The 57671-nt window shown below is 34.0% G+C and carries 49 protein-coding genes (2 of these 49 cut by a window edge); 8 read left to right on the top strand and 41 right to left on the bottom strand.

All coding sequences use genetic code 11. The annotated features are described in order from the left end of the window. The 19 genes from B0I10_RS00500 to trmD all read right to left on the bottom strand — a co-directional run. Positions 1-2494 carry the 5' portion of a response regulator gene (locus B0I10_RS00500; protein WP_112084530.1) on the bottom strand. It extends 395 nt beyond the left edge of the window, so 2494 of the gene's 2889 nt are visible here — the first part of the coding sequence; the start codon lies at positions 2492-2494; its stop codon lies off the left edge, out of view. Positions 2495-2669: 175 nt separating this feature from the next. After that, positions 2670-3137 (bottom strand): DinB family protein, encoded by a 468-nt coding sequence (locus B0I10_RS00495; protein ID WP_112084529.1) that lies wholly within the window; start codon positions 3135-3137, stop codon positions 2670-2672. A 151-nt stretch (positions 3138-3288) separates the two neighbouring features. Beyond that, complete coding sequence (locus B0I10_RS00490; RefSeq protein WP_112084528.1) at positions 3289-4014, bottom strand: hypothetical protein; 726 nt, start codon at positions 4012-4014, stop codon at positions 3289-3291. A 488-nt stretch (positions 4015-4502) separates the two neighbouring features. Then, the gene (locus B0I10_RS00475) at positions 4503-5327 is read right to left on the bottom strand and encodes a hypothetical protein (RefSeq protein WP_112084525.1); all 825 of its coding nucleotides are present in this window, start codon (positions 5325-5327) and stop codon (positions 4503-4505) included. Positions 5328-5343: 16 nt separating this feature from the next. After that, the gene (gene uvrB, locus B0I10_RS00470; RefSeq protein ID WP_112084524.1) at positions 5344-7332 is read right to left on the bottom strand and encodes an excinuclease ABC subunit UvrB; all 1989 of its coding nucleotides are present in this window, start codon (positions 7330-7332) and stop codon (positions 5344-5346) included. Positions 7333-7334: 2 nt separating this feature from the next. Next, positions 7335-10022, bottom strand: a complete 2688-nt coding sequence (locus B0I10_RS00465; protein ID WP_112084523.1) for an HD domain-containing protein — start codon at positions 10020-10022, stop codon at positions 7335-7337. 190 nt (positions 10023-10212) lie between these two features. Continuing rightward, positions 10213-10443, bottom strand: a complete 231-nt coding sequence (locus tag B0I10_RS00460; protein ID WP_112084522.1) for a hypothetical protein — start codon at positions 10441-10443, stop codon at positions 10213-10215. 42 nt (positions 10444-10485) lie between these two features. Further along, the gene (rlmF, locus tag B0I10_RS00455) at positions 10486-11439 is read right to left on the bottom strand and encodes a 23S rRNA (adenine(1618)-N(6))-methyltransferase RlmF (protein ID WP_112084521.1); all 954 of its coding nucleotides are present in this window, start codon (positions 11437-11439) and stop codon (positions 10486-10488) included. Between the two features lie 53 nt (positions 11440-11492). Then, a complete protein-coding gene (locus tag B0I10_RS00450; RefSeq protein WP_112084520.1) occupies positions 11493-12155 on the bottom strand; it encodes a thiamine diphosphokinase in 663 nt (220 codons plus the stop codon). 160 nt (positions 12156-12315) lie between these two features. Further along, the gene (locus B0I10_RS00445; RefSeq protein WP_112084519.1) at positions 12316-13137 is read right to left on the bottom strand and encodes a DUF4249 domain-containing protein; all 822 of its coding nucleotides are present in this window, start codon (positions 13135-13137) and stop codon (positions 12316-12318) included. 3 nt (positions 13138-13140) lie between these two features. Next, complete coding sequence (locus B0I10_RS00440; protein WP_112084749.1) at positions 13141-15519, bottom strand: TonB-dependent receptor; 2379 nt, start codon at positions 15517-15519, stop codon at positions 13141-13143. 125 nt (positions 15520-15644) lie between these two features. After that, positions 15645-18398 carry a VWA domain-containing protein gene (locus tag B0I10_RS00435; RefSeq protein WP_317047168.1) on the bottom strand — a complete coding sequence of 918 codons (2754 nt, stop codon included), beginning with the start codon at positions 18396-18398 and terminating at the stop codon, positions 15645-15647. A gap of 2 nt (positions 18399-18400) precedes the next feature. Then, positions 18401-18901 carry an RNA polymerase sigma factor gene (locus B0I10_RS00430; protein WP_112084747.1) on the bottom strand — a complete coding sequence of 167 codons (501 nt, stop codon included), beginning with the start codon at positions 18899-18901 and terminating at the stop codon, positions 18401-18403. A 327-nt stretch (positions 18902-19228) separates the two neighbouring features. Then, on the bottom strand, positions 19229-21451 hold the full coding sequence (locus B0I10_RS00425) for an NADP-dependent isocitrate dehydrogenase (RefSeq protein WP_112084518.1): 2223 nt from the start codon (positions 21449-21451) through the stop codon (positions 19229-19231). A gap of 257 nt (positions 21452-21708) precedes the next feature. Continuing rightward, a complete protein-coding gene (gene rplS / locus B0I10_RS00420) occupies positions 21709-22059 on the bottom strand; it encodes a 50S ribosomal protein L19 (protein ID WP_112084517.1) in 351 nt (116 codons plus the stop codon). A 322-nt stretch (positions 22060-22381) separates the two neighbouring features. Continuing rightward, entirely contained in the window at positions 22382-23401 is a 1020-nt protein-coding gene (locus B0I10_RS00415) for a Gfo/Idh/MocA family oxidoreductase (RefSeq protein ID WP_112084516.1), read from the bottom strand. Positions 23402-23439: 38 nt separating this feature from the next. After that, positions 23440-23823 (bottom strand): DUF3037 domain-containing protein, encoded by a 384-nt coding sequence (locus B0I10_RS00410; RefSeq protein WP_112084515.1) that lies wholly within the window; start codon positions 23821-23823, stop codon positions 23440-23442. Then, positions 23801-24589 carry a HipA family kinase gene (locus B0I10_RS00405; RefSeq protein ID WP_112084514.1) on the bottom strand — a complete coding sequence of 263 codons (789 nt, stop codon included), beginning with the start codon at positions 24587-24589 and terminating at the stop codon, positions 23801-23803. The genes B0I10_RS00410 and B0I10_RS00405 overlap by 23 nt, the downstream gene beginning before the upstream one ends. Positions 24590-24672: 83 nt before the next feature. Further along, positions 24673-25350 (bottom strand): tRNA (guanosine(37)-N1)-methyltransferase TrmD, encoded by a 678-nt coding sequence (gene trmD, locus B0I10_RS00400; RefSeq protein ID WP_112084513.1) that lies wholly within the window; start codon positions 25348-25350, stop codon positions 24673-24675. A 307-nt stretch (positions 25351-25657) separates the two neighbouring features. Between trmD and B0I10_RS00395 the strand changes: the two genes are divergently transcribed. After that, positions 25658-26590, top strand: a complete 933-nt coding sequence (locus B0I10_RS00395; RefSeq protein ID WP_112084512.1) for a peptidylprolyl isomerase — start codon at positions 25658-25660, stop codon at positions 26588-26590. Positions 26591-26903: 313 nt separating this feature from the next. Then, positions 26904-27455, top strand: a complete 552-nt coding sequence (locus B0I10_RS00390) for a hypothetical protein (protein WP_112084511.1) — start codon at positions 26904-26906, stop codon at positions 27453-27455. Positions 27456-27511: 56 nt separating this feature from the next. Here B0I10_RS00390 and B0I10_RS00385 read toward each other — a convergent pair whose 3' ends face one another. The 7 genes from B0I10_RS00385 to rsfS all read right to left on the bottom strand — a co-directional run bounded on the left by B0I10_RS00385 (position 27512) and on the right by rsfS (position 33082). Next, positions 27512-28285 carry a superoxide dismutase gene (locus B0I10_RS00385; RefSeq protein WP_112084510.1) on the bottom strand — a complete coding sequence of 258 codons (774 nt, stop codon included), beginning with the start codon at positions 28283-28285 and terminating at the stop codon, positions 27512-27514. A 4-nt stretch (positions 28286-28289) separates the two neighbouring features. Further along, on the bottom strand, positions 28290-28562 hold the full coding sequence (locus B0I10_RS00380) for an acyl-CoA-binding protein (protein ID WP_112084509.1): 273 nt from the start codon (positions 28560-28562) through the stop codon (positions 28290-28292). Next, positions 28563-29213, bottom strand: coding sequence for a phosphatidylserine decarboxylase family protein (locus B0I10_RS00375; protein ID WP_112084508.1), 651 nt, complete (start codon positions 29211-29213; stop codon positions 28563-28565). Next, the gene (locus B0I10_RS00370) at positions 29203-30009 is read right to left on the bottom strand and encodes a phosphatidate cytidylyltransferase (RefSeq protein WP_112084507.1); all 807 of its coding nucleotides are present in this window, start codon (positions 30007-30009) and stop codon (positions 29203-29205) included. Before B0I10_RS00370 ends, B0I10_RS00375 begins: the two co-directional genes overlap by 11 nt. A 1-nt stretch (position 30010) precedes the next feature. Beyond that, positions 30011-30613: an LUD domain-containing protein gene (locus tag B0I10_RS00365; protein WP_112084506.1), complete on the bottom strand. Its 603-nt coding sequence runs from the start codon at positions 30611-30613 to the stop codon at positions 30011-30013. Positions 30614-30728: 115 nt separating this feature from the next. After that, positions 30729-32684 carry an ATP-dependent zinc metalloprotease FtsH gene (gene ftsH, locus B0I10_RS00360; protein ID WP_112084505.1) on the bottom strand — a complete coding sequence of 652 codons (1956 nt, stop codon included), beginning with the start codon at positions 32682-32684 and terminating at the stop codon, positions 30729-30731. Between the two features lie 26 nt (positions 32685-32710). Further along, positions 32711-33082, bottom strand: coding sequence for a ribosome silencing factor (gene rsfS / locus B0I10_RS00355; protein ID WP_112084504.1), 372 nt, complete (start codon positions 33080-33082; stop codon positions 32711-32713). Between the two features lie 94 nt (positions 33083-33176). Between rsfS and B0I10_RS00350 the strand changes: the two genes are divergently transcribed. Next, positions 33177-33905 (top strand): biotin--[acetyl-CoA-carboxylase] ligase, encoded by a 729-nt coding sequence (locus tag B0I10_RS00350; RefSeq protein WP_112084503.1) that lies wholly within the window; start codon positions 33177-33179, stop codon positions 33903-33905. A 30-nt stretch (positions 33906-33935) separates the two neighbouring features. Here the strand turns inward: B0I10_RS00350 and B0I10_RS00345 are convergent, their stop codons facing one another. The 4 genes from B0I10_RS00345 to aroB all read right to left on the bottom strand — a co-directional run bounded on the left by B0I10_RS00345 (position 33936) and on the right by aroB (position 38215). Beyond that, the gene (locus B0I10_RS00345; protein ID WP_112084502.1) at positions 33936-34379 is read right to left on the bottom strand and encodes a DNA primase; all 444 of its coding nucleotides are present in this window, start codon (positions 34377-34379) and stop codon (positions 33936-33938) included. 11 nt (positions 34380-34390) lie between these two features. Continuing rightward, on the bottom strand, positions 34391-35365 hold the full coding sequence (locus tag B0I10_RS00340) for a deoxyhypusine synthase family protein (protein WP_112084501.1): 975 nt from the start codon (positions 35363-35365) through the stop codon (positions 34391-34393). An 89-nt stretch (positions 35366-35454) separates the two neighbouring features. Further along, entirely contained in the window at positions 35455-36855 is a 1401-nt protein-coding gene (locus B0I10_RS00335) for an arginine decarboxylase (protein WP_112084500.1), read from the bottom strand. Positions 36856-37147: 292 nt separating this feature from the next. Next, positions 37148-38215, bottom strand: a complete 1068-nt coding sequence (gene aroB, locus B0I10_RS00325) for a 3-dehydroquinate synthase (protein ID WP_112084498.1) — start codon at positions 38213-38215, stop codon at positions 37148-37150. 105 nt (positions 38216-38320) lie between these two features. Here aroB and B0I10_RS00320 point away from each other — a divergent pair, with 105 nt between their 5' ends. Then, positions 38321-39487, top strand: a complete 1167-nt coding sequence (locus B0I10_RS00320) for a proline dehydrogenase family protein (protein ID WP_112084497.1) — start codon at positions 38321-38323, stop codon at positions 39485-39487. A 54-nt stretch (positions 39488-39541) separates the two neighbouring features. Here B0I10_RS00320 and B0I10_RS00315 read toward each other — a convergent pair whose 3' ends face one another. The 3 genes from B0I10_RS00315 to B0I10_RS00305 form a co-directional block, all read right to left on the bottom strand. Further along, complete coding sequence (locus B0I10_RS00315) at positions 39542-40960, bottom strand: alkaline phosphatase (RefSeq protein WP_112084496.1); 1419 nt, start codon at positions 40958-40960, stop codon at positions 39542-39544. A 206-nt stretch (positions 40961-41166) separates the two neighbouring features. Further along, positions 41167-42372 carry a diaminopimelate decarboxylase gene (lysA, locus tag B0I10_RS00310; protein ID WP_112084495.1) on the bottom strand — a complete coding sequence of 402 codons (1206 nt, stop codon included), beginning with the start codon at positions 42370-42372 and terminating at the stop codon, positions 41167-41169. Positions 42373-42551: 179 nt separating this feature from the next. Beyond that, positions 42552-43232 carry a hypothetical protein gene (locus tag B0I10_RS00305; RefSeq protein ID WP_112084494.1) on the bottom strand — a complete coding sequence of 227 codons (681 nt, stop codon included), beginning with the start codon at positions 43230-43232 and terminating at the stop codon, positions 42552-42554. 958 nt (positions 43233-44190) lie between these two features. On the opposite strand from B0I10_RS00305, the gene sucC reads away from it, so the two are divergent. Beyond that, a complete protein-coding gene (gene sucC / locus B0I10_RS00295) occupies positions 44191-45387 on the top strand; it encodes an ADP-forming succinate--CoA ligase subunit beta (protein ID WP_112084746.1) in 1197 nt (398 codons plus the stop codon). Between the two features lie 116 nt (positions 45388-45503). Here the strand turns inward: sucC and B0I10_RS00290 are convergent, their stop codons facing one another. From B0I10_RS00290 to panB, 6 genes are all read right to left on the bottom strand, one after another. Beyond that, complete coding sequence (locus B0I10_RS00290) at positions 45504-46883, bottom strand: hypothetical protein (RefSeq protein ID WP_112084492.1); 1380 nt, start codon at positions 46881-46883, stop codon at positions 45504-45506. Positions 46884-46983: 100 nt separating this feature from the next. Further along, entirely contained in the window at positions 46984-47772 is a 789-nt protein-coding gene (locus B0I10_RS00285) for a DUF2189 domain-containing protein (RefSeq protein WP_112084491.1), read from the bottom strand. Positions 47773-47785: 13 nt separating this feature from the next. After that, a complete protein-coding gene (locus B0I10_RS00280) occupies positions 47786-49114 on the bottom strand; it encodes an aldehyde dehydrogenase (RefSeq protein WP_112084490.1) in 1329 nt (442 codons plus the stop codon). Between the two features lie 42 nt (positions 49115-49156). Further along, positions 49157-50503, bottom strand: a complete 1347-nt coding sequence (locus B0I10_RS00275) for a hypothetical protein (protein ID WP_112084489.1) — start codon at positions 50501-50503, stop codon at positions 49157-49159. Positions 50504-50632: 129 nt separating this feature from the next. Next, positions 50633-51334 carry an RluA family pseudouridine synthase gene (locus B0I10_RS00270; protein ID WP_181456861.1) on the bottom strand — a complete coding sequence of 234 codons (702 nt, stop codon included), beginning with the start codon at positions 51332-51334 and terminating at the stop codon, positions 50633-50635. 31 nt (positions 51335-51365) lie between these two features. Continuing rightward, positions 51366-52184, bottom strand: a complete 819-nt coding sequence (panB, locus tag B0I10_RS00265) for a 3-methyl-2-oxobutanoate hydroxymethyltransferase (protein ID WP_112084487.1) — start codon at positions 52182-52184, stop codon at positions 51366-51368. A 130-nt stretch (positions 52185-52314) separates the two neighbouring features. Here panB and nhaD point away from each other — a divergent pair, with 130 nt between their 5' ends. Together nhaD and B0I10_RS00255 are read left to right on the top strand one after the other, a co-directional pair. Beyond that, the gene (gene nhaD / locus B0I10_RS00260; RefSeq protein WP_112084486.1) at positions 52315-53601 is read left to right on the top strand and encodes a sodium:proton antiporter NhaD; all 1287 of its coding nucleotides are present in this window, start codon (positions 52315-52317) and stop codon (positions 53599-53601) included. An 82-nt stretch (positions 53602-53683) separates the two neighbouring features. Next, positions 53684-54043 carry a nuclear transport factor 2 family protein gene (locus B0I10_RS00255; RefSeq protein ID WP_112084485.1) on the top strand — a complete coding sequence of 120 codons (360 nt, stop codon included), beginning with the start codon at positions 53684-53686 and terminating at the stop codon, positions 54041-54043. 27 nt (positions 54044-54070) lie between these two features. On the opposite strand, the gene B0I10_RS00250 is transcribed toward B0I10_RS00255, so the two are convergent. Together B0I10_RS00250 and B0I10_RS00245 are read right to left on the bottom strand one after the other, a co-directional pair. Further along, complete coding sequence (locus B0I10_RS00250) at positions 54071-54760, bottom strand: potassium channel family protein (protein ID WP_220086182.1); 690 nt, start codon at positions 54758-54760, stop codon at positions 54071-54073. A 7-nt stretch (positions 54761-54767) separates the two neighbouring features. Then, positions 54768-56192, bottom strand: coding sequence for an L-serine ammonia-lyase (locus B0I10_RS00245; protein ID WP_112084484.1), 1425 nt, complete (start codon positions 56190-56192; stop codon positions 54768-54770). A gap of 169 nt (positions 56193-56361) precedes the next feature. On the opposite strand from B0I10_RS00245, the gene B0I10_RS00240 reads away from it, so the two are divergent. Beyond that, positions 56362-57671, top strand: the 5' portion of a protein-coding gene (locus tag B0I10_RS00240; protein WP_112084483.1) for a M14 family zinc carboxypeptidase. 1189 nt of this gene lie beyond the right edge of the window; only the first 1310 of its 2499 coding nucleotides appear in the window; its start codon is at positions 56362-56364; its stop codon lies off the right edge, out of view.

Raw genomic sequence — 57671 nt, 5'->3', positions numbered from 1 at the left:
CTTCGATTAATTGTAAGACAGTTGCTTTTACGATTTCGTTGTTAAATGGTTTGGTTAAAAAAGCATCGGCGGTACTTTTTAATCCTTCTAAATGAGCTTCGTCTGATGTTTTGGCAGTTAACAGAATAACCGGAATGAAAGAAGTTAATTCGTTGGTTTTAATTTGTTTAGTAAATTCAAATCCGTCCATTTTGGGCATCATGACATCGGAAATAATGCAATCCGGAATTTCTTTCTTGGCGATTTTCAAAGCTTGTTCGCCATCTGCCGCTTCTATAATTTGATAGTTTTCTTTGAAAATGTCTTTCAAAACTGTTCTTACATCTTGATTGTCATCTACAAGCAAAAGAATAGGTAGTTCTGATTCGGTGGTGTTTTGATCACTTAGTGAATGTGTAGTTTCTTTTGATACAACGATAGCATTTGAATTAGATTTCTCTAATGGTAACAGTACTGTAAAACTTAAAAGTCCATTTTCAACGGTTGTTTCAATTTTTCCGTTATACAATTCAACTAATTCTTTCACTAACGCCAAACCAATTCCGACACCTTGATGGTTTTCTTTTTTCTGATAAAAACGTTCAAATAGTTTGGGTAGTTCTTCTTTTTTAACTTCAGAACCTGAATTAGAAACAACCAATTGCAATTGATTGTTTTCTATTTTAGATTGAAAGCTAATTTTTTCATTTTCAGATGTATATTTAATAGCGTTGGAAAGTAAATTGGTTACTATTTTTTCAACCACATCTTTATCAAAATGATGATTTTCTGTGTTTTTTTCAATGGTAGAACTAAATGAAAGTTTATTTTCCTTGGCTTGAAAGGTAAAAGATTCAATGATTGAATTTAAAAACAAACCAATATTTCCTTCTTTTAAAATAAGTTTCAGTTTACCACTATCGAGCTTTGAAAGTTCCAAAAGTTGATCGACTAAATCCAACATTCGATTGGAATTTTTGTCAATTAAATGGAGTTTGTTTTTTTGGTTTTCATCTGAAATCTCGGCTTGCAAACTTTGGACAGGACTTTTAATCAATGTCAACGGTGTTCTAAATTCGTGCGAAATATTAGTAAAAAAGCGAGATTTTAATTCGTTTAACTCATTTAGTTTTTGAGCTATTTTAATTTTAATGCGATAACCATAGAATAAACTTGCTCCTAAAATTGCTAATAAACCTAATAATCCGATGTAAATGTATTTTTGTTTTTCTGCTAATTCATTTTGAGTGGATAGAAGTTGAATTTGTTGTTCTTTTTTTTCTGTTTCGTAAATGGTTTGTAATTCATTGAGATTAGTTAAGTCTGTTTTATTTTTCAAAATAGTATTTATTGAATCTCTGCTACTTATAGCTGTAATTGCCTCTTTCAAATTATTAGATTTCACTAAATAGTCAATTTCAGTAGTTAAAATTTCTATATAATTCCTAGATTCTTTGTTTTTCATTAAAGATTTAGACAATTCAATATCTTCTTTAGCTTCATCAAGCTTATTAAATTTTAAATCTATTCTCGCTCTATTGTTTAACGCTCTTGCATAATCGATGTTATTTTGCGACTTTTCATAGATTTTTATTGCTTCATTAGAATATTCAAGCGATTTGGTGTAGTTTTTTAATTCATAATAACATCTTCCTAAAAAATATGCTCCCATTCCTTTTAGGTTGATATTATTTGTTTCACTATGATATTCGTATGCTTCCAATAAGTATGGTAATGCAGCAGTATAATTTTTTGCTGTCGATTCAATAAAACCACGATTTCGAATAACATTCATTTTTATTGACATATCATTTAGCTTTTCGGCTATTTTGATAGCTTTGTTGTTGTATTCTCTTGCTTTATTATGATTTTCAATGTTAGAATAAATTACACCAATCATATTGATAATGTCGATTTGTGTTTTTAAATCTTCCGGTTTTGTTTTCAATAACGTTTTTTCTGCGAGAATATAATTTTCTAGCCCTAACTTGTAGTATGATCTATCAGCATTTAAAGTTCCTTTTAAATAATATAGAAAATAAAGGTTATCTTTTAAGTTGTGTTTTTTACTGAAATTTATAACATTATTTAAAACTAACTCCGCTTTTTCATGATTGTGAAGTGCTAAATAGTCCTGTGCAATTTGCATTTGAGCTAATTCATAATTTTCATAGTCGTTTATTTTTAAACAATTTTTAGCACACTTTTCAAAATAATAAATCGATTTTTCATTTTCGGCTAACATATCATGATAATAACCATTGTTTAAATCAGCTATAATTTCACATTCTATACAATTGCCGTTTTTGTTTAAATCGTATAAACTTTGAATGTGTTTTTTTGCAATTTTTAAGTCAATGTCTAAATAGAGTTGAATTAAGACATCATATGCTTTTGATTTTTCTTTGTTTTCTTTTTTTGAAGAAATAATTTTAGTCAACGAATCAATTTCTTTCTCATATTGACTGTAAGAAAAATTGCAAATAAAAAACAGAAGTAGATAGACTTTTTTCATAAAATGATGAATTATAAAGTAAATTTATACAATTCTACTTAATATAAATCATTCCGTTTAGTAAATATGTAACAATTTTGTGTTACAAAAATCACAGTATCTTTTTGCTTAATTGCTCACCTACAACGCTTTATTTTTCCTAACTTTTTTGTAGATTTTGAAGTAGATTTATTTTTTATGCAGAAATGAGCTTTTTGATTAACACAATTTGTCCTAAATGATAATAACTGTGTTCAATCATGCCATCGATATTTCTGTGATAACTGCCATAATTCGGATTCGTAAAATTGGAATCCAGTTGTTTATCCGTGAGTTGTTCTACCTGTTTAGCGAACGTTTCTGCATCATTCCAAAACCGTTGTAAAAAAGTTTCCCATTGTTCTTGTGAGGTGATTGGCGGAAAATCGAAACTGTATTTGTCTTTAATGGCTAATGGTCCACCTTTGAATACTTGATTAATTCCGTTGATGTAATAATGAATATGTTGTGCTAACACGGCAATGGTGTTGAGGTCGTTTATTGGTGTGGTAACCGTTTTCCAATCGGTGCCAGAAAGTTGTGCTTTAACGTTGGTGTTGGCTACCCAAGTGCCGTTTAAAATGACTTCTCGAAAACAGGAGGCGAGTTGGTGAGGGGTTTTCATAGTTTGTTTATTTTAAAACATATAAGTAATATAAGTTTTTTGAAAAGTTAAGAGATTCTTGTAGTAACGGATGTTTTTTGCTGCGAAGTCAGAGACATTCGCAGAGCAGCGTGCTATCAAAGAAGATTTAAGAGAGCTTGGGTGTTGATATTTAAATTGGAATAGTATTTTCAATGATATTTTTTTCATTTTTTAAATAAAAACTATGAATGAAATTATTCCTGGTAAAAAGCACACTCTTTACTTCTGTAAATTTTAGATTATATCTTGATTTTGTAGATTCACGTTCAAGATAAATTTCAAATAAATCAAAAGCAAAAAATCCGTAATTATTTTTCATTCTTAATAATGTTTCAAGAAATACTTCATCAAGCAAATTTAATATATTTGAGCAATCTGTTTCCCAACTTTCGATAACAGTATTGTCCGAATACCCAAATATTTGATGACCATTAAAACCACCTAATTTTTGTGAATACTCATCACAAAATGTATTTAGTTCTGGTTTGTCAAAGTAATCATCTATTTTTTTACATTCCGAAACTATCTTGTCAAGATTATGAGATAACTTTTTGATATCTAATGCTGGATTGTATGTAAGTAAAAACAATTTTAATAATTTTTCTAAACAATCAGCAGCTGTTTTGACAAGCTTACTTACTAGAAAAAATGAATTATCTGTTAAATATAAAAGTCTGTAACAATAATAATCTATGTAGGCACTTTTAGAAAAATAATTTTGCCTCAAATAATATTCATTATCATCATTTTTATTTTCTCTGAGGTTAATTTTTAAAATAAGATTTTCGTCATCTGGACCCCACGAGAGAATTGTTGTAGCTTTAGTAGATGTTCCTTTTGTGCTTTGAATTTTCATTTTTGTTTTTTTTTGAATTAAAATCTTTAGCTTTTAGAATTAATTACCAATTTTAGATTGAGTTTACATAGTTGTTTTAATCATTGGAAAGAACTCAATTTTTTTTCTAATTTTATTTACAAAATAAAATTTAGCATCATATTTTGAATGTATCAGTTTGATAGCCTCTCAAATTTAATAAATAAATCGTACAAATCATCAAAACGGCTTTATTCACTAATTTTTGTTTTGAAGCACAATCTCCTAGCCCCGATTACAGCGGAAAGCCTTTTGGGAAGAAAACCTATTTTTTCTTGGTTTGGCAGAGCGACCTTGGGAGCTCCTGATGAACCTTAGAAAAAAAGGTTTTTGAGCAAAAGCTTGTAGCGAAAATCGGGAATAGCTTCAAAAAAAATCACATCTTCTCCTGCCAACTTTTGATTTCATCACGCAATTTGGCGGCATCGATAAAGTTCAGTTCTTTGGTGGCTTTTTTGACAAAGTAAAATTTAAAATAAATAACCAATTCTAATTAATGGTGAAATTTTTGTCCAGTTCCATTGATTAACATTATAATTAATTTCTTGGCTTATTTCAATGTTTTCAGAACTGCCATCTTCAAAGATTGTGTCAGAAGTTTCTAATCTAAATGTCTGGTCTTTTGTGAAAGTATTCATAAAATATACTTGAAACTCCGCCGATACAACTAACCTATCTGAGAAATTATACAGCGGTTTTAAAATTGGGCCAAATCCAATGCTTTGTATTGAACCAATTCTATCATTAACATTTATAATTTGATCTTTTAATAAACGATTATCTGAAATTGTTTTTTCATTTATATTGTATTGTAATTTACCTTCAGCTTTTTGATAATGTACAAATGCAAAATCAATTCCGAAATCAAAATCAAAATTATTTACAAGATTAACTCTCTTTATTACCCCAATTAAACTATTAATATGAATTTGTTTATAACTATATTCTTTTGATAAGATAGAAGTAAAGTTTTGTTCTTCACTAATATATTCATATCCATTACTTTCTTCAATTTTCCTGACAGAAACCCCAAAACGTGTTCTAAGAATAAAATTTTTTAGAACTCTTTCATAGCTAATCCCAAAAGCATTTGAAAATGCGTTTCTTGAATAATTACTCTTTTCGGAGGGTTCATAACCTAAGATCCAATCATCATTATAGAATTCACGTATATTATTTTGAAAGGGCTGATAAAATTCTAAGGAAATTGTATTTTTAAATTTACTGTTTTCCTCTAAATTTTGAGATTTTACAGTAGATGTAAATAGTACTAACAAGAATAAAGTTTTTCTCATTGTAAATGTTTTAATATTAAATTTTTTCCTGCAAACTTTTTATTTCATCACGCAATTTAGCAGCATCGATGAAGTTGAGTTCTTTGGCGGCTTTTTCCATCATTTTTCGGAGGTCGCGGATTTTCTTTTCAATTTCGGGTTTGGTGAGGTACAAACTTTCGGGTTCGGCGGCTTTGAGGAGTTTATCTTCGTAGTATTGCGTTGAAACGGAATTGTTGCTCAACGCATTGCCGAGACTTTTGTTTAGGGCTTTGGGCGATAATCCGTGCAACGTGTTGTAGGCAATTTGCTTTTCGCGACGGTACGTGGTTTCGTCCATCGTTTTTTGCATGCTGTTGGTGATTTTATCGGCATATAAAATGGCTTTTCCGTTGACGTTTCGAGCGGCTCGACCCACGGTTTGGGTAAGCGAACGATGACTGCGGAGGAAACCTTCTTTATCAGCATCCAAAATGGCAACAAGCGAAACTTCGGGTAAATCCAGTCCTTCACGGAGTAAGTTTACACCGATTAAAACATCAAACAACCCTTTACGCAAATCTTGCATGATTTCCACTCGTTCGAGGGTATCCACATCAGAGTGAATATAACGACAGCGAATGGAAACTTTGGTCAAATATTTGGTGAGTTCTTCCGCCATTCGTTTGGTTAACGTGGTGACTAAAACGCGTTCGTCGGCTTCGCAACGAAGTTGAATTTCTTCGATTAAATCGTCGATTTGGTTTAAACTCGGACGGACTTCGATGATTGGGTCTAATAATCCGGTAGGACGAATGACTTGTTCGACAAAGATTCCTTCGCTTTTTTGTAATTCGTAATCAGCCGGTGTGGCAGAAACGTAGATGACTTGGTTTTGCAAGGCTTCAAATTCTTCAAACTTTAACGGACGGTTGTCCATTGCAGCGGGAAGTCGGAATCCGAATTCGACGAGGTTTTCTTTTCGGCTTCTGTCGCCACCGTACATGGCGTGCACTTGCGAAATGGTCACGTGACTTTCATCCACCACCATTAAAAAATCATCCGGAAAATAATCTAACAAACAGAATGGACGTGTGCCGGGCAAACGACCATCTAAATAACGTGAATAATTTTCAATACCGGAACAATAGCCCAATTCACGTATCATTTCTAAATCAAAATTCGTTCGTTCTTCCAAGCGTTTGGCTTCTAAATGTTTACCGATTTCTTTGAAATAATCCACTTGTTTGACCAAATCTTGTTGGATTTCCCAAATGGCGGCTTGCAATACATCGGGTGAAGTCACGAACATATTGGCGGGATAAATGTTTAATTTGGTGTAACGTTCGATTACTTTGGTTGTTTTCGTGTCAAAGGCTTCGATTTCTTCGATTTCATCGCCAAAGAAATGGACGCGAAACGGATCGTCGGCATAACTTGGGAAAATTTCAACCGTATCGCCTTTGATGCGGAAGGTTCCGGGGGTAAAATCGGCTTCGGTTCGTGAATATAAACTTTGCACTAAACGGTGTAATAATTTGGTTCGGGAGATGATTTCGCCCCGATCAATGGAAATGACGTTTTTTTGAAATTCGACCGGATTTCCAATACCATACAAACACGAAACGGAAGCCACGACCAACACATCTCTGCGACCTGAAAGTAGGGCAGAAGTAGTGCTGAGACGGAGTTTTTCTAATTCTTCGTTGATGGATAAATCTTTTTCTATATAGGTTCCCGTAACCGGAATATAGGCTTCGGGTTGATAATAATCGTAGTACGAAACAAAATACTGCACGGAATTATTCGGAAAAAATTGCTTGAATTCGGAGTATAATTGAGCGGCAAGTGTTTTGTTGTGAGCGAGAACTAAGGTTGGTTTTTCTACTTTTTCAATCACATTGGCCACAGTAAATGTCTTTCCGGAACCGGTAACGCCCAATAACGTTTGATATTTTTCACCATTCAGGATTCCGTTGGCTAATTTGTCAATGGCTTGCGGTTGATCGCCGGTGGGTATGTAATCTGAGATGACTTGGAATTTCACTATTAAAATAATTCTGAAGGAAAATCGTCCTTAGTTAATTCATGATTTATTACTAAATTACTTTTTAATTCTTTTTGAAGTACATCTAATTTTATCATTTCATCATTGAATGAGTCACCATAATATATACCTGATAAGAGTCCAAATATTTCAATAATTATTTGTCTTGCTTTCTGGTTTATATTTTTTTCTTTGTATGCGAAAATTTCTTTAACGAAAGGATGGTTAAAATTAATATCATAATCCTCATATTCAAATTTGTATTCGGTAGAATATGTATTTATAGCTGTATATTTATCTATTATTACTGTATTAATATTTTTTGTGTTAATGAAAATTGTGCCATTTCGCATAAATTCCATTTTTTTTGGGATTGAAAGTTCTTTAGATAACTCTAAATAATAAAAATCATCACTTTTAATTAATATTTGAGCGTAGTTATTTTCTTCATAAAAAGTAAAATCCAAATCAATGGTTCTATAACGATAATTAGGATTATCATCATAAAACTCAATCACTAGTTTATTTTCAATTTTTGAATTTAAAAAATCTGTATGAACTTTATTTAAACTAATCATGATTGATTTGAAATCTTTTTTTAAAAATTCTTCAAAACTTAAATATTTGTAATAATTATTTTCATCATTAATTGTTAAAAATAATTTTGGATAAATTGATTTTTCTAATTTTATTCTGTTTTGATGTATAAAATTAAAAGTGATTCTAGATAATTCTATAGGACTATATTCATTAATTAATTTCCCAAAAAAATTAATTAATAATTCCGACATTATATCATAAATTATTTCATTAATTATTGATTCATTTGAAAAATTATTTCTGTTAATTTGAATGTCTATCTTTTGTTTTAAATTTAAATTACAATAAGTATCTGATATTATAGAGTATTCACTTCCTTTATTAATTAAAACTCCTTTTTGGCAAATATTAAAAATACTTTTATTATGATTGTATTTATTATTTTCATTTTTGAATTTAAAAGAATCGTCTTTTAGTAAATATCCAATTTTTTGAAAATACAAATTTTTTAAATAAACAAATGAGATGGAACCTTCATAATTTTCATTTGAAAAATTATGAGTGAATATTTCTATTTCATTGGATAATGATTTATGTTGATGCATAAGAGATTCTATTAACTTCTCTTTTAAATTTTTATCTTCGAAATCTTCAGAATTTAATATAAAAGTTCCATTTTTAGATATTACAGAAATTGGAAATTCAATATACCTGAATTTATCTTTTATGTATTCAATAAAATCATTTTCATTATAATTTATATATTCTTCTTTTAAATTTAATGTTATTGAAGTTCCAGTAACATTTCTTTCTGAGGTTTTAAAAAAATGGAAATAGTTTTTTGGATCTTTATCTAATCTAAAATGTAAGGTACTTTCTTTCTCTGTCTTAGTTTCAATGTCAATGTAGTCAGCCATTAAAAAATAAGAAAAAACACCAACTCCAAATTGCCCTATTGCATCATAATCTTTTTTTATACTTTCTTGCTGGTAAAAACTACTACACAATTTTCCAAAAAAATTTTTTATTATAAATTCATCCATTCCTAAACCATTATCTTCAATTTTTATTGACTCTTTATTTATGGTTAGTTTAATTTCAGGAATGTAATCTGGGTTTAAAACTTTTTTATAACGACAAGTATCTATTGAATTTTGTATTAATTCTCTCAATGAAGTCAATTTATCGTTATATAGATTTTCTCCAACAAACGCATTAATCACATTGTCAACATCAAAAGAATACTTTATACCTTTTGGATCAAAATCAACATAAGTAATTTTTGGTCTTACTTGTTCCAATCTTAAAGAAAATTTTCTATTTTCAGTATTACTAATATTCTTAATTACTTTTTGACAATAATTAATTACGTTTCCAATTTTATTAAATTGGTCTTCAAGTGCTGCTAACATACTATGATTAGAACACTTTACTTCAAATTCAACATAATTTTCAGATATGAATCTTAATGTGTTTGCAATATGTTTATTCCATTCAACTATACTTTTTTCATTATCAGGCATATAATACTTAGTGAGTAAACTAGGAGTTCTAATATTTGTAATGTCAAGTTCATCCGCTATCCTTAAAACTGCTGATAAATAGGGTAAACAAACGAACTCTCTTCCATTTTTAACACTAAATTTTGGCTTATATATTTCTGGATTACCAATATCAACAACTCGATGCCCTTCTGAAACAAGTCCAATAGCTTCTGCATATTTTTCGGAAGGAATTTTAAGTAATTCCCATTCTTCCAATATAAATTTTCTACTTAATGTATGATGAATGTCACGAAGATATTTTTCTCTGCTTACATTAGGATGTAATTCTCTTTCTTTGACTAGTTCTTCAGTATCTGCTATTTCCTTAATTTTATCTTCAGGAATGCACATACCAATATCGTGTAAATAACTCGACATTGAGAGAATATAAATTTCATCATCATTTAAATTATCAATTTCATCATTAGTTAATACTTCACTAACAATTTCATAAACGGCATTTGTATGATGAATAGAATGATCTGTGTAATCAGGAAAATTTTTAATATATTGATTTAAAAGTAATTTTACAGCTTCTTTTGTTTCGTTTAATTTTCCAAACAAATTTGGATTTAATTCTTTAAGTTTTTTTTCTAAACTTGTCATAATTACTTTTAATTTAGTCAACTGCAATATAGTTATTTTGCAATTATCGGTGATATTATATTACATAAATTAAATATCTAATAAAAATTCTTAATTGATTTTTCATTAGTTATATAATCTGAGATGACTTGGAATTTCATTTTTGAGGAGCTGAGTTACTGAGTTGCTGAGATTTATTTCTTTTTAATTTTTAGTTTTTTTTCCATTGCTCCATTTTATCTTTCACTTCTTGATGAGAAAAATAATTTCCTTTTTCAATTTCTTCTTCAGCAATTAGAAGCTCATTATTATATTCTTCAAGGTAACTATTGGAAAAGTTTGATTTACTTTCAATAATCGTTCTCAATGCATTTAAATAAGATTCATCATCAATTTGATTGATGTGGGAAATCAAAATATTTTTTAATTCAGCTGTTTTCATATTTCCTCTCTTTTTACAAAGTTACGAAAAAAACAATGCGATTTATTCAACAGAAAACTTCCAATCTTTTTGTTGATTTTCGCTTAAAAATGTCCAAGCAACTAAACGACTGATTTTTTGGCCTTGGTTCATTTCAATGGTTTTGATGTTAGAAGCTTCCACTTTATTGAGTGTTTTATAAATGCTTTTTAAATGGTCTTTTTTAGAAACTAACGTGGTAAACCAAAAACATTGTTTGGGATATTTAACACTTTCGTAAATCATTTGGGTGATAAAAGCAAGTTCGCCTCCTTCGCACCAAAGTTCGTTGTTTTGTCCGCCGAAATTTAGTATCGGATTGGTCGTTTTTTGATTGGTTAAATTAGAAACTTTTCGAGCAGCACTTTTGGCAGCTTCTTCTTTGGAATCGTGAAAAGGAGGATTGCAAATGGTAAACGCAAATTTATCTTCGGGTTGAATAATGTCTTTAAAAATAAATCGGGAATCCATTTGTTGTTGCAAGCTGATGACATCGGTTAAATGTGGATTTTTTTCAATAATTGACACACAATTTTCGAGAGCATTAGCATCGATATCGGTGGCAACGAAACTCCAGTCATATTCGGCATTTCCTAAAATAGGGTAGATGCAATTGGCACCAACCCCAATATCCAAACCCATAATATTATTTCCGTTTGGGATAATTTGCTGATTGACTTCAGCCAATAAATCGGCAATATGATGAATGTAATCGGCTCTACCAGGAATGGGCGGACAAAGATAATCTTCGGGTAAATCCCAGTCTAAAATTCCGTAATAGGTTTTTAATAAGGATTTGTTCAGTGTTTTAACTGCCATCGGATTACTGAAATCGATGGTTTCGATTTCATATTCGTTACTATAAATAAACGGTTTTAATTCAGGAGTTTTAATTAGTAAAACTTCAAAATCATAACGAGAACGATGCTTATTGCGAGGATGTAATGATGACTTTTCTGAGTTGGTATTATTTTTCAAAGTATGATTTGTGTAAAATATAAATTTACAGAATTTTTATTGATTAAAAGCTTTTAATCCCAACATTCCATCAAAATTAAATCGCCTTCTAGGTGTTCAATAATCACAATTCCGTCTTCGGCAACATGATTACTGCTCCCGCTTCGATAACCAATTTGCAACGAATCGTTTTGCAACGGATAAAATAAATTCTGGGAATGAATGCCATGAACAGCTCCAATTGGAATTAGCGAAATGACTGTATTTTTCGGATACCATTTTTCGTATTTTCTGGGTAAATGAAAGATTTTGGAATGATCGTCAAACAAAACAATTTTTAATTTTTCACTAAATTTAACAACGGAAGTGATATTAGTAATGGTATGATCGGCTCTTTTTCCGGTTGCCCAAACCACATTTACCGCAGGAATATTTCGTTCAATTAAATAATCAAAGGCTTTTTCTAAATCGGTTTTATTTTGATCCGGTGTGTTTACAATTTCCAGCGGGTACTGAATTTCTCTATAATAATTAGGATCAAAGTCTCGATCAAAATCACCTAGCAAAACATCTACTTTAATGCCAAGTTCCAACACTCGACTAATAGCGGAATCTAAGACAATAACCAACGGCGACCATTCTAATAATTGACCCAAAAGCTCTTGATTACAAGCGGCTCCATTGGCTATGATTAAGGCTGGTTCCTGGTCGTCTTTGATGATGTGGTGTGATGACATAATTTTTTCTCTTGAATAATGTAGCAGGAAGAACACAGATTTTAGAAATTTTAAAATCTTAAAAACCTATTTTTTTTAAAATTCTTAAATCTAATTTTATTAATTATTTAAATTTTTAAAATCGGTGTTCCAAAAAAATCATTCAATTTATTTACAATTGTTATTGTATAACATATTCATTAATCTCGGTCTGACTCAACCTAAAATACCCCAATGCAAAATTATCAAAATTAGTTTGATTGATTATATTACCGCGAACAGTTGAATTTGGTGTACTAAATGGTCCTCCACTGTTTGTTCCTGCTTGTGCCAACAAAATATTCATGTAATTAAAATACTGTTGTGATACACCACTCATAGTGAAAGTGATGGTATCACCCGGAACAAATTCGTCACTAAAATACAAACCGAACATCTCGTTATTTTCAAAAAAACGATCTTCAAGAACACCATATTCAGGAATTACTTTGTAGGGGTCAATAATACCTAAGAAGTAAAAATTAGTTTCGTTTGGAATATCATCAAAAAAGAACTTTACTTCGATGGCATCTCCCAAAATGCCGGCATCACTGCGTTGTTCGACTCTTGTGATTTCAGGAGTAGCCAGCAATCTTTCGGTTGCAGTATAGGTTTCACCGTTTGAAACAACTACCAGCGTATAATTTTCATTCACAACCGGCACAAAATCAGTACAAATATACAAACCCGGTTGATCAATTTCCGCAAAATTAAAAACCGTTCCTTGACTATTGGTGATGGTTACACTTGCACCTGTAACGGGTGGAACACCCTCGGCAAAATAACCGGCAGTGGTTGATAATTTTATCGCTTGACTATTTCCCTGTGTTCCTCTCACCCAATTAATAGAAGCCTCAATCACCAACCTTGGTGGTGCTGTATTCAAATTAACATCGATAACTTCTTCACATCCAACTGTTATGATTACAATGAATAGGAGCACACTATATTTAAAAAGTTTCATTTTTTAAAATTTAAAATTATACGTTACACTCGGAACAATTCCGAATATAGATAATCGAACTGCTTCATTTCTTGCCGTTTCATCGTTTTGACGAAACGTAATGGAAGCCGCATTTTGACGATTGTAAATATTATAAAACCCAAAAACCCATTCGGCATCCCACTTTCTGTCTTTATTTTTATTTGGTGTTAAGGTGGCAGAAATATCCAAACGATGATAGGTTGGCAATCGGTCTGCGTTTCGATTATTAAAACTTGGAACCGTGATTCCTAAGTATTCATATTGACCATTTGGAAAAGTGACCGGTTGGCCGGTTTGTAGAGAAAAATTAGCTCCAAAACGCCATTTTTCATTTAATTTATAATTTCCAACTACTGAAATATCGTTGAGTTTATCAAAGCCGGTTTTGTACCAATTTCCATTATTGATTCCCACTTCTTCCGGTGTTCTTCCCACCACTTGTTGTTCGGTTCTGGCTAATGTATAGGATAACCAACCGTTGAAACGACCTGCATTTTTTCGGAATAAAATTTCCATTCCGTAGGCTCGTCCTCGTCCGTTTAAAACGACTCTTTCAATGGCTTCATTGGCAATTAAATTCGCTCCATCAATATAATCTACTCGGTTTTTGATATTTTTATAGTACGTTTCTACTTCCAATGAATATTCATCATCTTTAAAATTCTGAAAATAACCAATGGCATATTGATCTAACAATTGCGGTTTCAAAAAATTATCGCTTGGAGCCCAAACATCCAATGGAGTAGGTGATTGTGTGTTTGAAATCAGATGCAAATACTGACTCATTCGGTTGTAACTAGCTTTAATGGATTGATTGTCATTTAATGCATATGAAACAGAAAAACGTGGTTCGATATTGTTGAAACTGGCGATGGTTTCATTTTTTCCGTAGGAAATTGTTCCAATTGGCGTAGCACTTTCATAGACTTGAAAATCAGCATTAAAATTGACCGCTTGATTGTTTTCATACACATTCAATGTCTGATTACCTAAACGTAAAAAGTTACTGAATCGAAAACCATAGGAAACGGTTATTTTTTCAGATAATTGATGTTCTGCATCAACATAAACCGCTGATTCAAGTGCATATTTTCTGTCTAATTGATCTTCATTAATACCGGAATCCGGACGGCTTGGTTCAATTTTACCCGGATTAAAATCATAGTAAATCGTATTCAATCCATAGGTTAATTTCAATTTATCACTTAAATAATGTTTGAAATCATATTTAAAGTTGTAATTTTTGATTCCGCTATTCCATTCAAATCCAACAAAATCCAATTCCAAACCATAGTAATAATCAGAATAAATAAAAGACATATTGCTGAATAATTTATCAGAAAACAAATGATTCCAACGTAAATTCAACACCGCATTTCCATATGTATTCACAAAAGCATTATTCAAACTAAAGACGTCACGACCAAAATAACCGGAAAAATAAACGTTATTATTATCGTTAATTTTATAACTCAATTTTGTATTCAAATCATAAAAATAAGCCGAGTTGTTGTTGTCGGTCAGTTTTAAAAATAAGTGAGCATACGAACCTCTTCCGGCAACCAGAAATGAACCACGATCTTTTACAATCGGGCCTTCGGCTAATAATCGACTGGAAATAATTCCGATTCCACCATTCACGTGATATTCTTTACTGTTTCCTTCTTTTTGATAAATATCTAAAACAGAGGATAATCTTCCGCCATAACGAGCCGGAATTCCACCTTTATACAATTTTAAATCTTTAATCGCATCAGGATTAAACACCGAAAACAAACCAAATAAATGGGAAGAATTATAGATGGTAGCTTCGTCTAATAAAATCAAATTTTGATCGGCTCCACCACCACGAACGTTGAACCCGGACTGACCTTCGCCTGCACTGGTGACACCCGGTAAAGTCAGCAACGATTTTATGATATCCACTTCACCCAATAAAACAGGCATTTCTTTGATTTCCTGAATAGAGAGTTTGTTGACGCTCATTTCTGGTTTACGAATTTCAGCTTTGGCTTTTCGTTCGGTTAAAATGACTTCGCTTAATTGCTGACTCGATTCGAATAATGAAAAGTTTTTTCGAATGTTTTTATCCAAAATTATTGTTTCTTCAATGGTTTGAAAACCAACGTAACTAATTTGAATTAAATACGTTCCTTTTGTAAGGGAAATGGAGTAAAATCCGTATTCGTTGGTTGTTGCACCTGTTTTTGTGTCCGTTACAATGATATTTACACCATAAAGCGATTCATTGCTTTTTTGGTCGGAAATCGTTCCGCTAATGGTGAATTTTTCCTGAGCGGAAAGTGTCAAAATTCCTGATAATAGTAGAATTATCGGAAAACTGATTTTATTAAAAGGCATAGGTAATTTTTTTAACAAAAGTGATGAAATTTTTTCAGAAATTTCGTGTTTCATTTGTTAAAGTACGGTTAATAAAAAACCTGACAATTTATGCTAATTGTCAGGTTTTCAGTGTAACCAATTTTTTATTTTACGGTTTCAACCAATCGGATAAATTCTGTTTTATACCCTTCTTCATCGTTAGAAAGTCCTTTTTTTGCTAAGGTTTTAATGGCTTCGCTGTCTTTGTTTTGAACTAATTTTGAATCTCTTAATTTTAATCCAAACCAAGCGACGGCAGACGAAAATTTAAAATCATCGGATGATTTATCAATTGGGATTGATTTGTTTTCAATCACTTGAACCATTTCGATACTTTTTTCACCATCCGGTTTTTTATATCGAAATTTGATAGTCGCCAATTCATTTCCAAAGACAGTTGAAGAATTTTCTGTTTTAGAATATTTCAAGTCAATTGGTTCTTTGAAAAAATCGCTTTTCACGTTCGTCGGAATAATTTCATACAACGCCGTAACGGTGTGACCGCTTCCTAATTCGCCGGCATCAATGGCATCATTCACAAAATCTTCGTCATTCAATTTTCGGTTTTCATACCCAATTAAGCGATACGCTTGCACGTGTTGCGGATTGAATTCGATTTGAATTTTCACATCTTTCGCAATAGCAAACATCGAACCTTTAAACTCTTTTCCTAAAAAGCGATTGGCTTCTTGAATATTATCGATGTAAGCATAATTTCCGTTTCCTTTGTTGGCAATGGTTTCCATTTTGCTGTCTTTGTAATTACCCATTCCGTACCCTAAACAAGTTAGGAAAACACCACTTTTTCTTTTTTCTTCAATCAATGTTTGCATGTCTGTATTAGATGAAGCTCCCACATTAAAGTCGCCGTCAGTAGCTAAAATCACTCGGTTATTTCCGTTTTTGACAAAGTTTTCTTCAGCAGTTTTGTAGGCCAATTCAATTCCTGCTCCACCTGCAGTGCTTCCGCCAGCTTGTAAATTTTCTAAGGCATCAATGATTGTCTTTTTTTCATCACCGGAAGTGGGTGGCAAAACCAATCCGGCAGCTCCGGCATACACCACAATAGAAACTTTATCTTTTTTGCGAAGTTGTTCAACCAAAATTTTCATCGATTGTTTAAGCAATGGCAATTTATTTTGATCGTTCATCGAACCCGAAACATCCACCAGAAAAACTAAGTTGGAAGCCGGTAAATTTTCGGTTGGAATGTTTTTGCCTTGTAAACCAACTTTCAACACTTTGTGATTTCTGTTCCAAGCACAATCGCTGTATTCGGTGTGAATGGAAAACGGATGTTCATCGGTTGGTTCAGTATAGTTGTATTTGAAAAAATTAACCATTTCTTCCACACGAACCGCATCTTTTGGAACAGTTTGTCCGTTGTTAATAAAACGGCGAATGTTGGTGTAAGAGGCGTTGTCCACATCAATCGAAAACGTAGAAAGTGGTGCGGTAGTCGGACTCTCGAAGGCGTTTTCTTCAAATGATTCATACGATTCATCTTGCGTTGGATCATTAACCGGCCATTGAATTGGTGCTTGTTGTTGAGCTTCTTCTAATTCTTTTAGTTTCTTTTTGAGTTGTCTTTTAGACAATTTTTCAACTTTTCCGCTTTTGGAGGTGATGACGATTACGCCATTTCTTCCGCTACTTCCATATAAAGATGTGGCTGATGCATCTTTTAAAACCGTAATATCTTTGATATCATTTGGATTAAGCACTTGCATTTCTTTTTGGGAAATTGGTTGTCCGTCTAAAATGATCAATGGTTCATTTTTCGAGTTTATTGAATTAGTTCCTCTTATAGTTATATTATTGTTTCCCTTATATTTTTGATTAGCATCATTAATATAGACTCCTGCTACTTTTCCTTGTAAAGATTGAGTATTTGATTTCTTAATTTCTGCTTTTACTTTAAACTCTTTTTGATCTGATATCGAATTCCAAACTAAAGTCTTATTTGGAGTATTTGTTTTTTTACCTTTTTTAATTTCATTTGAAGTAATTGATGTAGCTGCACTAGTTGTTTTTTTTGCTACTCGTGTACCATAACCAACAACTACCACTTCCTCCAATGTGGTACCATTATCAACTAATGCAATATTCAAATTAGTAGAACTATCAATTTTAGTCGTTTGGGTTAGCATTCCAACATAACTAAACTCCAATGTTTCTCCTTTTTTGGCTTTGATTGAAAATTTACCGTCAAAATCAGTATTAGTTCCTTTTGAAGTTCCTTTGATAAGAACAGTTGCACCAGAAAGAGGAAGATTATAACTATCCATCACAACACCGGTAATCATTCGTTCTCCGGTTAGTTTATTTATTTCTTCACTCGAAATTTTTACGGTTGGAATTTCTTTAGAAACAAGTTTGTTTTTTTCTTCATCTAAAGCAATTAAATCATTCAATTTCATCAAACTATCTTTAAAAACAGAAACCACTTGTTGTTCTTTCTTTATAGAATTTTTTAGGATTGATTCTTTTAAAATTGGTTCAACATTTGAATTCTTCTCCGTTTCAACATCTGAAGAAACCACCATTTCTTCTTTCGATTTTTCAATTTTTAAAGGAGAAACATTCTGAATCGTATCCTTATTTTCATTCACAATCGGATTTTCAATTGTAATAATTTCTTTATCCGATTTTAAAAATTGATAACCAAGGGAAACAAACAATAGGAGCGAAGCAGCAACGGCTATTTTTTTCCAAAGAATGATTACTTTTTTATCTTCTTTTTTATCTAATTTTTCTTCAACACGTGCCCAAACTTTTTCCATTCCGGGAAATGAATTTGCTTCGGCATTTTTTGCCGCTTGTTTCATTTTATCGTATAATTTATCTTGATTTTCCATAACTATTTTGCCTTTTGATAATAAAAATTGTTCACTAACTCTTTCAATTTGGTTTTTGAAGCGTTCAATTGTGATTTTGAAGTACCTTCTGAAATGCCTAATTGCATTGCAATTTCTTTGTGTGAATAGCCTTCGATAACAAACAGATTAAAGATGGCTTTGCATCCGTCGGGAATCAGTTGAAGCAGATTCAGTAAATCTTCCTCTTCCAAATCAGTAATTTCGTCCGTTGTGGGTTGCGAGGATAATTTGACATCATCCAAATACAAATTAAAGTTCACATTTTTTCGCAACGTGAGTAAACACTGATTGACTGTGATTTTTCTAGCCCAAGCTTCAAACGCATGGTCTTCCTTTAATTGATCAATTTTGGTAAAAATAGTAAAGAATGCATCGGCCAAAGCTTCTTCTATTTCTTCCTCTTTTTTGAGATACCGTTTGCATAACTGATACAATTTGGGTCCCATGTGCTCATACACCTTCCGCTGGGCGTCTCGATGCATTTTTCTGCAGGCTTGAATGATATTTTTTTCCATCAAAATTGGTTTGCTTTCTTATAAAGAGCACAATAGTTGGCAAAAGGTTGGGAAGAACCTAAAACTTTTTTCGATTTTATAAATTTAGGGTTTTATATGAAACAAAAAAGACAACCGGTTAGGATTGTCTTTTTTGTATAAAAATCATTTGAAATTATCGTCCCTTAAATACTACTATGTTAGACTGTGTCATTTCGACGAAGGAGAAATCACATAAAGTAGATAATATCCTAATTGCTTAACGCTATGTGATTTCTCCTTCGTCGAAATGACACAGCTGTGCAATTCTTGTTTCTAACCCAACTTCGCCAAAACAGCATTTAAAGTCTCACTCGGACGCATCGCTTTTTCTAACAATTTAAAATCAGGTTTGTAATAACCACCGATTTCTTGTTTTTTGCCTTGCGAACCAATCAATTCTTCATTGATTTTAGATTCATTTTCAGTTAATTCTTTAGCAATAGGAGTGAAGAGGTTTTTTAATTCCTCATCTTTGTTTTGATCTGCCAACGCCTGAGCCCAATATAAAGCTAAATAAAAATGCGAACCTCTGTTGTCAATTTGACCCACTTCTCGGGCAGGCGATTTATCGGTTTCTAAGAATTTTTCAGTAGCCAAATCTAACGTTTCTGAAAGAACCAATGCTTTTGCATTATTCAACGACTGACCTAAATGTTCTAACGAAACACCAAGTGCTAAAAATTCGCCTAATGAATCCCAACGCAAATAGCCCTCTTCAATAAATTGTTCAATATGTTTGGGAGCAGAACCACCGGCACCGGTTTCAAACAATCCACCGCCATTCATTAACGGAACGATGGATAACATTTTAGCTGAAGTACCCACTTCCAAAATCGGAAACAAATCGGTTAAATAATCGCGTAAAACGTTTCCTGTTACAGAAATGGTGTCTAATCCTTTGATTATTCTTTCTAAGGTGAAAGTAGTCGCATCAATAGGATTCAGAATACGAATATCTAATCCGCTTGTATCGTGGTTTTTTAAATATAAATTTACTCTTTCAATTATTTGTCTGTCGTGAGCTCGGTTTTCATCCAACCAAAAAACAGCAGGCGTGTTAGATAATCTCGCACGGTTTACGGCTAATTTTACCCAATCTTGAATAGGAGCATCTTTGACTTGACACATTCTAAAAATGTCGCCTTTTTCAACGGCTTGTTGCATTAAAATGGCTCCTTCTGCATTAATTACTTTAACTGTACCAAAGTCATCTATTTGGAATGTTTTATCGTGCGAACCATATTCTTCAGCAGCTTGAGCCATCAAACCAACATTAGGAACGCTTCCCATTGTTTTTGGGTCAAAAGCTCCGTGTTTTTTACAAAAATTAATCGTAGCGGTATAAATTCCGGCATAACATCTGTCCGGAATAATCGCTTTGGTGTCTTGAGGTTTTCCTTCCTGGTTCCACATTTGACCGGAAGTTCGAATCATTGCCGGCATTGAAGCATCCACAATCACATCCGAAGGAACATGAAGATTGGTAATTCCTTTATCCGAATTTACCATCGCAATCGCTGGTCCTTTTGCCATAGCATCCGTTAAAGCAGCTTCAACCTCGGCTTGTTTTGGATGACCTGAAATTTTATCATATACATCACCTAAACCATTCTTAGTGTTTACACCTAATTCTTTGAACAAATCGGCATATTTTTCAAATACATCGGCAAAGAAAACATCCACAATCGCTCCGAAAATAATAGGGTCGGAAACCTTCATCATGGTTGCTTTTAAATGAACTGAAAACAAAACATTTTTCGCTTTTGCATCTTCAATTTCGTTGGCAATGAATTTTTTTAAACTATTCAAATTCATTACTGAACTATCAATTATTTCGCCTGCTTTTAAAGGCGTTGTATCTTTTAAAACTTTAGTTGTTCCATCTTTTGCTTCAAAAACAATTTTGAAAGTAGTTGCTTCAGGAATTGAAACCGATTGCTCACTACCATAAAAATCACCACCTGTCATGTGAGCAACGTGCGTTTTAGAATCAGCACTCCAAGCACCCATACTGTGCGGGTGTTTACGAGCGTAATTTTTGACTGCTTTCGGAGCACGGCGATCGGAATTTCCTTCACGTAGAACCGGATTTACTGCCGAACCTAATACTTTAGCATATTTAGCTTTGATTGCTTTTTCTTCTTCGGTTTGTGGATTTTCAACAAATTCGGGAATGGCATAGCCTAATTTCTGTAGTTCAGCAATCGCTTCTTTTAATTGAGGAACAGAGGCGGATATATTTGGAAGTTTAATTATATTGGCTTCCGGAGTAGTGGCCAGTTGACCTAATTCTAATAAATCGTTTGGAATGCGTTGATCTTCTTTTAAATATTCCGAAAAATTTGAAATAATTCGTCCGGCTAATGAAATATCTCGAGTTTCTACTGATATGGCTGCCGGGGCAGTAAAGGCTTTTACAATAGGTAAAAAAGAATGAGTGGCAAGCATGGGAGCTTCATCCGTAATTGTATAAATAATTTTGGATTTTGACATGATGTGTTTGTTTGTTTGTTTGTTTTTGTTTTGTAAGCTTTTCTGAAAAAATCAGGATTACAAAGATAAGAAAAAGGAAGTGGAAATCAGGTAGATTCCATAAACGAAAACGATTGAATTACGGATATGATAATCTGAACTTTAAAAATTAGTAATTTGACAAAAAATGAATTAAAAATTGAGTGAGTTGTTAAAATTGAAGGAAATAAAAAATCCCGTTCTGAATTTCAAAACGGGATTCTTTATGAGTAGAAAGTTGATTATCTTCTTCTTTCTTTGATTTTTGCTTTTTTACCGGTAAGGTCTCTGAAGTAGAAAATACGAGCTCTTCTAACTTTACCTCTTTGGTTAACTTCTACTTTTTGAAGTGCAGGCATGTTAACCGGGAAAATTCTTTCCACACCAACAGCACCTGACATTTTACGGATGGTAAAGGTTTCGGTTGCACCAGAACCTCTTCTTTGGATTACAACTCCTTTGAAGAACTGTGTTCTTGTTTTTTCACCCTCTTTAATTTCGTAATACACAGTGATAGTATCACCTGCTCCAAATACTGGAAAGTCTTTTTTTGTAACAAATTCGTCTTGAACGAATTTCATTAAATCTGCCATAACAATTAAGTTAAAATAGTGATTATCAGAGCAACATACACGATTATCGTCAGAGGTTGGTCCAAATGTGGGTGCAAATTTACAATTTATTTTGAAATTACAATTAAATTGGTTGATTTTTATTTGATAAGCGTTTTGGTTTATAATTAAAATAAGTAATTTTTTGTTTTTAAACCATTAAGGTATTAAAAGACATTAAGGTTTTTTGAATAACTCGATAGCATATTAAAATCTAATACTTTTCTCGAAATTAGTATGGGAGTTTTATTTTAGTTTTTTCTAAATGAAACTTAATACCTTAATGGTTTAAAATTTAAAAAAGTTAATTTTCAATGCAAATCAATATTCTAATCTGCTCCAAAATCTCCTCATTCCTAACAGAAAACGTTTTTTCATCCCGAATACATTCATACACTTCATCAAACAAACCATTAAAATTTCCTTTTAGAGAAGGAATTAGTTCTGTAATCACATTATTATTTTCATCAACATAAGTCAATTTTCCCTCTTTGTTTTCCAATTCCAACCCAAAATCCGGATGATTTGGAGTCATTCCTGCCATCAATTGATTTTCTTGCTCGTCACAAAAATCTTTAATGAAACTTCCTTTTGTGCCTTGAATCACAATTCCCGATTGAACGTCAAGCACATGTAAACTCGCAGTTATAAAAGCATTTACTTGATTTTCAAACAAAAGATGCACAAACGCATAATCATCCACCAAAGTGCCATTGCGATACATTCCTTTTTGAACATAATGCTTTTTCGGTTTGCCAAAAATTGAAATCGCTTGATCAATTAAATGTGAACCTAAATCATATAAAATTCCGCTTCCGGGCAATTCATTTTCTTTAAATCCTTTTACACTAATATCGGGACGAAAACGATCAAAACGCAAATGAACTTCAACAATATCGCCTAATTTTCCTGATTTTATGATGTCTTTTGCCGCACAAATGTCACTGCTCCATCGGCGGTTTTGATAGACTAAAAGTTGTTTGTTGACCGATTTAGCCAATTCCATTAATTCTAAAAATTCTTCAGGAGTTGCCGTTGCAGGTTTTTCTAATAAGACGTGTTTTTTTGCTTGCAAACATTGTTTCGCCAATTCAAAATGTGTGTTATTTGGTGTGTTGACCACCACTAATTCAATCGAATTATCCGCCAAAAGTTCTTCTAACGAAGCATAACTTTTCACATCCGGAAAATCATTTTTTGCTTTTTGATTATTTCGTTCTAAAACAGCATACAATTCAAATCCTTCATTAGTCGCCAAAAAAGGAGCGTGAAAAATTTTTCCGGAAAGTCCATAGGCTAGAAGGGCTGTTTTGATTGGAGTCATAAAATTTATTCTAATTTAAAGAAATGAAATGTCATTTATCACAAAACCAACTCCGCATACAATCGTTCAAAAGTTCCATCCAAATCAAAACTTAAACCCGAATGCGGTCTTGATGTTTGTATGCTTGAACTCTTCACGGCGGTTAACCATCTAAATCGTTCCGCCGCTTCAAAAGCGGCAATTGGACCACCCTCTTTTTTGCCTGAGCAGATTTTTGAAAAAGCTTCTAAATTGATTTTTAATTGAGCTAAATCGAATTCAGCATCCAAAAAACGAATTTTTTCAACCGGAATTTCATATTGAATCCGTAAATATTTTTGATGTTTACAAAAAACCATCAAACCAATATTAATGAATTCTTCACGCTCCACCCTTGGTACAACGCGGATTACGGCGTACTCATATAAGTGTGGTGCGGACATCTTGTGCTTGTTTTAAAAATACGGATGCATTTGCCAATCTAATGGACAAAAATTGAAAATAAACTTCTTTTATTTCAGTAGGGGTTATCGCTTGATCTTCCCAGAGTAACCAATCTTCCGGAATTTGATTTACAATTTCACGTAAAACAGTATCGTTTAATTTTGATGTAAATTCGTTGTTTACATCCTCTAAACGAGTGGCTTTTGGTAATAAAACGTGGTCTTTAATCAAGGAAAACGGAGTCAACGCATTTTCTTTCCAATTATCCCACGAATGATGGAAATAAAAAGCTGCTCCGTGGTCAATTAGCCAAAGTTCTTTTTTCCAAATCAATAAGTTGGTGTTCTTAAAAGTGCGGTCAACATTGGTAATATATGCATCCAACCAAACAATTTTGGATGCCAAAAGAGCATCACAATCATTCACAGCTGCATCATACGTTAATGCTCCCGAAAGAAAGTGCAAACCTAAATTCAGACCTTGACTGCCTTGCAATAAATCCTGAATTTCCTCATCACCTTCAGTTCTTCCAAAGGCTTCATCAAGCGTAGCAAAAACTAATTCAGGAACAGGTAAACCTAAAAACCGTGCAATTTGACCACCCAAAAATTCAGCAATCAACGCTTTCACACCGTGACCGGCACCACGAAATTTTAAAACATACTTAAAATCATCATCGGCTTCGGCCAACGCTGGCAAAGAACCACCTTCTCGCAAAGGAGTGATATAGCGGGTAACATTTACCGTTCGTAAATTGGTGTGCATAAATTGGTATTTCAATAACAAAGATAGTGAAAAACAAAAGCTTCTTAACCAAAAACAGATAACAGACAACGGACAACAGTCAACTATTCCTCCAACAAATCCGGCCGTCTATTCTTCGTATGCTCATACGCTTGATTCTCACGCCATTTATCAATTTCGGCAAAATTTCCGCTCAACAAAACAGCAGGTACTTTCCACCCTTTGTATTCTGCCGGACGTGTATAAATCGGACCTGAAAGCAAATTATCCTGAAAACTATCCGTCAAAGCCGACGTTTCATTGCTCAAAACTCCCGGAATCAACCGAATAATCGCATCACTCAAAACAGCCGCACCCAATTCGCCACCCGAAAGTACATAATCACCAATCGAAATTTCTTTCGTAATAAAATGATCACGAACCCGTTGGTCAACACCTTTATAATGGCCGCAAAGAATAATAATATTGTGCAACATCGACATCGAATTCGCCATTTTCTGATTCAGCGTTTCACCGTCCGGAGACATATAAATCACTTCGTCATAGTCACGTTCACTCTTCAATTTCGCAATACAATCGTCAATCGGCTGAATCGACATCACCATTCCGGCACCACCGCCAAACTGATAATCGTCCACATTTTTCTGCTTGTTGGTCGTATAATCACGCAAATTATGCACGTGCACTTCCACCAAACCTTTGTCGATCGCACGTTTCAAAATCGATGCCTCAAACGGACTTCGTAAAAGTTCAGGTAAAACCGTGATAATATCAATTCGCATACAACTAATTTTTGGCAAAAATACTTATTTTTCAGAAGCTATTCCGGCTTTTCACTACAAGTTTTTTTCAAAACAAAAGTTTTGTAAGCCTCGGCAAGAGCTCCCAAGGTCGCTTTGCCAAGCCAACAAAACTAATTTGTTTTTTCAAAAAAAGCTTTCCGTTTCAACCTGCCTGCCGGTAGGCAAGGTCCGGGCTAGGGGATTCTGCTTTCAAAATAAATTCATTTTCAACAATCAGCCTTCATAAAAATAAGGTTAATCAACAATAATATCTTAAATTTGCACCTCAATTAAAATAAAACATACGATGGAAAACGGAATATACGCTAAATTCAATACCACAAAAGGTACCATTTTAGTAAAATTGACGCATGATAAAACACCGGGAACAGTAGGGAACTTTGTTGGTTTAGCCGAAGGACAATTAGAAAACGACGCCAAACCAATGGGAAAACCGTATTATGATGGATTAAAATTTCACCGGGTTATTTCTGATTTTATGATTCAAGGTGGTTGTCCGCAAGGTCAAGGAACCGGTGGACCGGGTTATCAATTTGACGACGAATTTCACCCTGATTTGCGTCACGATACTCCAGGCGTTTTGTCAATGGCAAATTCAGGACCGGGTTCAAACGGATCGCAATTTTTCATCACGCATGTTGCAACACCTTGGTTAGATAAAAAACATTCTGTGTTTGGAAATGTGTTAGAAGGACAAGATGTGGTGGATGCAATCGCTCAAGGGGATGTGTTAGAAACCCTAGAAATTGTTAGAGTAGGCGAGGAAACTCAAAAGTGGAATGCCATCGAAGCGTTCAGAACATTTGAAGGTTCAAGAGAAAAAAGAATTGCCGAAGAAAAACAAAAAGCAGAAGAAGCCTTAGAAAAATTATCCGCCGGTTTTGAAAAAACAGAGAGCGGTTTACGCTATAAAATTATCCAAAAAGGAAATGGAAAACAAGCTGAAAAAGGGAAAACCGTTTCGGTTCATTATTCCGGTTCTTTAGAAAACGGAGTAGTTTTTGATTCGTCGTACAAAAGAAAACAACCCATCGATTTTCCACTCGGAAAAGGTCACGTAATTGAAGGTTGGGACGAAGGAATTCAATTATTACAAGTAGGCGATAAAGCTCGTTTTGTGATTCCATCTTATCTAGGTTACGGATCTCGTGGTGCCGGTGGTGTAATTCCACCTGATGCTACGTTGATTTTTGACGTGGAGTTGATGGAGGTGAAGTAGGGAAGTTGCGGGTTACGAGTTGCGGGTTCTAGGTTGGAGACTTTTTCTTCAAAGAAAATGTTTGCTAAATGAATCCTTTTTAATCCATTATAGCAAAGCTATCATAATCAGCGGAAATCCATTCAATCTATAAAATCCGTGTTCCATTAAAAATAAAAGAAGCATTCTGAAAAGAGTGCTTTTTTTTTTTAAATTTCTTTAATTTTAAAATCCGTGTTCACCAGCGTTTAGCTTTGCTAATCTGTTTAAACCGTGTTCTATTTATTTTGGAATAACTTTTGCTTTCGTATCTTTACAACATCATCAAATTATTATGAGAATTCTACTTTTATTTATTCTACTTCTTAACTTTTCTGCAAAAGCACAAGTCATCAACGCACAACATTGCGGTTATGATTTCACTTCGTACTTAGTTATCAATGTTCACGAAAAAGGAAAAACCATAACTATCAAAGGATTGCGAATTACCGTCGCAGACAGCTTGGGAAGAGAAGTGATTAACGTGAATAATTTATTGAGTTGGACGAACAGAAACGAACCGTTAGTTTTTAAAATGAATTACAAAATAGACAACAATAACAATAAAGTGTCAACTGATGCACCGGATGCTAAATGGTTTTTTCCGTTTGCGAAAGAGAATTATTTACTTTCGGTTGCTACTACTTTTAAAGCAGAAAATTATTTTATCAAGATACAAGATATCGACGGCGAAGAAAACGGAGGCTCATTTGAAACACAACTCATTCAGCTTTATCCGTTTAATATGTATGTTTTATGTTCATCCGAAAATGAACGTCAAGCTCAGCAATTTGGACCTCGAACGAATCGACCGGTGGAAGTGATTTTGGAAAGAAAAAATAAATAAAAAAAGGTTTGCCGAATTTTACTTCAACAAACCTTTTCAATTTTGAATAAAAAATATTATTTCACAGTCGTTGCTGCCGTATATTTTTCAGTTACTTTATCCCAATTAATTACATTAAAGAAACCTTCTAAGTAATCTTTTCTTTTATTTTGGTGTTTTAGATAATAAGCATGTTCCCAAACATCAACAGCTAATATTGGTGTTCCTGAATTTCCTAATTTTGTCATTAATGGATTGTCTTGATTAGCGGTTGTTGTGATAACTAATTTCCCGGTTTTATCAACAATTAACCATGCCCAACCTGAACCGAATTGTTTTGTTGCAGCATCAACAAATTGTGTTTTAAAATCGGCAAAACTTCCAAAATCTTTTGTGATAGCTTCTGCAACGGCTCCGGTTGGTTCGCCACCTTTGTTGGCAGCCATTATTTCCCAAAAGAAATTGTGGTTATAATAGCCTCCACCATTATTTCTAACCGCTTTGTTTTCTAAATCTAATTTTTTAAAGATATCTTCAATAGACATATTTGCCATTTCTGTTCCGGCAGTGGCTTTGTTCAAATTGTTTGCATAGCCTAAATGATGCTTTGAAAAATGAATTTCCATAGTTTTGGCATCAATGTGCGGTTCTAAAGCATCGTAGGCATAAGGCAATGCAATCATTTCAAAAGCTCCCCCTTCATCCACTTTCACATCGGCAGGGTTGCCCATTTCTGTCACGACTTCTTCTTTTTCCGGTAATGGAACTTCAACTACTTCTTCTAATTTTTTGCTGTTGTTACAACTTAATAGGGTTGAGACAATTAAAGCAGATAAAATTAATTTTTTCATAATATTATTTTTTTTTATTTAGTAATGAATTAATTGTTTCGATATACAATTCTTTGGCTTCATCGTGTGTTATATGACTAATTTGCATCCAAGCATTCGTTTTAAAAGCATTTCTCAGATCGTTATTGCTCAATTGTTTATAACCTACAGTATCATGTGTAGCCTGTTTGTAATACGCATAAATACGTAGCATGACATCCTGAGGCAATTGCTCAGTCATGTTTGATGCTTTTTCAAAAGCTTCTTGAAAGCGTGTATCTAAATCTTTCTCCGCCATTTATTTTTCGGCTACAACGGTTTCTCCACCTTTTACGGTTTGGTTTAAACTAACGTTTATTTTAGAACCTAAAGGTAAGAATAAATCTACTCTTGAACCAAATTTAATAAAACCGGCGTCTGTTCCTTGTTTTACCATTGTTCCTTCTTTGGCATAGTTTACAATTCTTCGAGCCAATGCTCCTGCAATTTGGCGGTATAAAACTTCGCCAAAAATTTGGTTTTCAATCACAACTGTGGTTCGTTCGTTTTCGGTACTGGCTTTAGGATGCCAAGCAACTAAATATTTTCCGGGATGATATTTGCTAAAATTTATTTTTCCATTCACGGCATAACGTGTAACGTGAACATTGATTGGCGACATGAAAATAGATACTTGAAGTCGTTTATCCTTAAAATATTCCGGTTCAAAAACTTCTTCTATCACCACTACTTTTCCATCAACAGGAGCAATTACATGATGATCATTGTTTTGAGTGAATCGTTTTGGATTTCTAAAAAATTGCAAGATTAGTATCAAAAAAATCAAACCAATAATCTGAATTGTCATTCTTAACCACGTTAATGATATGAAATGATCTGCTAATAAAATCAAAGCCGCCACAAAAATGGTTGCTATTAAAATGATTTTTGCTCCTTCTTTATGAAACATAATTTAAAATTTGGTAAAACAAAAAAATGAATGGTGCCACGTAAATAATACTGTCTAACCGGTCTAATATGCCTCCGTGACCGGGCATGATTTTTCCACTGTCTTTCACTCCCGCTAGTCGTTTGAACTTTGACTGAATTAAATCGCCTAGTGTTGCAAATATACTAACTAAAATGGCTATTCCAATCCATATTCCGATATTGGCTGTTCCGATTAAAAACTTTGCAATTACAATGCTACCTAAAACACTGAAGGTTAAACCTCCAAAAAATCCTTCGATGGTTTTTTTGGGAGAAATACGTTCAAAAAGTTTATGTTTTCCGATTGATTTTCCAACCACGTAAGCAAACGTATCATTCGTCCAAATTAAAATAAAAATACCCATTAATATTCTGGGATTATAACCCTGAACCCCAATTGGAATTTTAGTTAAAATAATAAACGGTAAGATGATATAGCCTACAACGTAGAGCCACTTTTCATATTCTTTAAAAATTTTATCTTTCTTTGAAAACAGAAAAAAGATCAATTGAATTGCAACTAAAATACTAATTAATGTAATAATTCCATCGTATAATGCATTAAAAGGTGTGTTGTAGAAAATAATATAACTCACTACGGCTATGATCAGCGGAGTTACATAATTGAGTCGAACTAATTTGCAAAATTCAAGTACAGCCAGAGCCAAAAAGAGACCGAACAAAATGTAGAAAGTAATGTTTGAATAGAGTATGCAGCTTAATAATAACAGAACATAGACTGCACCCGATAAAGCTCTTATAAGCGTTTCATTCATCTTATAAATCTTCTAAAAGCAGGAGGTACAGGTTTTTGGCTGCACTTCCATAATGAAGAAAATCTTCTTCTTTTGCTTTTTCAAAATATTTAATGGTCGTAATATTGGTGGGGTAATCTTTGTCGTAGCGTTTTTTAATTTCTCTTAAACCATCACTTTTGCTTTCTAAAATTTGACTTGTAGTGGCAAAAACTACAATATTTGCGGGTAATTCGTGTGGTTTATTTTGTTTAATTTGATTGGATGTTAATAAAACTGAACCTTCATCAGCAATTAAATTCTCACAGCTTGCCAAAAGAAATCTTGGACTGGCTGTGTTTTTGTAGGTTAATCTGTTATCATCCAAAAAGTGATAAAGTTTTGGTTCATAACATACAGCCTCACACTCAAACCAATCATTTTCTTCTAAAATATTTAAGAACTGTTCATTAACTTCTTCTAAATTTTCACAATATAAAAATTTACCTCCATTTTTTTTAAAATTGAAAGTAAACATTTCGTCCACTGGAATTTTTGATTCGGGGTTGAACGGACTAGCTTCGTCCCTCTTATTTTCATCAGAAGCATCGTTTCCGGTACCAAATAATTTTTTAAAAAGACTCATATTTTTGTGACAAATTCTGCAATTCGTAATTGAAATCGTTCAAAGATAAAAAAAACTCAATTCAAAAGTGATTTTGAATTGAGTTTTTTATGTTTTTTACCTTAAAATAGAAAATTTATTCTACACCAACCGAAACATGACTTTCGTCTCCGTAAGGTCTTTTACCGAAAATTGCTTCTAAATCATCTTTAAAAATCACTTCTTTTTCAATTAAAATATCGGCTAATTGAATCAATTTATCTTTGTTTTCCTCTAATAATTTGATAGCTCTTTGGTACTGACTTTCGATTAATCCTGAGATTTCTTTATCAATTGTTACTGCTGTTTCTTCTGAATAAGGTTTAGAAAAACTATACTCGCTTTGTCCAGTCGAATCATAGTAAGTAATGTTTCCAAGTTTATCATTTAAACCGTAGATTGTTACCATAGCACGTGCCTGTTTAGTCACTTTTTCTAAATCACTTAATGCTCCGGTAGAAATGGTATCAAAAATCACTTTTTCTGCCGCTCTTCCACCCATAGTGGCACACATTTCGTCCAGCATTTGATCCGGGCGAACAATAAGTCTTTCTTCCGGCAAATACCAAGCGGCACCTAAACTTTGTCCTCTCGGAACAATAGTTACTTTTACCAATGGTGCAGCGTGTTCCAACATCCAACTCACGGTAGCATGTCCTGCTTCGTGTGTAGCAATGGCTCTTTTTTCTGCAGGTGTAACAATTTTGTTTTTCTTTTCTAATCCGCCAACAATTCTGTCAACGGCATCCAAGAAATCCTGTTTATCTACTGCTGTTTTGTTATTTCTAGCGGCAATTAAAGCAGCTTCATTACATACGTTTGCGATATCAGCCCCAGAAAAACCTGGTGTTTGCTTGGCTAAGAAATCGGTATCTAAACCTTCTACTTTCTTTAAAGGAGCGAGATGTACTTCAAAAATTTCTTTACGTTCACGAATATCCGGTAAATCAACGTAAATCTGACGATCAAAGCGACCTGCTCTCATTAATGCTTTATCCAGTACATCAGCACGGTTGGTTGCAGCTAACACGATCACATTTGTGTTGGTTCCAAAACCATCCATTTCTGTAAGCAATTGATTTAGTGTATTTTCTCTTTCGTCATTAGAGCCCGACATATTGTTTTTTCCACGAGCACGACCCACGGCATCAATTTCATCAATAAAAATAATGGCAGGCGATTTGTCTTTGGCTTGTTTGAATAAGTCACGAACCCTAGATGCTCCAACACCCACAAACATTTCAACGAAATCGGAACCTGATAAGGAGAAGAAGGGCACTTTTGCTTCACCGGCAACCGCTTTAGCTAGTAATGTTTTTCCTGTTCCAGGAGGACCAACGAGCAAAGCACCTTTTGGAATTTTCCCTCCTAAGTTTGTATATTTTTCAGGATTTTTTAAAAATTCTACAATTTCTTGCACTTCCTCTTTGGCACCTTCTAATCCGGCTACATCTTTAAAAGAAACCTTTACGTCTGTTTTTTCGTCAAATAACTTAGCCCTCGATTTCCCGATATTAAAGATTTGACCACCGCCTCCACCGGCACCTCCACCAGACATTCTACGCATGATAATAATCCAAATGACAATGATTAGAATTATGGGTAAAAAATTAATCAAAATACCAGACCAATTACTCTTTACTAAATAATTGTAATCCGCTAGTTTGTTTTCTTTTTTTGCCGTTTCAAGTTTATCTTGAAATAACTTCACATCACCAATATTAGGCAAAAGATAATGAGCACCTTTATTCTCTCTACCTAACACGTCATTGATAACACCTTTATGTTTTTGGTCTTTGAGAGCTTCCTTGGTAATATAAATTTCAGCTTCACTAAGGTTTTCCCCTTTGTTATAAACTAAAACTTTTTCAATTTCACCATTTTCGAGGTATTCATTGAATTTTGAAATAGTAAGTTTTCCCGGTTCTTGAAATGAACTTCCGCCGGAAATAACGCTGATAAAAATAAAAATACCGGCAACAATAAAATAAATTAGCCAGGGATTAAATTTAAATTTATTCGGATTTGGAGTAGAATTATTTTCTTTTGACATTATTTATTTTTTTCTTTAGCAATTTTTTAAATTTTGTTGGGAATCGTGGTGATTTTAGCATCACCCCACAATCCTTCTATGTTATAAAATTCACGCACGTGTTTTTGAAATACATGAACAACAATGTCCACATAATCCATCAAAACCCACTCGGCATTGTCTGAGCCTTCTACATGCCAAGGTTTGTCTTTTAATTCTTTTGAAACTGTTTTTTGAACCGAGTTCACAATCGCATTAACTTGCGTATTGGAGTTACCGTTGCAAATGATGAAGTAATCGCAAACAGTATTTTCGATTTCTCGTAAATCTAAAATGTCGATGTCATTTCCCTTAACTTCTTCTATTCCTTTGATGATGTTTACTAGCAACTCATCTTTACTAACTTTCTTGTTCGCCATTTACTATTTTAATATTTTCGCAAAGTTATCAAAAATTGTGTTTATTTTTGAAGCTTAACACAACTTTAGAACGATTTATATATAATTTATTTCTATGGATATCATCAAACTAAGTGCCATTCATTCAACAAATGACTATTTAAAGGAGTTGATGTCCAAACAAGTGGTTGATAATTTTACCATTATTGTATCGGATAGTCAGACCAATGGGAAAGGACAAATGGGGTCGGTTTGGCAATCTGATTTCGGTAAAAACTTGACATTTAGTATTTTAGTAAAAGATTTAATTGTAGATTTTAAACAACTTTACACCTTAAATATCGTTGTTTCTTTGGCTGTAATTTCTGTTTTAGAACAATATAAAATTCCTTCAATAACTGTAAAATGGCCAAACGACATTATGTCAGGTAATCATAAAATTGGCGGTATTTTGATAGAAAACAGTTTTAAATCGAATGGTGAAGTTTTTTCGATAGTTGGAATTGGACTGAATGTGAATCAAATTAAGTTTGAAAATCTTCCAAATGCTTCTTCTTTACAACTTAAAACAGGCGTTAATTACGATTTGGGTGCTATGCTGCAAGAACTTTGTCTTTCCATCAAACAGTTTGTTATTAAAATTGATTTGCAGTCTGATTTGATTTGGAATTTATATCATCAAAAATTATTTAAAATAGGAATTCCAATGGCATTTGAAAATGTGAAAGGCGAAAAGTTTATGGGTATTATTCAACATGTATCACCTAATGGATTATTGAATGTTTTATTAGAAAATGATTCAATAGTTTCTTTTGGAATTAAAGAAATTAAGCTGTTATTTTAAACAAAAAGAGAGCCAAATTAGGCTCTCTTTTTAATATTCTTCTTCTTCTTCGTCATCGGAAGGTTCATCATCAAAATCATCGTCGTCGTCATCGTCGTCGTCCGAACCACCTGTATCCTTTAATAAATCAATTTCTACATCATCATCAGATGGTGCATCTTCATCTTCTTCATCCACGTCTACTTCATCTATATCATCTTCTAAATCGAGACCCTTTACGGGTGCAATAGTTTCAACTTCTACATCTAAATCTTCATCCTCTTCAAAGTTTTCAATTCGTGTGGCAAGTTTTTTACTGACTTTAACCAAATAAATGGTATCTTCAGTTCGAACTTCAACCGCTTCAATCAATTCGTTTTGAGCATTTCTAAAGCGAATAATATCGCTATCTTCGTAGCCATCAGGAAATTTTTCCACAAGCATCGAAAGAATATCATTCGTTAGTTTAGCATAGTCAACAATAATTCTTCTCATAAAAAAATCTGTTATAAATCAAGTAAGTAAGCAAATATTAATGGGGCAACAATGGTTGCATCGGATTCTATAATAAATTTGGGTGTGGCAATATCTAATTTTCCCCACGTAATTTTTTCGTTCGGAACCGCTCCGGAATAGGAACCATAACTTGTTGTTGAATCAGAAATTTGGCAGAAATAACTCCAAAACGGAACATCATGCATTTCCATATCTTGGTATAGCATTGGTACCACACAAATCGGGAAATCACCTGCAATTCCTCCACCAATTTGGAAGAATCCAACTCCTTTTCCGGTTGAATTTTTAGGATACCAATCGGCCAACCACATCATATATTCAATTCCACTTTTCATCGTGGTCGGTTTAAAAGTACCTTTGATGCAATAGGAAGCGAAAATATTACCCATTGTGCTGTCTTCCCATCCCGGAACAACAATTGGTAAATTTTTCTCAGCCGCAGCAACCATCCAAGAATCCTTTGGATCAATTTCGTAATATTGTTTTAAAACACCCGAATTAATCATCTGATACATAAATTCATGCGGAAAATAACGTTCTCCTTTTGAATCAGCATTGTTCCAAATGTCAAACAAATGCGATTGTAATCTACGGAAAGCTTCTTCTTCAGGAATACACGTGTCAGTAACTCTATTATAGTGATTTTCAAGTAAATCCCATTCATCTTCAGGACTCAAATCCCGGTAATTTGGAACTCTTTTGTATGAATTATGAGCGACCAAATTCATAATATCTTCCTCTAAGTTCGCACCCGTACACGAAATGATATGTACTTTGTCTTGACGAATCATTTCTGCTAACGATTTTCCTAACTCAGCGGTGCTCATGGCACCGGCAAGAGTAATCATCATTTTCCCGTTTTCAAGCAAATGTTGTTCATATCCCTTTGCTGCATCGACTAAAGCTGCTGCATTAAAATGAAGATAATTTTTTTCAATAAATTGACTGATAGGTCCTTTACTCATTTTGTTATTCTTAAATTGTATTCGTATTTGTGTGGGTCAAAGAAAAACCTTTTTTCTGAAAAGAAAAAAGGTTTTTAAAACAAAAAATGTTATTTTTTATCGTATCCCAAAATAGACAGTACTTGCTCAGCACTTTGCTGTTCAGAAAAAACTTCTGTTGCCAAGATGCCGTTTTCATCACGGTCTATTAATATATGTTTGGGTTGCGGAATCAAACAGTGGTGTAATCCACCAAATCCGCCTATGGTTTCTTGGTATGCTCCGGTATTAAAAAAGCCGATATAGAGCGGTTTTTCTTTATTGTATTTTGGTAAGTAAACCGCGTTCATGTTTTGTTCTGAGTTGTAATAATCGTCACTGTCGCATGTTAATCCTCCCAACAAAACACGTTCGTATGTATCGTTCCATCGGTTGATGGCCAACATCACAAAACGTTTGTTAATGGCCCACGTATCCGGCAAAGTAGTGATGAAAGACGAATCAATCATATTCCACTTTTCACGGTCATTTTGTTGTTTTTGGTATAAAACTTGGTAAATGGCACCGCCACTTTCACCAACGGTGAACGAACCGAATTCTGTAAAAATGTTTGGTACATCTACTTCTGCTTCTTCGCATGATATTTTAATTTGATTGATGATTTCGTCAATCATATATTGGTAATCGTATTCAAAAGCTAGTGAGTTTTTAATGGGAAAACCACCACCGATGTTCAAGCTGTCTAATGTTGGACATTCTTTTTTCAAAGCAACGTATACTTTCATACACTTTAATAGCTCATTCCAATAATAGGCGGTATCACGTATTCCGGTATTAATAAAAAAGTGAAGCATTTTTAGTTCTACTTTTTTATTCTCTTCAATTTGTTTTCTGTAAAAAGGAACAATATTTTTATAACCAATGCCTAAACGAGAGGTGTAAAATTCAAATTTTGGTTCTTCTTCGGCAGCAATACGAATTCCGATTTTGAATTTACCGTCAATTTTTTCTTGCAGCAAATCCAATTCCTCAAAATTGTCGATTACAGGAATTGTTTTATTATGGCCGTTGTTAATCAATCGTGCGATATTATCAATGTATTGTTCACGTTTAAAACCATTGCAAACAACATAAGTGTTTTTATTGATTTTACCTTCTGCCATTAAATTTTCAACAATATTTATGTCAAATGCAGAAGATGTTTCGATATGAATGTTGTTCTTAAATGCTTCATTCATAATAAAGCTGAAGTGCGAGCTTTTCGTACAATAACAATAGTAATACTTAGCATCGTACTTATTTTTCTCCATCGCTTTTCTAAACCAACCTTTTGCACGGTTGATGTTATTAGAAATTTGAGGTAAATAAGTAAATTTTAGTGGCGTTCCGTACTGTTCCACAATTTTCATCAAGTCGATTTGGTGAAATTGAAGGTTGTCTTTGTTTAGCGTGAACTCTTCTTGCGGAAAGTAGAATGTTTGATTGATTAAGTCGAAATATTTAGTATTCATTTAGATTTAAGTAATTTAGATTAAAAGTAAAATAAAAAATTAATTAATCTAAATTTCAAACCCGAATATTTGCAAATATAATTTGCAGTTTTTCCTGAAACATTTTGGAATTTTCTGAATTATCAAAATTAAAAGCATTTTTAGAATTTATACTATTCATAATAAAACATTGAAAAGGCCAATGATTATTGAACGTCGTTAAATTTTCCCACTTTTTGTTTTGATTGTTTTTCATTGAGGCAAATGTAAAAAATAATATAACCTAAATGCAAGCTCTAAGATAAAAAAAATGTTATGTTTTATAATCATCAAAAGCTTCAGCAATTAATTCGTTATCAGCCAGTTGGTTCAGTTTGGTGTTTCCAATTCCGTCCAAAAGAGCAAATTGAATTGTTCCATATTCATTTTTTTTGTCGTGAATCAACAAATCGATGATTGGATCAATGTCATTTTCATCAACAACAACCCTTTCGAAAATGGAATTGATGGTGGTTTTTATCTCTAAATGTTCATCCCAACTAATTAATTCTTTTTTCATTGAAATAAAACTTTCCAAAATCATTCCAACAGCAATGGCTTCTCCGTGTAAAAGTGTTTTTTTTAAAGGATTTTCTAGGAAAAAACTTTCGATAGCGTGACCTAATGTGTGACCGAAATTCAATGCTTTTCGAATACCGTTTTCCGTTGGATCTTGCATCACGATAGCATTTTTTATAGCAACGGATTGATAAATTAAATCATCTAAATCATCCGAAGATAATTTGCCCAAATTGTCAAATTTATTCCAATATTCTTTGTCAAAAATGAGTCCGTGTTTCAACATTTCGGCTAAACCGGAACGCATTTCGTTTTGAGGTAACGTTTCTAAATAAATAGTATCCACTAAAACCGCTTTTGGGGAATTAATTACACCGATTTGGTTTTTTAAATTTCCTAAATCAACGCCGTTTTTTCCTCCAATTGACGCATCGACCATTCCTAGTAAAGTTGTGGGAACATTTATAAAATCGATACCGCGTTTGAAAGTAGAAGCTATAAAACCGCCAATGTCTGTAATCACGCCACCACCAAGATTAATAATCAAACTTTTTCGATCGCCACCCAATTCTGTAAGTGCTTCCCATATTTGAAGACAACTTTCTATGTTTTTATGTTCTTCGCCCGACTCAATTTCAATGATTTCGATGACGATTTCGGTAGCAATTAATGAAAGAAAATGAGGCAGACAATTTTCATTTGTATTTGAATCAACTAGAATAAAAAGTTTGGAATACTTATTTTCTACTAAGAAAGAATCCAAAAAAGTATAGCAATCTTGGTTAAAGTAAATCGAATAATTAGTTGCTTGAATGGGTTGCATGAAAAAGGTTGATTTTATTTTTTGTAATTAGAATACAAATTAAATCAAAAATTTGATAACATTCTCAAACACTCCTTATCTTTGCTACATTATTTTCAACAAAACATGGATAAAATCTTCGATAATACGCAAGTTGCTTTTTCGTTAAAAAGTGATACTGAATTGGATAGAGCCTATTTTTTATTTAAAATGATTGATAGCGAGCCACTTGTTCGCATTGGCACAGCGGTAACCAATTTTGCTCTTAAAGCACATTTGCCGGTTGAAGGATTAATTAGAGCTTCAGTTTTTGATCATTTTTGTGGCGGAATTAGCGAAGAAGATTGTTTGCCCGTGATGGAAAAAATGTTTACCAAAGGCGTTTGTTCTGTGTTGGATTATTCTGTGGAAGGCAAAGAAGACGAAATTGAATTTGATGCCGCGATGAAAAAAACGCTTAAAATCATTGAATTTGCTAAAGAAAAGAAAGCCATTCCGTTCGCGGTTTTTAAACCAACCGGTTTTGGTCGATTTGATCTATATAAAAAAATAGGAAAGAAAAAACCGCTCACTTTTGAAGAACATGCCGAGTGGGATAGAGTAGTGGCTCGTTATGAAGCCGTTTGCCAATTTGCTCATGAAAAAGATGTGGCGTTGTTGATTGATGGTGAAGAAAGTTGGATGCAAGATGCTGCCGATGAGTTGGTGCTTCAAATGATGCAAAAATACAACAAGGAAAAAGCCATTGTTTTTAATACGTTGCAAATGTATCGTTGGGATCGATTGGATTACCTGAAAAAAATCCATGAACAAGCTAAATCAGAAGGTTTTTTTATTGGGATGAAACTCGTTCGCGGTGCCTACATGGAAAAAGAAAACAAACGTGCCGAAGAAAAAGGATATAAAACACCTATTTGTGCCACCAAAACCGCTTCCGATGAAAATTATGATGCAGCCGTAACTTATATGGTTGAAAACATTGATAAAATGGCCATTTTTGCGGGAACGCACAATGAACTGAGTTCATATAAATTAATGGAGTTGATGAAATCGAAAGGTTTATCCTCCAATGATCAACGCATTTGGTTCGGACAATTGTACGGCATGAGCGACAATATCAGTTATAATTTAGCCGCCAATGGTTACAACGTGGCAAAATACTTGCCTTTCGGACCGGTTCGTGATGTGATGCCATACTTAATTCGTAGAGCAGAAGAAAATACTTCTGTGGCCGGACAAACGAGTCGGGAGTTGATGTTGATTAAGAAGGAGAGAGAAAGACGAAAAGTATAGTAGCAATAAAAAAGACACAGCCATAAACTGTGTTTTTTTATGCATTTATCAACCTTAAAATTTATTTTCCACTTCCGCTGCTTCCAACATAAAATAATGTAAATCGGTGTTTTTAATAAAGGGTTTTAGTTTTTCACTTCCCGGTCCAAACATTGCTAATTCTGTGTAATCTGCCGAGTGATCCATACTAATCCATCCTACGGATGTTCTGCTTTTTTGCATCTCAGCAAAGGTTTTGAAAGGTAAGTTTTTGTAGTTGTATAATCCGTCGTCTTGTTTTTGTAAATTGGAATAATAACTCAAAATCGTTTTGGCTTCGTCATCGGTTAATGCAAAACCGTTTGCAAATTCAATGCGTTCTTTGATTTGAGCTACTGTTGATTGCGGTGTAAAACCATTTAAAATCCATTCATTCGTGTGTTTATGCTGTTGCACGCTGTCAAAATGATCGTTGACGTTCTTGCCATAAATTAAGCCCGGATTTGCATTTCCGTGGTCAGTGGTAATAACGACTAACGTTTCTTTGTCTTTTTCAGCAAAATCGATGGCAACTTTCACCGCTTCATCAAAAGCAACTTGGTCATATAGCAAACCGGCAATGTCGTTGGCGTGTGCTGCCCAATCTACTTTTCCGGCTTCCACTTGTAACACGAACCCGTTTTTGTGACTTTTCATTCGGTCAATAGCTTTTTCCGTCATTTCTGCCAATGTTGGGATCGTGTTACCCAAATCTTTAATATTTTCTCGGTCAATCGAGTAGGGAAGTCCATCCTCAAAAAATACGCCTAGAATGGGTTTGTCATGCGAGGTGGAAAGCATTTCACTTCTCGTTTTAACCACTTGATATCCTTTGGATTGAAAAGCCGAATACAAATCTTTTTTATCTTTTCGGGAATTGGCATCAAAATGTTTTTGTCCGCCACCCATCATCACATCAAATTGAAGGTTTAAATAGGATTCAGCAATGTCATCCTGACTATTTCTACTTTTACTGATGGCACAAAATCCGGCCGGAGTGGCGTGCGTAATTGGAACGGTGGTGACACATCCCGCCATTTTTCCGGCTTTTTTGAACTTTTGCCAAATTGGTAGATATTCTTCACCGTTTACTCCGACGTTTAATGCTCCGTTTTTTACGCGAAAACCACTTCCCCAAGAAGAACTGGCTGCCGCAGAATCGGTTACCACAGAAGAAGCCGAAGCCATATCCATCAAAGCTCTTGTTACTTTATTTTCTCTATATAAAATTAACCAATTTGAACCATTTCCGTTTTTTCTTTGCAGATGAATATCGGCCATGTTCAGTGTTCCTGAACTCATTCCGTCACTGACTAACACAATGATGTTTTTGGCTTTTTTACCTTTGAACTCTGTAGGTTGATCGAGAATAGTGGCAGCACTTTCAAAAGGGTTTAGAACGGCTGTTCCTAACGTAAATAATGTTCCGTTCCTAAAAAATTTTCTTCTGTTCATTGGGATTTTAAATTTTTCAAATATAAAAAATACTTATGAGCTAAGCGTTAATTAATCATTATTTCCCATTCATAAAAAAAGCCGGAAAATGAATTCCGACTCTTTTGGGTTGTGTTTGTTTGATTAGGTAGTGATTTAAAGCAAAAATGGATTTGTGTTTTCTTACACCTGACAGGTTTCAAAAACCTGTCAGGTGTAACATATCGCTAAAATGTAACTTCAATTTGATTGCGAAGAATATCTTCAAACGTTTCTCTTTCGCGAATTAAGTGACCTTTTCCTTCATACCAGAGTACTTCGGCGGGACGAAAGCGCGAATTATAGTTAGATGCCATCGAAAAACAATAAGCTCCGGCGTTTCTGAAACACAAAATATCGCCTTCTTTGATTTCGGAAATTCGGCGGTTGTTGGCAAAAGTATCGGTTTCACAGATATAACCTACAACAGAATAAAATCGTTCTTTTCCTTTTGGGTTGGAAATGTTTTCAATGTGATGATAGGAACCATACAACATCGGACGAATTAAGTGATTAAATCCGCTATCAATTCCGGCAAAAACGGTGGAAGTAGTTTGTTTTACTACATTTACTTTGGCTAAAAAGTAACCTGATTCGCTTACTAAAAATTTACCCGGTTCAAAAGCTAAAGTCAACGGACGACCATATTCGGTTTGAAATTGATTGAAACGTTTGGATAATTTTTTACCTAATTCTTCCACATTGGTTTCTATATCGTCTTTTTTGTACGGCACTTTGAATCCGCTACCAAAGTCAATAAAATCTAATGTTTTAAAGTTTTTTGCGGTTTCAAATAAAATTTCGGCAGCATATAAAAACACTTCGATATCCAATATATCGGAACCGGTATGCATGTGAATTCCGTTGATGTGCATGTGTGTGTTTTCGATGATTCTCAACAAATGCGGCAATTGATGAATGGAAATTCCGAATTTACTATCGATATGACCTACCGAAATATTCGTGTTTCCACCCGCCATCACGTGGGGATTGATTCGGATGCAAACCGGAACAGTTGGGTGTTTGGTTCCGAATTGTTCTAAAATCGAAAGATTATCAATGTTGATTTGAACGCCCAAAGTTGCCACTTCTTCAATTTCATCGATGGAAACGCCGTTGGGTGTAAAAATGATACGATTCGGTTCAAAACCGGCGGCTAAACCCAATTGCACTTCTTGAAGCGAAACCGTGTCTAAACCCGAACCTAATTTGTGAAAATATTTTAAAACAGAAATATTGGATAAAGCTTTCACCGCATAATTAATCTGCAAACGTTCTACTTTTGAAAAAGCATTGACTAAACGGTTGTATTGCGATTCAATTTTTTCGGCATTGTAAACATAAAGCGGTCCTCCGAATTGGTCTGATAAGTGTAGTAAATCTGATGCGTTCATTCGTGAATTTTCAACAAATGTAGGTGTAGAATGACTTAGTTTCAAATTTTTTGTGTTGAAATAACAAAAAATCACATTTTGTTATATTTATAACAATGATGTGTTTTTTTTGAATTATATTGAAAAGTTATGTTATGGAGGGAGTTGTGCAACTGTTACCGCTTTAATGCCTAGCTTGTTTAGTGATACATTTTTATTTTGTGAATCGAAAAGTTTAAATCATTTATTTTAGAAATTTCAAGTCCTTCGTTTGAAATGAATTCTATTTTTTCTGTCTTTGAAAGTTTAATTTTATCGGTTACTGTTAAATTACCATTCTCCTCATATGCGTCTGGTAAATAAATAAAAAATGATTTACCATTATCAAAAACTCCAATTCCAGTGTCTCCTCTTTCATTTTCAGGGTCAAGGTGAAAAATGTAATCGTAATTTACATTTTCTATATTTTTAGCAAAACCTATTGAAAATTCAGGTATTTCAGGATTTTCTTCATAGCCAAAAAACCATCCAACAAGATTGTGATATGCATAGAAACTTAAATTTTTATCTACTTGTATAATTTTCCAATCTCCGTAGGTCGAAATACCGAAATCATATAATTTTGCATCTTCTTCACCATTCAGTTCTCCATATTCTTCAATCATCTTGAGAATATAATTTTCAGTTGTGTTTTTTGTGAAAATGTATCTTACGTAGTCTTTACTGTAAATATTTATTATTGAATCCTTATTTATTTGTTTTATTGGAAAATAAACTATTTGTTCTGATTCAAATTTTGAATCTTCATTTTTTCTAATAAACAAATTATAAGCAATTAAGCTAATTATAACTATAATAAAAATTGTCAACTTATATTTCATTTTTTTAAAATTACCTCTAACCTTCCGCCGCTTGGCGAGGTTGGGGACTAGATTAAGATTTATTTTTGGTAAACACAAAATTTCCAAGTACAAGACCAACTTTAAATTAAGCCTAAAACCCCAATCTTGCCAAACGGCTGTTATGCAATCGGCTTAATATTCTTCCGTAATGCCTTTCGACAATCACATAAAGTAATAAAAGTAAAACAATTATTAAACAAAATGCGAGCGAAGGCCATATGCTAAAAGGCTGGAAAAATGCTGCTAATAAAAATATAGCTGATAGCGAAAACATAATCCAAGTAAATAGTTTTCTGCTAACTACAGAAGTTAATATATTTTGTATCAATACAATTTCAAAAAAGATAAGGATAATATAAGGAAGTACTGTGTCGGAAATTTGTCTGTTGTTTTCTGCCACTAACTTTGTTTCTACAAACTGAAGTGATTCTACAATAATGAAGTACAGTAAAGTTTGGATTAAACTCATTATAATTCCAAGTATAAAAATCCGTTTAATCATATTTTAAATTTCAAAGTTGTTTTTACCACGATTCCAAAGCTGTTGCATAACTCGTATATATGTCTGACAAAATCCGACACATAAACCCATTTTTAGGTTGCTATGTCTGACAAAGTCAGATTTTATTTTCTCAAATTTAATAAATAAATCTTACAAATCATCAAAACGACTTTATTCACTGATTTTGTTTTGAAGTACAATCTCGTAGCCCCGATTGCAGCGGAAAGCCTTGAGCAGCAAAAACTGATTTTTTCTTGCGGACACAAAGCGACCAACGGAAGCTCTTGGGGCGGCTTAGAAAAAACAGTTTTTGCAAACAAGCTTGCAGCGGAAAGCGGGAATAGCTTCCTAAAAATAAAAAATAAAATAGTTTCTGAAATTGGTTTGAATTTGCTATTTTTGTGGCACTTTTTAACAGACAAACGTTATACTACTATGAACATACACGAATATCAAGGTAAAGAAATTTTGGCCAGTTATGGCGTTCGAATTCAACGTGGAATTGTGGCTAACAATCCGGTTGAGGCCGTGGCTGCCGCAAAACAATTAACTGCTGAAACCGGCACGGGATGGCACGTTATTAAAGCTCAGGTTCACGCAGGTGGAAGAGGAAAAGGTGGCGGAGTGAAGTTAGCTAAAAACTTGCAACAAGTAGAGGAAATTGCAGAGCAAATTATTGGGATGCAATTGATTACGCCTCAAACTTCGGCTGAGGGAAAGAAAGTGCACAAGGTGTTGATTGCCGAGGATGTTTATTATCCGGGTGAGAGTGAAACTTCGGAGTTTTATATGTCGGTTTTGTTGAATCGTTCGACGGGAAGAAATATGATTATGTATTCTACCGAAGGCGGAATGGATATTGAAGAAGTGGCGGAACATACTCCACACTTGATTTTTACTGAAGAAATTGATCCGGCTGTTGGTTTGCAAGGTTTTCAAGCAAGAAGAATTGCCTTTAATTTAGGTCTTTCGGGAAATGCTTTTAAGGAAATGGTGAAATTTGTGGATAGTTTATATAACGCGTACATTGGTTGTGATGCGTCGATGTTTGAAATCAATCCGGTTTTGAAAACGTCTGACAACAAAATTATGGCGGTGGATGCGAAAGTGAATATTGATGATAATGCGTTGTACAGACAAGCTAAAATTGCTGATATGCGTGATATTCGTGAAGAGAATCCGATTGAAGTGGAAGCAAAAGAAGTTGGTTTGAACTATGTTGACCTTGACGGAACCGTAGGTTGTATGGTGAACGGAGCCGGTTTGGCAATGGCCACAATGGATTTGATTAAGTATGCCGGTTTTGAGCCTGCTAACTTTTTGGATGTGGGTGGAACTGCGGATGCAAAACGTGTGGAAACTGCGTTTAGAATCATTTTGAAAGATCCAGCTGTTGAAGCGATTTTGATTAATATCTTTGGTGGTATTGTTCGTTGTGACCGTGTGGCTCAAGGTGTTGTAGATGCTTATAAAAATATGGGTGACGCAATTAAAGTGCCAATCATCGTACGTTTACAAGGTACAAACGCAGAGATTGCAAAAGAATTGATTGATAATTCAGGTATGCCAATTTTATCGGCGGTACAGTTTCAAGAAGCAGCAGACCAAGTGAAAGCGGCTTTGACGAAATAATAGTTTTAGAATATAATAGTGTGAAAAAGCTGCCGAGAGGTGGCTTTTTTTTTGATAAATATCTAAAAGTGAATTTATTTGGGGGGAAGTGAGGAGGGTTCGTAGCGATTGGCTTTTTATCTTTTCCAAGGTACAATTTCTTCCGCTAATGATCTATGCAATTCTTTTGAACAACGATTATAATATTTACCGTTATATTCTAAAATTCTTAAGATTGACATTTCAATATACCAAATACATAGATTTAAAGCTTCAGATTTGGCTTTATAATGAATTGAACTTAATTTTTTTCTTTTTTCTTCTTGTGAGTGAACAATAGCATTTCTTATTTGCACGACTGCATCAGGTGCATCAATTATTTGCTTATCACTGTCAATGAATGATTGTAGTTCTGAGAATTTTTGAGGAACCAAATAATCAATATCTAATTGCGATAGAAGTAATCTAATTTTATTCGAGGCATTTATAATTTCAGAGTCTTTCCCAATAATAATTTTTTTGTTTTCAATAATCCACCAGTTGTATAAAAGTTCCAAAGCTGTTTGAGCCATTATAATTGAACCTTCTGTAAAGCCAGAATGATTATTTGCTTCAATATACCAATGAATTGCTGATGTCAAAAAGTTTTTATCGTCTTTGTCTTTCCATAATTCGCAGAATTTTTGCCAAAGCTCATTAATTCCGGCTATAGAGTGCCTTTGTGGCCAGGATAAAACAGATTTAAATGCATCAACATGATAACCAGTAAAATCAGACCAAACTTTTTCACCTTCATGCATTCCTGTAATAAATAATGCTGAAGTTCTCCGACCGTTTAGAAAAGTTAGAAAAGTATCTAAACAATGAAAAGTATCTTTCACAGTTTCAAAAGTCATTGACCCTTTTTTGCTTTCAATTTCACCAGCATATAAAACAACATAACCGCCACTTTCTTCAAGTGATGAACTCAACTTAGCGTAGTTCTTTAATTTATCAAGTTTAATTAAAAAATTATTATTCTCTAATATCAATCTGCCAGAGAAATGTGAAATGTTTTCTACAGTTTGTTTTTTGACAGGAAGACCATAAAATTCTCTTAGATTGGGAACTGAAAATCTTATTGTTTTAACAGGAATTGATTTATCTCCAAATATTGCTTGCTGTGATAAGACTCCAATAAAATTTATTTCTCCATTTAAACTTTGAATATTGGTTCTAGTTATAAATGCATCACCAAATTTTAAATCATCAATTATAATTTCAAACATCTTTACTTTATGGAAAAGGTCATACGCCTTATCAACATCAATTAATGGTTTTCCAGAAAAATATGTTCCGAAATTTGGGAACCAATCAAAATATACTTTCCCAACAATTTTTATTTCATTGTCAGCATACTTGATAACATATTCCCCTTCGTATATAACTATTTGAGAGTTTGCTTTTTCCATTTCGACAATACTCTCATTGATTTCTGGAATATTATTTTTATAATCTTCTAATTCTTCTTTTGTCATTTATAAGTTTATGTGTTGAATGCTTGTCGCAAACTTTAATATAACCAATACTTTACATCGCTTATCACTGCTTTTAAGGCGTGTTCTCGCTACGAATTAATTACTCCTCCAACCTCCCAATCTCCTCAATCTCACTTGCATTTTCAATTGGAAAAATAGCGTTGTAGGTTGTATAAAGAAAGGAATACCAAAACGGAAATGTAAAAAGAATTCCGACACACAATGCAATGATGCCCAAACATACTATAATGAAACTAACTATTGCTAACCCAAATAAAATAAGCGGTTGTTTTAAAACTAATTTGATACTGATGGAAATGGCATCTACCCCCGTTTGATTGTCAAAAATGATCAACGGAACGGTTAGCATGGTAAAAAAAGCAACAACATAGGATAGCATATTGCCCACAATTGGATAGTCTATAAATTCAAAACCTGTAACAAAAGCAAAATTAATGATGGCAAGTATTGAGGCAGCAATGAATAACTCTTTGAAATAGGAAGTTTTGTAATAGTCAAAAATTGTTCCCACAGAAAAAGGTTTGTTGGTTTGCGCCAAATGAGCCATTTTGAAAAATCCGGCTCCAATGGGAGCGGTTAATCCGGCAAAAACAATCATAACCAAAAAATAAATAAGTATGCCGGCAACCGAAAAATCCATTGGGTTAAATTCGGTTAGTGTACTCATCATGTCTGCTGCACCAAAAGCGATGGCAGCAATAGAGCCAAAAAGTGCAAATGCTGCGAGTACAATGAGTAAAAAGGCTAAACCGCCGGTTAAAGCAATTTTTTTGTAGTTCTCAAATGCTTTTTCAATGACAGTGCCAAAGTCAAGGTAATAGCCCTGTTGCGTTGCTTGGTCGATTTTTTTTGTAGTGTTAGTTTCCATACGTTAAGTTAGTTTAAAGCCAAGATAGTAATTTTTTGATGTATTTTAATTTATTTTTATACGGTGCATAGCGAATAGGATTATCACCCCACGATGGTTTTTTGACGATTGATTTTTTATGTGAAAACGAATCGAAACCAAATTTTCCATGGTACGCATTTATGCCGCTATGACCTACGCCGCCAAAAGGTAATCGCTTGTTTGCAAAATGAATCATGCAATCATTCACACAACCACCACCAAAGGAATAACTTGTAATCATTTTTTCAGCAAATTGTTTATTTTCTGTGAAAACATAAAGGGACAAAGGCTTTTCATACTTAGAAATAATTCTCTCAATATCTTTCTCATCGTGATAAGAAATAATAGGTAAAATGGGTCCAAAGATTTCGTCTTTCATCACTTCGCTATTCAATTCGGGTTCATCGAGCAGAGTAGGACTGATGTATCGATTTTCTTCATCAGAAACTCCGCCAACAATAACTTTTGAAGGTTCAATCATTGCTTGTAATCGTTGCCAGTTTTTGGTATTAATGATACGTGGAAAATCGGTTGATTCTTCCGGATTTTCACCGTATGCTTGCGTAATTTCTTGTTTGAGTAATTCCACAAAATTGTATTTTTCTTTTGCCTGAACCAAGATATAATCGGGAGCAATACACGTTTGTCCGGCGTTGACGAATTTACCCCACACAATTCGTTTCGCAGCAATTTCCAAATTGGCACCTTCATCAATAATACAAGGATTTTTTCCACCTAATTCTAAGGTTACGGGCGTTAAATGCTTCGCCGCTGCCTGAGCTACAATTTTTCCCACTGGAACACTTCCGGTAAAAAAGATAAAATCCCAACGTTTTTCCAGTAAGGATTGGGTGAATTCCGCTCCGCCATGCACGACTACAGCCTCTTTTACATCAAAGACTTCTTCCACAATTTTAGTAATGATTTGCGAAGTATTAAATGTTAGTTCAGAAGGTTTTAAAACCACCGTATTTCCCGCAGCAATAGCAGCAATCAGCGGACACATGGCCAATTGAAATGGATAATTCCACGGCGAAATAATCAAAACCCGACCATAAGGTTCAGAATAAATAAAGTCGGATGAAGGAAAATTAATAATCGATGGCCAAACCTGTTTTGGTTTAGTCCATCGATTAAGGTTTGAAATCGAATTTTTTAAATCGGAAATAACATAACTTGTTTCAGATATAACCGCTTCAAATGCCGGTTTTTTAAAATCTTTATACAACGCTTCAATGACTTCTGATTCATGTTTTTTGACGGAAATCAGTAGTTTTTGAAGTAAAATTTTTCGTTTGGCAACAGCAATAATTGAACTCATTTCAAATGGGTTTGGGAATAAATTCAAATATAATGAGAAAAATTAACTTTTCCCCATTCCAAATCGATAGCCGAAATAAAAATCGGCTTGTTTGCTATCGTTAATTAAAGCGGTAAACGCAGAACCCGATCCGATAAAGAATCCGTAAACTCTAAAACCGATTCCTGCATTAAAGCCTGCGATTTCTGTTTGCGATAATGGTGCAAACACTTCGAAATGTTTTAACGAAAAACGAGGCGTTAATGTAACCACATTTTGAGCTGTAATTTGGTCATTTTTTGCATCATCGGTTAATTTTTGTTGTAAAAATACTGAAACATATAAGGTTGGAATGACTTGCATATCAGCATAGGCATTCAATACAGTTGGTAATTTTACTTTAAAATCTTCAGAAGACGAAGTGGAAGTTAAGAATCCGCTGTCTACCAAAATTTGTTCTACTTCTTGTAAACTGTCCACATTTTCAAACTGACTTAAATTGAGACTTTGGTTTCCTTGAATCACCAAATTATAGTTTGTGGAGGAATTGTTTTCATCTTTAAAAGTCATCCCTCCAATATTTCTCACGGAAATACCGGAATTCAATTTGTAACCATTTTTTTCATCTTTAATCGTAAATGTTCCTCCAAAATCGACAGCAAAACCATTTAAACTTCCAAAAACAGAATCAGAATAACCATCAAAATCAGAAAAACTACTTCCTAAACTACCGGAATAAGCCACGTTGACTGAAGCATTGGCATTGGTTAAAAAAGAATCTCCGCCAACATTGGTAATGGTTCCTTGAAATTGATCGGCACCAAAATTGGCATACGAACCCGGAAATAATAACTTAAAAGTCGCACCCCCATTTAATTTATATTTATCGGTTTCCCATAAACTTCTTGCTGCAGAAAATCCTAATTCACCATAGGTCGTACCAACCAAACGTTGGTTGTAATTTCCGTTTAAAGTAGTGAAATTTACTAATGAATTTAATCCGTTATTGGCAATGGCATCACCAATATTGGCATCAATATCCACTAAATTTAACTTTCCATAGGCTTTGGATGTAATGGCAAACCCCATTTTTTTATATTTAAAAGCAAAACCGGGGCCAGCAATTTCAACATCAAATCGCAAATTGACGGGCTCATCTCCTTTAAAAAGTAAATCTTCAAAATCTTCATCACCGGTTATGTCGCTCACCCCAATTTTGTTGTTAGAAATATTGATACTTGTCGCAAAAAGATTCACTTCCATTTTTGAATTAAGATTGGCTAATTCAGCTGGATTAAAATTGGCGTTGAGAATGCCGATACGTTTGGAAGTTCCTATTCCTGAAAAATGTTCTTGGGCGAAAGTGCAAACACAGGATAATATAAAAAAAGGAACAATTAGTTTTTTCATTTTGATTATATTTAGTTGATATCAAAGGTGGTAATTCTATATTGAATAGTTACTACCTATAAATAGGTATTTTTAGTCAGTTCAGAAACAATCGAAAAAGGAATTTCCCTACTTTATAATCGAAAAAAATTATATTTTAGTTTCAATTGATTTCCAAACAATATCTTGCGGAACGGGAGCAAGGACTGTAATTTGTTCTTTTGAAACCGGGTGAATAAAAGCTAATTTTCGTGCATGAAGATGAATTCCACCATCGGGATTGCTGCGATCAAAACCGTATTTTAAATCGCCTTTGATGGAACAACCAATAGCTTGCAGTTGAGCTCGAATTTGATGATGTCTTCCGGTGTGCAATTCAATTTCTAAAGCAAAATAATTGTCTAATTCGGTTATGGTTTTGTAATGTAAACTCGCTTTTTTGCTCTCCGGAACTTCTTTTGAATGAGCTTTGGAAGTATTATTTTGTTGATTTCTTTTGATAAAATGAACTAACGTATCTTCTTCTTTTGCTGGTTTGTTTTTCACCACAGCCCAATAGGTTTTTTGCGTTTCCCGCGAACTGAATAAATCATTCATTCGGGTTAACGCTTTACTAGTTTTGGCAAAAACAACGATTCCGGTGGTTGGTCGGTCAAGCCGATGAACAACGCCCAGAAAAACGTCGCCGGGTTTGTTGTATTTTTCTTTGAGGTATTCTTTGACAATTTCGGGTAGGGGTTTGTCTCCGGAATTATCGCCTTGAGCAATGTCACCGACACGTTTGTTCACAATTATCAAATGATTGTCTTCGTGAAGAATTTGTAAATTATCTTTTGTAGTAACTATTTTCATCCCCAAATTGACTCATTGACTCATTGCCATATTAATATTGTTCATTTGCATTCGGAAAATCTACCGCTTTCACATCGGCAACATATTGACCGATGGCTTTGGTCATATCTTCGTATAAATTCATGTATCTTCTTAGGAATCGTGGACTAAATTCGTGTGTCATTCCGATCATATCGTGTAAAACTAACACTTGGCCATCCACACCATTTCCGGCTCCAATTCCAATGACCGGAATTGAAATACTTTCGGCGACTGTTTGAGCTAATTTAGCCGGTATTTTTTCTAAAACTAAAGCAAAACAACCAATTCGTTCCAACAATTTGGCATCCTCCACTAACTTTTCGGCTTCGGCTTCTTCTTTGGCACGAACAGTATAGGTTCCAAATTTATAGATAGATTGAGGCGTTAAACCCAAATGTCCCATGACCGGAATACCGGCATTTAATATTTTTTTAATGGACTCTTTGATTTCGCTTCCACCTTCTAATTTAACAGCATGACCGCCACTTTCTTTCATGATTCTAATAGAAGAACGCAAGGCTTCTTTGGGGTCGGATTGATAGGTTCCAAACGGTAAATCAACCACAACCAAAGCTCTTTCACAAGCACGAACCACGCTACTGGCGTGATAAATCATTTGATCTAAAGTAATCGGTAAAGTCGTTTCGTGACCGGCCATTACATTACTGGCAGAATCACCTACTAAAATTACATCAATTCCTGCGGCATCTACAATTTTTGCCATTGTAAAATCGTAGGCTGTAAGCATTGATATTTTTTCGCCATTGGCTTTCATATCAAAAAGTGATTTGGTCGTGATGCGTTTGTAATCTTTTTTTGCTGTTGACATTTTTATAAATTTATTGGAACGAAATACAAATGTAAGCAATGTTTATTTGTGACTTAAAATATTTTAGATAAAGATGTTTTCGGTTACAAAAACTTACTACTTTAGCTAAGGATTTTTTAATCTTATAAAAATGACTTCAATCCTTCTAGCGATAGCAATTTTGGGCTATTTATCGATTATTTTCGAATCTCCAATCCGTATAAACAAAACCATTACATCTATTCTAACGGGTTCATTGTGTTGGATTGTTTATGCCTTTTTGTACACAGGCGATAAACATGAAGTTTCAGACAAATTGATTCTTCATTTTGGTGAAATTTCAGGATTGTTAATTTTCCTTTTGGGAGCGATGACGATTGTAGAATTGATTGATATTCACAAAGGTTTTTCGGTTATTACGAATCGTATTCGCACAAAATCGGTTTTAAAATTGTTATGGATTGTAGGTGGAATTACCTTTTTTATGTCGGCTTTATTAGACAATTTAGCTACAGCAATTATCATGATTACGCTCTTGCGAAAATTGATGCCAAAGAGTGAAACACGAATGATTTTAGCCGGAATTGTAGTAATTGCTGCCAATGCCGGTGGAGCTTTCAGTCCAATTGGAGATATCACCACCACTTTACTTTGGATTGGCGGACAAGTCAGTGCATTTGGAATTGTAAAAGTACTTTTTCTTCCTTCGGTGATGTGTCTTTTAATTCCTTTGATAATTGCCAGTTATCGAATGAAAGGTTTTACGATGCTAAGAGTTCAACTTTCTATGGCAGAAGTGATTAAAGAAGAAAAAATGCGAGGCAGTTTAAGTGTGTTTTTAGCCGGCGTTTTTGGATTGGTAATGGTTCCGGTCATCAAATCAATTACTGGATTGCCACCGTTTATTGGGGTTTTAATGGCTTTGGCTTTTGTTTCCTTGGTTTCGATCATCTATCATCGCAATAAACCACAAGAGGAAAAAGAAAAATATTCGGTTGCGTATGCATTGTCAAAAGTAGATGTGAGTTCCATCCTTTATTTTATGGGAATTTTGCTTTTGGTGTATGTTTTGCAAGAAGTTCAGATTTTGAGTCAATTATCTATTTTTCTGCAAGAAAGTTTACCGAACAATAATGTGATGATCATTGCCATTGGCGTTTTATCATCCATTGTTGATAATGGAAGCTTGGTTGCGGCCACGCAAGGAATGTTTCCAATTTCTGATTATCCTATGGATGATTCTCTTTGGGAATTCATTGCTCTTTGTGCCGGAACCGGAGGAAGTATGCTAATCATCGGTTCAGCTGCCGGAATTGCCATTATGGAAAAAGAAAAAATGACCTTTTTGTGGTATTTAAAAAAAATAACGCCTTTGGCCATTGCCGGATATGTTGCCGGAATTGTAACGTATCTGATTTTAAACCTACTAACTCATTAGAAAATTCACTTATGAAAAAGTTTCACTTCTCATTTTAGTACTGTGTTTTCAATTTTCTTTTGCTCAGGAGAGCGAAATTCAAATGACAATTGGAAAATTTTTTAATGCTTTTCATCAAAGAGATTCCATTGCTTTAAAGAAGGTGTGTTCTGAAAATTTGGTTTTACATTCTATTTCTGAATCAGAAAAAGAATCAAATTTTTCAATTCAAAAAGCATCGGATTTTTATAAATCCATTGCAACAATTCCATTATCGATGAAATTTGAGGAAAAAATTCTAAGTTTCAAAGTTCAAATTGATGGTGCAATGGCTCACGTTTGGACACCGTACGAATTTTATGTGAATGATAAATTGAGCCATTCCGGGGTGAATTCTTTTCAATTATACAAAGAAAACGAGGTTTGGAAAGTGGTTTATATTTTGGATACGAGGCGGAAATAAAAAGTAATTATTTTTCAATTTTTAATTTTATTGATCCTCTTTTTTCTTAGCCATCCCAGTTGAAATAAGATTGGAAATAACCACGGCAGGATATAAAATTCCAACTGCAGACAAAAAGACGGATGTCATCCTAGCAGCCGCATTGATTGGAATTAAATCACCATAACCAACGGTTGTTAAACTGGTCATACTGTAATAAATAAAGTTAGGAAAATTGAGTGTTTCTTCGTCGGGTTTCCAACTGCCTTCTAGTGAGTTCCCGAAGACTAAATGAATAATTTCTAATAGTGATACACCAATTAAACCCAACATTAAATAAACATTCACAGCACCAATAATTCTGTAATACGTGATTTCCTTATCTCTGAAAAGCAATTTTAAGTTGACAATAATCAGTAAAATGAGGTTCATTAGTATTACGACTTGTTCCCAAAAATAGAATTCGGTATCCGAATCGCTAAAACGAATGAAGCGTAATATGACCTGAAGTAGAAAAAAACTTATCGTTAATACTTTAAACCATAAATGATCAGACGAGAAAATTCCAATTAAAAAAAGAAAGAGATAAATAGCATTGAGTGAATATTCTCCAATTATTTCTGCATCTATTAAAACCGGAACAATAAAATTCAGACACAATAAAACGATCAGTAAACTGATGAAACTGGTGTCGGATAACCAGAATTTTTTGATTTTTTTTATTGAATCTAGTATCATCCTTAATTTAACAATCGGCCAAATTCACTCCAACTGCCAATCCGCCTTCGCTGGTTTCTTTGTATTTGGAGTTCATATCTTTAGCGGTTTCCCACATCGTATTGATTACTTTATCTAACGGAACTTTCGCGTTGTTTGCATCGGTTTCCAAAGCTAATTCAGCGGCATTAATCGCTTTAATTGCTCCCATCGTATTGCGTTCGATACACGGAATTTGAACCAATCCGCCAATCGGATCACACGTCATTCCTAAATGATGTTCCATCGCAATTTCGGCAGCCATCGTCACTTGAGCAGGTGTTCCACCCATCAATTCACACAACGCTGCTGCTGCCATCGCACTGGATACGCCAATTTCAGCTTGACAACCGCCCATTGCGGCAGAAATTGTCGCTCCTTTTTTGAAAATACTACCAATTTCTCCTGCAACAAGTAGAAATTGTTTGATTTCTTTTTCACCGGCTTCGTGGTTTTCAATCACTAAATAATACATTAAAACGGACGGAATTACACCCGCACTTCCGTTGGTTGGAGCGGTCACAACACGACCTAAAGCAGCATTTACTTCGTTAACGGCCAACGCAAAACAGCTTACCCACTTTAGAATTTGTCTAAACTTCACTTCTGTTTTACGAATGGTTTCCAGCCATTCTTGCGGATTTGAATACGGAATAGTTCCTTTTAAACCTTCGTGCATATCAAATGCTCTTCGACGAACGTTTAATCCGCCGGGCAAAATTCCTTCGGAGTGACAACCGATGTAAATGCATTCTAACATCGTGTCCCAAATTCGCATTAACTCGTAGTTAATTTCTTCTTCGGAACGCATCGATTTTTCATTTTCATAGACAATTTCAGAAATCGATTTATTTTCTTTTTTACAAAATTCTAATAATTCATCTGCTTTTTGAATAGGATAGGGGAAAGCACATTTTATCTCTAATTTCTTTTTGGCATTGGTTCGTTCTTCTTTCACCACAAATCCGCCACCAATTGAATAATAGGTTTCACTAAACTCTTTATCATGAGTAAATAAAGTAAAAGTCAAACCATTAGCATGAAAAGGAAGAAAATTTCGGTTGAAAACAATATCATTTTCAAAATTAAAATCAACTTGGATTTCATTTCCCAGATTGATTTTTTTGGAAGTTTTTACCGATTGAACAATTCCATCAATGTCAGCAATCGGGATGGTTTCCGGATCTTGTCCACTTAGTCCTAATACTATTGCTAAGTCGGTGGCATGCCCTTTTCCCGTTAAGGAAAGCGAGCCATATAAATCGACTTTGACTCTAATGGCTTGATTCAGAATGCTTTCTTCTCTGCATTCGGCCAAAAACCGCTCAGCAGCTCTCCACGGTCCGAGCGTGTGCGAACTCGATGGTCCAACACCAATTTTAAGCATATCAAAAACAGAAATACATTCTTCCATAACGCAAACGATTTAGTAAAGGCAAATATAGTGTTTTGTTTATTGCTTATTCAAACGAGTTTCTTAAAAATAGAATTGAAAAATTAACTTTTCTTTATTAGTTTGTGAATTCACTTTTCAGTTCAACCGTTCAAAAAATAACCTATATTTGACTTCTAATTTTTTTAAAATGAATCGATTTTTTAACCTACTTCTGTTTTTTGTATGTTTAATTGGATTTTCACAACCCAAATCGCCATCAGAATTTTTACCTAATTATGGAAAACAAGTGACCTATTATCATCAAGTGGAAGCTTATTTTGATCAATTAGTTAAAAATTCAGATTGGATTCAGCATCAGAAATATGGTGAAACAACGCAGGAAAGAAATTTGAATGCCTATTATATTTCAACACCGGAAAATTTAAAAAATTTAGAAGAAATCCGAAAGAATCATTTGTATGAAATCGGACTTTTTTCAACCAAAAATAATTCAAAATCAAAAACAATTGTTTGGTTGAGTTTTAATGTGCACGGTAATGAAATTGGAGCAATTGAGAGTGCGTTATCCGTTGCTTATGAACTGATAAACCCAAATAATAAAGAAACAAAAAAGTGGTTAGAAGACATTGTTGTCATTTTAGACCCATGTTTAAATCCCGATGGTTTTTCACGTTATGCGAATTGGCTTCGCGATATTTCGGGCAAGAAAACGCATCCCGGAGTTTCAGACCGAGAGCATATGGAACCTTGGCCGGGCGGAAGACAAAATCATTATGTGTATGATTTAAACCGCGATTGGGCTTGGCAAACACAATTGGAAACGCAATTGCGAATGGATTTGTATCATCAATGGATGCCGATGATACATGCCGATGTGCACGAAATGGGTTATAATGAACCCTATTTTTTTCCACCGGCAGCTGAACCCTATCACGAACAAATTGCTCCTTTTCAGCGGGATTTTCATAAAAAAATAGGGGAGATTACCTCTAAAAAGTTTGATAAAGAAGGTTGGATGTATTATTCCGGCGAACGATTTGATTTGTTTTATCCGAGTTATGGCGACACGTATCCATGCTACAATGGAGCGGTAGGAATGACGTATGAACAAGGCGGAATTGGAGCAGGAAGAGCTGTTTTATTAAAAAATGGTGAAGTATTGACTTTGCAGGACAGAATTAATCATCATACCAAAGCCATTCTAACCGTGGTTGAACTTTCTAACGTGCAAAAAGATGTTTTAACTAAAGCGTTTAGAGCTTATTTTAAAGATAATCGAACCAAACCAAAAGGAAAATACCAAACGTACATCGTAAAAAATAGTCCGAAAAATTTAGAACTTTCTGTATTACTTAATCGAAATAGAATTGAAACTGCCTTTACAGATGAAACGAAGAAACTTTCCGGTTATCATTATCAATCCAATAAAGAAAAATCGTTTACAATCGAACCGAATGATTTGATTATTAAAGTAGATCAACCAAGATCGGTTTTAAC

Source organism: Flavobacterium lacus (assembly GCF_003268815.1).
Classification (GTDB): domain Bacteria; phylum Bacteroidota; class Bacteroidia; order Flavobacteriales; family Flavobacteriaceae; genus Flavobacterium; species Flavobacterium lacus.
The sequence above is the reverse complement of the archived record's forward strand: the minus strand, read 5'-3'. Positions and strand labels throughout refer to the sequence as shown.

Coding starts and splice junctions, on each gene's coding strand:
- B0I10_RS00495 (WP_112084529.1), bottom strand. CDS start 3,137: ATGAAAACCCCTCACCAACTCGCCTCCTGTTTTCGAGAAGTCATTTTA.
- B0I10_RS00490 (WP_112084528.1), bottom strand. CDS start 4,014: ATGAAAATTCAAAGCACAAAAGGAACATCTACTAAAGCTACAACAATT.
- B0I10_RS00475 (WP_112084525.1), bottom strand. CDS start 5,327: ATGAGAAAAACTTTATTCTTGTTAGTACTATTTACATCTACTGTAAAA.
- B0I10_RS00465 (WP_112084523.1), bottom strand. CDS start 10,022: ATGACAAGTTTAGAAAAAAAACTTAAAGAATTAAATCCAAATTTGTTT.
- B0I10_RS00460 (WP_112084522.1), bottom strand. CDS start 10,443: ATGAAAACAGCTGAATTAAAAAATATTTTGATTTCCCACATCAATCAA.
- B0I10_RS00450 (WP_112084520.1), bottom strand. CDS start 12,155: ATGTCATCACACCACATCATCAAAGACGACCAGGAACCAGCCTTAATC.
- B0I10_RS00445 (WP_112084519.1), bottom strand. CDS start 13,137: ATGAAACTTTTTAAATATAGTGTGCTCCTATTCATTGTAATCATAACA.
- B0I10_RS00440 (WP_112084749.1), bottom strand. CDS start 15,519: ATGCCTTTTAATAAAATCAGTTTTCCGATAATTCTACTATTATCAGGA.
- B0I10_RS00435 (WP_317047168.1), bottom strand. CDS start 18,398: ATGGAAAATCAAGATAAATTATACGATAAAATGAAACAAGCGGCAAAA.
- B0I10_RS00430 (WP_112084747.1), bottom strand. CDS start 18,901: ATGCATCGAGACGCCCAGCGGAAGGTGTATGAGCACATGGGACCCAAA.
- rplS (WP_112084517.1), bottom strand. CDS start 22,059: ATGGCAGATTTAATGAAATTCGTTCAAGACGAATTTGTTACAAAAAAA.
- B0I10_RS00415 (WP_112084516.1), bottom strand. CDS start 23,401: ATGACTCCAATCAAAACAGCCCTTCTAGCCTATGGACTTTCCGGAAAA.
- B0I10_RS00410 (WP_112084515.1), bottom strand. CDS start 23,823: ATGTCCGCACCACACTTATATGAGTACGCCGTAATCCGCGTTGTACCA.
- B0I10_RS00405 (WP_112084514.1), bottom strand. CDS start 24,589: ATGCACACCAATTTACGAACGGTAAATGTTACCCGCTATATCACTCCT.
- trmD (WP_112084513.1), bottom strand. CDS start 25,350: ATGCGAATTGATATTATCACGGTTTTACCTGAACTTTTACGAAGTCCG.
- B0I10_RS00395 (WP_112084512.1), top strand. CDS start 25,658: ATGGAAAACGGAATATACGCTAAATTCAATACCACAAAAGGTACCATT.
- B0I10_RS00390 (WP_112084511.1), top strand. CDS start 26,904: ATGAGAATTCTACTTTTATTTATTCTACTTCTTAACTTTTCTGCAAAA.
- B0I10_RS00385 (WP_112084510.1), bottom strand. CDS start 28,285: ATGAAAAAATTAATTTTATCTGCTTTAATTGTCTCAACCCTATTAAGT.
- B0I10_RS00380 (WP_112084509.1), bottom strand. CDS start 28,562: ATGGCGGAGAAAGATTTAGATACACGCTTTCAAGAAGCTTTTGAAAAA.
- B0I10_RS00375 (WP_112084508.1), bottom strand. CDS start 29,213: ATGTTTCATAAAGAAGGAGCAAAAATCATTTTAATAGCAACCATTTTT.
- B0I10_RS00370 (WP_112084507.1), bottom strand. CDS start 30,009: ATGAATGAAACGCTTATAAGAGCTTTATCGGGTGCAGTCTATGTTCTG.
- B0I10_RS00365 (WP_112084506.1), bottom strand. CDS start 30,613: ATGAGTCTTTTTAAAAAATTATTTGGTACCGGAAACGATGCTTCTGAT.
- ftsH (WP_112084505.1), bottom strand. CDS start 32,684: ATGTCAAAAGAAAATAATTCTACTCCAAATCCGAATAAATTTAAATTT.
- rsfS (WP_112084504.1), bottom strand. CDS start 33,082: ATGGCGAACAAGAAAGTTAGTAAAGATGAGTTGCTAGTAAACATCATC.
- B0I10_RS00350 (WP_112084503.1), top strand. CDS start 33,177: ATGGATATCATCAAACTAAGTGCCATTCATTCAACAAATGACTATTTA.
- B0I10_RS00345 (WP_112084502.1), bottom strand. CDS start 34,379: ATGAGAAGAATTATTGTTGACTATGCTAAACTAACGAATGATATTCTT.
- B0I10_RS00340 (WP_112084501.1), bottom strand. CDS start 35,365: ATGAGTAAAGGACCTATCAGTCAATTTATTGAAAAAAATTATCTTCAT.
- B0I10_RS00335 (WP_112084500.1), bottom strand. CDS start 36,855: ATGAATACTAAATATTTCGACTTAATCAATCAAACATTCTACTTTCCG.
- aroB (WP_112084498.1), bottom strand. CDS start 38,215: ATGCAACCCATTCAAGCAACTAATTATTCGATTTACTTTAACCAAGAT.
- B0I10_RS00320 (WP_112084497.1), top strand. CDS start 38,321: ATGGATAAAATCTTCGATAATACGCAAGTTGCTTTTTCGTTAAAAAGT.
- B0I10_RS00315 (WP_112084496.1), bottom strand. CDS start 40,960: ATGAACAGAAGAAAATTTTTTAGGAACGGAACATTATTTACGTTAGGA.
- lysA (WP_112084495.1), bottom strand. CDS start 42,372: ATGAACGCATCAGATTTACTACACTTATCAGACCAATTCGGAGGACCG.
- B0I10_RS00305 (WP_112084494.1), bottom strand. CDS start 43,232: ATGAAATATAAGTTGACAATTTTTATTATAGTTATAATTAGCTTAATT.
- sucC (WP_112084746.1), top strand. CDS start 44,191: ATGAACATACACGAATATCAAGGTAAAGAAATTTTGGCCAGTTATGGC.
- B0I10_RS00290 (WP_112084492.1), bottom strand. CDS start 46,883: ATGACAAAAGAAGAATTAGAAGATTATAAAAATAATATTCCAGAAATC.
- B0I10_RS00285 (WP_112084491.1), bottom strand. CDS start 47,772: ATGGAAACTAACACTACAAAAAAAATCGACCAAGCAACGCAACAGGGC.
- B0I10_RS00280 (WP_112084490.1), bottom strand. CDS start 49,114: ATGAGTTCAATTATTGCTGTTGCCAAACGAAAAATTTTACTTCAAAAA.
- B0I10_RS00275 (WP_112084489.1), bottom strand. CDS start 50,503: ATGAAAAAACTAATTGTTCCTTTTTTTATATTATCCTGTGTTTGCACT.
- B0I10_RS00270 (WP_181456861.1), bottom strand. CDS start 51,334: ATGAAAATAGTTACTACAAAAGATAATTTACAAATTCTTCACGAAGAC.
- panB (WP_112084487.1), bottom strand. CDS start 52,184: ATGTCAACAGCAAAAAAAGATTACAAACGCATCACGACCAAATCACTT.
- nhaD (WP_112084486.1), top strand. CDS start 52,315: ATGACTTCAATCCTTCTAGCGATAGCAATTTTGGGCTATTTATCGATT.
- B0I10_RS00255 (WP_112084485.1), top strand. CDS start 53,684: ATGACAATTGGAAAATTTTTTAATGCTTTTCATCAAAGAGATTCCATT.
- B0I10_RS00250 (WP_220086182.1), bottom strand. CDS start 54,760: ATGATACTAGATTCAATAAAAAAAATCAAAAAATTCTGGTTATCCGAC.
- B0I10_RS00245 (WP_112084484.1), bottom strand. CDS start 56,192: ATGGAAGAATGTATTTCTGTTTTTGATATGCTTAAAATTGGTGTTGGA.